General features: G+C 71.6%; 52 protein-coding genes (2 of these 52 cut by a window edge). 23 read left to right on the top strand and 29 right to left on the bottom strand.

The genetic code is table 11. The features are described from left to right. Window positions 1–1,665 carry the 5' portion of a LuxR family transcriptional regulator gene (locus tag EDF33_RS12700; RefSeq protein ID WP_132100225.1) on the bottom strand. Its footprint begins 1,032 nt before the window's first position, so 1,665 of the gene's 2,697 nt are visible here — the first part of the coding sequence; its start codon is at window positions 1,663–1,665; its stop codon lies beyond the left edge, outside the window. 487 nt (window positions 1,666–2,152) lie between these two features. Between EDF33_RS12700 and EDF33_RS12705 the strand changes: the two genes are divergently transcribed. Then, window positions 2,153–3,643 (top strand): MFS transporter, encoded by a 1,491-nt coding sequence (locus EDF33_RS12705; RefSeq protein WP_132100226.1) that lies wholly within the window; start codon window positions 2,153–2,155, stop codon window positions 3,641–3,643. 59 nt (window positions 3,644–3,702) lie between these two features. Here the strand turns inward: EDF33_RS12705 and EDF33_RS12710 are convergent, their stop codons facing one another. The 4 genes from EDF33_RS12710 to aroA form a co-directional block, all read right to left on the bottom strand. Then, window positions 3,703–4,485, bottom strand: coding sequence for an inositol monophosphatase family protein (locus tag EDF33_RS12710; RefSeq protein WP_132100227.1), 783 nt, complete (start codon window positions 4,483–4,485; stop codon window positions 3,703–3,705). 18 nt (window positions 4,486–4,503) lie between these two features. Continuing rightward, window positions 4,504–5,676 (bottom strand): hypothetical protein, encoded by a 1,173-nt coding sequence (locus EDF33_RS12715; RefSeq protein WP_132100228.1) that lies wholly within the window; start codon window positions 5,674–5,676, stop codon window positions 4,504–4,506. Window positions 5,677–6,078: 402 nt separating this feature from the next. Continuing rightward, window positions 6,079–7,152 carry a ribosome small subunit-dependent GTPase A gene (gene rsgA, locus EDF33_RS12720; RefSeq protein WP_132100229.1) on the bottom strand — a complete coding sequence of 358 codons (1,074 nt, stop codon included), beginning with the start codon at window positions 7,150–7,152 and terminating at the stop codon, window positions 6,079–6,081. Between the two features lie 3 nt (window positions 7,153–7,155). Further along, on the bottom strand, window positions 7,156–8,535 hold the full coding sequence (aroA, locus tag EDF33_RS12725) for a 3-phosphoshikimate 1-carboxyvinyltransferase (RefSeq protein WP_132100230.1): 1,380 nt from the start codon (window positions 8,533–8,535) through the stop codon (window positions 7,156–7,158). Window positions 8,536–8,646: 111 nt separating this feature from the next. Here aroA and EDF33_RS12730 point away from each other — a divergent pair, with 111 nt between their 5' ends. From EDF33_RS12730 to EDF33_RS12740, 3 genes are read left to right on the top strand one after another with little or no spacing between them, the layout of a single operon-like run. Continuing rightward, window positions 8,647–9,414: a sigma-70 family RNA polymerase sigma factor gene (locus EDF33_RS12730; protein ID WP_123294769.1), complete on the top strand. Its 768-nt coding sequence runs from the start codon at window positions 8,647–8,649 to the stop codon at window positions 9,412–9,414. Then, window positions 9,411–9,653, top strand: a complete 243-nt coding sequence (locus EDF33_RS12735; RefSeq protein WP_111086426.1) for a zf-HC2 domain-containing protein — start codon at window positions 9,411–9,413, stop codon at window positions 9,651–9,653. The genes EDF33_RS12730 and EDF33_RS12735 overlap by 4 nt, the downstream gene beginning before the upstream one ends. A gap of 51 nt (window positions 9,654–9,704) precedes the next feature. Then, window positions 9,705–10,145: a GNAT family N-acetyltransferase gene (locus EDF33_RS12740; RefSeq protein WP_123294768.1), complete on the top strand. Its 441-nt coding sequence runs from the start codon at window positions 9,705–9,707 to the stop codon at window positions 10,143–10,145. A gap of 77 nt (window positions 10,146–10,222) precedes the next feature. Here EDF33_RS12740 and EDF33_RS12745 read toward each other — a convergent pair whose 3' ends face one another. After that, window positions 10,223–13,984, bottom strand: a complete 3,762-nt coding sequence (locus tag EDF33_RS12745) for a multifunctional oxoglutarate decarboxylase/oxoglutarate dehydrogenase thiamine pyrophosphate-binding subunit/dihydrolipoyllysine-residue succinyltransferase subunit (RefSeq protein WP_207906693.1) — start codon at window positions 13,982–13,984, stop codon at window positions 10,223–10,225. 166 nt (window positions 13,985–14,150) lie between these two features. Between EDF33_RS12745 and EDF33_RS12750 the strand changes: the two genes are divergently transcribed. Next, the gene (locus EDF33_RS12750) at window positions 14,151–15,590 is read left to right on the top strand and encodes a GuaB1 family IMP dehydrogenase-related protein (RefSeq protein WP_132100231.1); all 1,440 of its coding nucleotides are present in this window, start codon (window positions 14,151–14,153) and stop codon (window positions 15,588–15,590) included. 360 nt (window positions 15,591–15,950) lie between these two features. On the opposite strand, the gene EDF33_RS12755 is transcribed toward EDF33_RS12750, so the two are convergent. The 4 genes from EDF33_RS12755 to EDF33_RS12770 form a co-directional block, all read right to left on the bottom strand. Next, on the bottom strand, window positions 15,951–16,988 hold the full coding sequence (locus tag EDF33_RS12755; protein ID WP_132100232.1) for a hemolysin family protein: 1,038 nt from the start codon (window positions 16,986–16,988) through the stop codon (window positions 15,951–15,953). Next, window positions 16,985–18,379 (bottom strand): hemolysin family protein, encoded by a 1,395-nt coding sequence (locus tag EDF33_RS12760; protein WP_123294217.1) that lies wholly within the window; start codon window positions 18,377–18,379, stop codon window positions 16,985–16,987. The genes EDF33_RS12755 and EDF33_RS12760 overlap by 4 nt, the downstream gene beginning before the upstream one ends. Before the next feature lie 157 nt (window positions 18,380–18,536). Further along, window positions 18,537–19,619 (bottom strand): NADH:flavin oxidoreductase/NADH oxidase, encoded by a 1,083-nt coding sequence (locus tag EDF33_RS12765; protein ID WP_132100233.1) that lies wholly within the window; start codon window positions 19,617–19,619, stop codon window positions 18,537–18,539. A gap of 10 nt (window positions 19,620–19,629) precedes the next feature. Next, the gene (locus EDF33_RS12770; protein WP_132100234.1) at window positions 19,630–20,262 is read right to left on the bottom strand and encodes an HAD family phosphatase; all 633 of its coding nucleotides are present in this window, start codon (window positions 20,260–20,262) and stop codon (window positions 19,630–19,632) included. A 24-nt stretch (window positions 20,263–20,286) separates the two neighbouring features. Here EDF33_RS12770 and EDF33_RS12775 point away from each other — a divergent pair, with 24 nt between their 5' ends. Beyond that, window positions 20,287–21,147: an ADP/ATP-dependent (S)-NAD(P)H-hydrate dehydratase gene (locus tag EDF33_RS12775; RefSeq protein WP_132100235.1), complete on the top strand. Its 861-nt coding sequence runs from the start codon at window positions 20,287–20,289 to the stop codon at window positions 21,145–21,147. A 265-nt stretch (window positions 21,148–21,412) separates the two neighbouring features. Here EDF33_RS12775 and EDF33_RS12780 read toward each other — a convergent pair whose 3' ends face one another. After that, window positions 21,413–22,123, bottom strand: coding sequence for a YceI family protein (locus EDF33_RS12780; RefSeq protein ID WP_207906694.1), 711 nt, complete (start codon window positions 22,121–22,123; stop codon window positions 21,413–21,415). Between the two features lie 84 nt (window positions 22,124–22,207). Here EDF33_RS12780 and EDF33_RS12785 point away from each other — a divergent pair, with 84 nt between their 5' ends. Both EDF33_RS12785 and EDF33_RS12790 read left to right on the top strand, forming a co-directional pair. Next, window positions 22,208–23,473: a glycosyltransferase 87 family protein gene (locus tag EDF33_RS12785; RefSeq protein ID WP_132100236.1), complete on the top strand. Its 1,266-nt coding sequence runs from the start codon at window positions 22,208–22,210 to the stop codon at window positions 23,471–23,473. Beyond that, window positions 23,470–23,778 (top strand): thiamine-binding protein, encoded by a 309-nt coding sequence (locus tag EDF33_RS12790; RefSeq protein WP_123294222.1) that lies wholly within the window; start codon window positions 23,470–23,472, stop codon window positions 23,776–23,778. The genes EDF33_RS12785 and EDF33_RS12790 overlap by 4 nt, the downstream gene beginning before the upstream one ends. Window positions 23,779–23,892: 114 nt before the next feature. Here EDF33_RS12790 and EDF33_RS12795 read toward each other — a convergent pair whose 3' ends face one another. Further along, complete coding sequence (locus tag EDF33_RS12795; protein WP_132100237.1) at window positions 23,893–24,087, bottom strand: hypothetical protein; 195 nt, start codon at window positions 24,085–24,087, stop codon at window positions 23,893–23,895. 124 nt (window positions 24,088–24,211) lie between these two features. Between EDF33_RS12795 and EDF33_RS12800 the strand changes: the two genes are divergently transcribed. Both EDF33_RS12800 and EDF33_RS12805 read left to right on the top strand, forming a co-directional pair. Further along, window positions 24,212–24,397, top strand: coding sequence for a hypothetical protein (locus tag EDF33_RS12800; protein ID WP_131919968.1), 186 nt, complete (start codon window positions 24,212–24,214; stop codon window positions 24,395–24,397). A gap of 306 nt (window positions 24,398–24,703) precedes the next feature. Further along, window positions 24,704–25,969 carry an MFS transporter gene (locus EDF33_RS12805; protein ID WP_123339800.1) on the top strand — a complete coding sequence of 422 codons (1,266 nt, stop codon included), beginning with the start codon at window positions 24,704–24,706 and terminating at the stop codon, window positions 25,967–25,969. 330 nt (window positions 25,970–26,299) lie between these two features. On the opposite strand, the gene EDF33_RS12810 is transcribed toward EDF33_RS12805, so the two are convergent. The 6 genes from EDF33_RS12810 to EDF33_RS12840 all read right to left on the bottom strand — a co-directional run bounded on the left by EDF33_RS12810 (window position 26,300) and on the right by EDF33_RS12840 (window position 33,954). Next, window positions 26,300–26,971 (bottom strand): response regulator transcription factor, encoded by a 672-nt coding sequence (locus EDF33_RS12810; RefSeq protein ID WP_111086410.1) that lies wholly within the window; start codon window positions 26,969–26,971, stop codon window positions 26,300–26,302. A gap of 87 nt (window positions 26,972–27,058) precedes the next feature. Next, window positions 27,059–28,384, bottom strand: coding sequence for a hypothetical protein (locus EDF33_RS12815; protein WP_131973743.1), 1,326 nt, complete (start codon window positions 28,382–28,384; stop codon window positions 27,059–27,061). Beyond that, entirely contained in the window at window positions 28,381–29,538 is a 1,158-nt protein-coding gene (locus EDF33_RS12820; protein WP_123294227.1) for an ATP-binding protein, read from the bottom strand. Before EDF33_RS12820 ends, EDF33_RS12815 begins: the two co-directional genes overlap by 4 nt. Before the next feature lie 240 nt (window positions 29,539–29,778). Then, window positions 29,779–30,981: a homoserine O-acetyltransferase gene (locus EDF33_RS12825; RefSeq protein WP_132100238.1), complete on the bottom strand. Its 1,203-nt coding sequence runs from the start codon at window positions 30,979–30,981 to the stop codon at window positions 29,779–29,781. Window positions 30,982–31,254: 273 nt separating this feature from the next. After that, entirely contained in the window at window positions 31,255–32,586 is a 1,332-nt protein-coding gene (locus tag EDF33_RS12830) for a bifunctional o-acetylhomoserine/o-acetylserine sulfhydrylase (protein WP_111086406.1), read from the bottom strand. A gap of 279 nt (window positions 32,587–32,865) precedes the next feature. Further along, a complete protein-coding gene (locus EDF33_RS12840; RefSeq protein ID WP_123294229.1) occupies window positions 32,866–33,954 on the bottom strand; it encodes an acyltransferase family protein in 1,089 nt (362 codons plus the stop codon). A gap of 119 nt (window positions 33,955–34,073) precedes the next feature. Between EDF33_RS12840 and EDF33_RS12845 the strand changes: the two genes are divergently transcribed. From EDF33_RS12845 to EDF33_RS12865, 5 genes are all read left to right on the top strand, one after another. Next, window positions 34,074–34,847: an SDR family oxidoreductase gene (locus EDF33_RS12845; protein WP_132100239.1), complete on the top strand. Its 774-nt coding sequence runs from the start codon at window positions 34,074–34,076 to the stop codon at window positions 34,845–34,847. Between the two features lie 69 nt (window positions 34,848–34,916). Further along, window positions 34,917–35,450 (top strand): phosphoribosyltransferase, encoded by a 534-nt coding sequence (locus EDF33_RS12850; RefSeq protein WP_173168683.1) that lies wholly within the window; start codon window positions 34,917–34,919, stop codon window positions 35,448–35,450. Further along, window positions 35,447–36,166, top strand: a complete 720-nt coding sequence (locus tag EDF33_RS12855; RefSeq protein ID WP_111086446.1) for a Type 1 glutamine amidotransferase-like domain-containing protein — start codon at window positions 35,447–35,449, stop codon at window positions 36,164–36,166. Before EDF33_RS12850 ends, EDF33_RS12855 begins: the two co-directional genes overlap by 4 nt. A 5-nt stretch (window positions 36,167–36,171) precedes the next feature. Further along, window positions 36,172–36,855: a uracil-DNA glycosylase gene (locus tag EDF33_RS12860; protein WP_123339794.1), complete on the top strand. Its 684-nt coding sequence runs from the start codon at window positions 36,172–36,174 to the stop codon at window positions 36,853–36,855. A 9-nt stretch (window positions 36,856–36,864) separates the two neighbouring features. Further along, entirely contained in the window at window positions 36,865–37,467 is a 603-nt protein-coding gene (locus EDF33_RS12865; protein WP_123294233.1) for a GNAT family N-acetyltransferase, read from the top strand. Window positions 37,468–37,817: 350 nt separating this feature from the next. On the opposite strand, the gene EDF33_RS12870 is transcribed toward EDF33_RS12865, so the two are convergent. Beyond that, a complete protein-coding gene (locus tag EDF33_RS12870) occupies window positions 37,818–38,516 on the bottom strand; it encodes an FCD domain-containing protein (protein ID WP_132100240.1) in 699 nt (232 codons plus the stop codon). A 206-nt stretch (window positions 38,517–38,722) separates the two neighbouring features. On the opposite strand from EDF33_RS12870, the gene EDF33_RS12875 reads away from it, so the two are divergent. Together EDF33_RS12875 and EDF33_RS12880 are read left to right on the top strand one after the other, a co-directional pair. Then, on the top strand, window positions 38,723–40,273 hold the full coding sequence (locus tag EDF33_RS12875) for an SLC13 family permease (protein ID WP_207906695.1): 1,551 nt from the start codon (window positions 38,723–38,725) through the stop codon (window positions 40,271–40,273). Beyond that, on the top strand, window positions 40,270–40,797 hold the full coding sequence (locus EDF33_RS12880) for a gluconokinase (protein ID WP_132100241.1): 528 nt from the start codon (window positions 40,270–40,272) through the stop codon (window positions 40,795–40,797). Before EDF33_RS12875 ends, EDF33_RS12880 begins: the two co-directional genes overlap by 4 nt. On the opposite strand, the gene EDF33_RS12885 is transcribed toward EDF33_RS12880, so the two are convergent. The 3 genes from EDF33_RS12885 to EDF33_RS12895 all read right to left on the bottom strand — a co-directional run bounded on the left by EDF33_RS12885 (window position 40,794) and on the right by EDF33_RS12895 (window position 44,231). Beyond that, window positions 40,794–41,576 carry a 3-keto-5-aminohexanoate cleavage protein gene (locus EDF33_RS12885; protein ID WP_132100242.1) on the bottom strand — a complete coding sequence of 261 codons (783 nt, stop codon included), beginning with the start codon at window positions 41,574–41,576 and terminating at the stop codon, window positions 40,794–40,796. The genes EDF33_RS12880 and EDF33_RS12885 overlap by 4 nt on opposite strands. An 11-nt stretch (window positions 41,577–41,587) precedes the next feature. Beyond that, complete coding sequence (locus EDF33_RS12890) at window positions 41,588–42,502, bottom strand: L,D-transpeptidase (protein ID WP_132100243.1); 915 nt, start codon at window positions 42,500–42,502, stop codon at window positions 41,588–41,590. A gap of 64 nt (window positions 42,503–42,566) precedes the next feature. After that, entirely contained in the window at window positions 42,567–44,231 is a 1,665-nt protein-coding gene (locus EDF33_RS12895) for an ABC-F family ATP-binding cassette domain-containing protein (RefSeq protein WP_132100244.1), read from the bottom strand. 81 nt (window positions 44,232–44,312) lie between these two features. Here EDF33_RS12895 and EDF33_RS12900 point away from each other — a divergent pair, with 81 nt between their 5' ends. Continuing rightward, the gene (locus EDF33_RS12900) at window positions 44,313–44,729 is read left to right on the top strand and encodes an HIT domain-containing protein (RefSeq protein WP_132100245.1); all 417 of its coding nucleotides are present in this window, start codon (window positions 44,313–44,315) and stop codon (window positions 44,727–44,729) included. A gap of 84 nt (window positions 44,730–44,813) precedes the next feature. Continuing rightward, a complete protein-coding gene (locus EDF33_RS12905) occupies window positions 44,814–45,119 on the top strand; it encodes an EthD family reductase (protein WP_132100246.1) in 306 nt (101 codons plus the stop codon). An 88-nt stretch (window positions 45,120–45,207) separates the two neighbouring features. On the opposite strand, the gene EDF33_RS12910 is transcribed toward EDF33_RS12905, so the two are convergent. After that, on the bottom strand, window positions 45,208–45,537 hold the full coding sequence (locus tag EDF33_RS12910) for a hypothetical protein (protein WP_132100247.1): 330 nt from the start codon (window positions 45,535–45,537) through the stop codon (window positions 45,208–45,210). 65 nt (window positions 45,538–45,602) lie between these two features. On the opposite strand from EDF33_RS12910, the gene EDF33_RS12915 reads away from it, so the two are divergent. Beyond that, a complete protein-coding gene (locus tag EDF33_RS12915; protein WP_132100248.1) occupies window positions 45,603–46,502 on the top strand; it encodes an NmrA family NAD(P)-binding protein in 900 nt (299 codons plus the stop codon). Between the two features lie 107 nt (window positions 46,503–46,609). Here EDF33_RS12915 and EDF33_RS12920 read toward each other — a convergent pair whose 3' ends face one another. Genes EDF33_RS12920 through EDF33_RS12930 form a run of 3 tightly spaced genes read right to left on the bottom strand, consistent with a single transcriptional unit; the run spans window position 46,610 to window position 48,960 of the window. Next, entirely contained in the window at window positions 46,610–47,497 is an 888-nt protein-coding gene (locus EDF33_RS12920; protein WP_132100249.1) for an alpha/beta hydrolase fold domain-containing protein, read from the bottom strand. Next, window positions 47,494–48,186 carry a TetR/AcrR family transcriptional regulator gene (locus EDF33_RS12925; RefSeq protein ID WP_132100250.1) on the bottom strand — a complete coding sequence of 231 codons (693 nt, stop codon included), beginning with the start codon at window positions 48,184–48,186 and terminating at the stop codon, window positions 47,494–47,496. Before EDF33_RS12925 ends, EDF33_RS12920 begins: the two co-directional genes overlap by 4 nt. A 9-nt stretch (window positions 48,187–48,195) precedes the next feature. Further along, a complete protein-coding gene (locus EDF33_RS12930; RefSeq protein ID WP_132100251.1) occupies window positions 48,196–48,960 on the bottom strand; it encodes an acetoacetate decarboxylase in 765 nt (254 codons plus the stop codon). 80 nt (window positions 48,961–49,040) lie between these two features. Between EDF33_RS12930 and EDF33_RS12935 the strand changes: the two genes are divergently transcribed. Beyond that, complete coding sequence (locus EDF33_RS12935; protein WP_132100252.1) at window positions 49,041–49,907, top strand: 3-hydroxyacyl-CoA dehydrogenase family protein; 867 nt, start codon at window positions 49,041–49,043, stop codon at window positions 49,905–49,907. Between the two features lie 106 nt (window positions 49,908–50,013). Further along, window positions 50,014–51,459 (top strand): amidase, encoded by a 1,446-nt coding sequence (locus EDF33_RS12940; protein WP_132100253.1) that lies wholly within the window; start codon window positions 50,014–50,016, stop codon window positions 51,457–51,459. Between the two features lie 176 nt (window positions 51,460–51,635). Here the strand turns inward: EDF33_RS12940 and EDF33_RS12945 are convergent, their stop codons facing one another. Genes EDF33_RS12945 through EDF33_RS12955 form a run of 3 tightly spaced genes read right to left on the bottom strand, consistent with a single transcriptional unit; the run spans window position 51,636 to window position 55,212 of the window. Beyond that, window positions 51,636–53,291 (bottom strand): extracellular solute-binding protein, encoded by a 1,656-nt coding sequence (locus EDF33_RS12945; protein ID WP_132100254.1) that lies wholly within the window; start codon window positions 53,289–53,291, stop codon window positions 51,636–51,638. A gap of 47 nt (window positions 53,292–53,338) precedes the next feature. After that, on the bottom strand, window positions 53,339–54,232 hold the full coding sequence (locus EDF33_RS12950) for a carbohydrate ABC transporter permease (RefSeq protein WP_123294247.1): 894 nt from the start codon (window positions 54,230–54,232) through the stop codon (window positions 53,339–53,341). Continuing rightward, on the bottom strand, window positions 54,229–55,212 hold the full coding sequence (locus tag EDF33_RS12955) for an ABC transporter permease subunit (protein ID WP_123294248.1): 984 nt from the start codon (window positions 55,210–55,212) through the stop codon (window positions 54,229–54,231). Before EDF33_RS12955 ends, EDF33_RS12950 begins: the two co-directional genes overlap by 4 nt. 109 nt (window positions 55,213–55,321) lie before the next feature. On the opposite strand from EDF33_RS12955, the gene EDF33_RS12960 reads away from it, so the two are divergent. After that, on the top strand, window positions 55,322–56,161 hold the 5' portion of the coding sequence (locus EDF33_RS12960; protein WP_132100255.1) for a substrate-binding domain-containing protein. It continues 264 nt past the right edge of the window; 840 of the gene's 1,104 nt are visible here — the first part of the coding sequence; it begins with the start codon at window positions 55,322–55,324; its stop codon lies off the right edge, out of view.

Consider the following 56,161-nt stretch of genomic DNA (forward strand, 5'->3'; position numbering starts at 1 on the left):
GAGTGCGAACACCCGACGCGCGCTCCGGTACCGCTCAGCGATGCTCAGCGCGTGGGCGAGGAGCAGCAGGGCCGGGTCGGACATCGCCAGCAGCACCGACGTTGCGAGTCCGTCGTGCAGGTCGGTGTCCGACGGCAGGGTGCCGTCGATCGCGGCGATGAGCTCCCGCGCGGTCGTCGTGATCTCCAACGTGTGCGGAGACGCCGACGCCTCGAGGGGCTCGACGCGGTGCAGCAGGTCCTTCGCCTGGTCGAGCTCCCACGCCTCGGCACGGAAGCACGCCACCATGGCCATCAGCCCGGCGACCGCGTCCACGTCGGCCGGCTCGGTCGCGTCCACCGACACGAGGAGTTCGTCCGCGTGCACGGCGTCGCCACTGAGGTACTGCGCCGAGTACTGCAGGCGCAGCCGGCGGACCTCGTGCGCCGTCGTCCGGAACGGACGGAGCGCGGCGAGGTACCGCGCGGCGAAGCCGAGCAGCCGGTTGCCGAGCAGGGCCTCAGCGACCCCGAGCAGCGCGACGAGCTCGTCCTCGGTGCCACCACCGACGTGCAGGGCACGCTCGGTGAGGGCGATCGCGGCGTGCACGTTGCCGTCCACCACGTAGGACCGTGCGGCGCTGAGCAACGCGACCACGTCGGGGACGTCGTCGACGAAGCTCCGGTGCCACGCGGCTGCCCGCGGGTCGGACTCGGCGCTCGCCGTGGCCAGCGCGGCGTGCGCCGCGCGGCGGTCACGGGCGGGCATACGCCAGTACAGCGAGGACCGGACCAGGGGGTCGCGGACCGTCACGCTCTGGCCCCGCACGGTGGCGAGGCCTGCTCCGACCAGGTCGTCCAACTCGTCGCGGTCCCAGGCCGTGGTCTTCGCGACCGGCACCAGGGCGAGTTTCGCGAGGACGTCCAGATCTCGTCCCGCGGCGGACCCGAGTGCGAGGGCTGCGAGGGCCTCGGTCGTCGGAGTGGGTCGGAGCGGGAGCACGATCGGCTCCGCGCCGGTGAGCTGCTCGCGGCTGAGCACCGCGAGTTGTTCGCGGAGCGCGCCGGGGTTGCCACCGGTCTCCGCGGCGAGGACGGCGAGGACGCCGTCGTTCGCTTCTTCCGGTGCCATGGTCCGGGCGAGGATGAGTGCCTCGTCGGACGGCAGCGGCTCGATGCGGAGCGCCGGCAGGGCCGCGAGCGGACCGTCCGACGGCACCGAACGGACCGTCGCCACGACGCGCAGGGCGGTGCCTGCGAGTCGGCCGGCGAGGAACGCGATGAGCTCCTGGCTCTCGACGTCCATGCGGTCGAGGTCGTCGATCAGCACGAGCGTCGGCGGCAGGGTGAGGGCGTGCACGGCGTCGAGGAAGTCGTGCGCCGCCGCCAGTCCGGCGGTCACGGGGACCGCCGTCTCACCCGTCTGCAGGAGATGGGCGATGTGGGCCGTCGCACGAGGGTCGTCGAGCGCGGTGAACAAGGAGGTCACGCCGGCCAGCGGCCAACGGGATTCACTCCCGTTGACACCGACCCGCACGACGGGGAGGGAAACGCGGTTCGAGACCGCGTCGAGGACGCTGCTGCGTCCGGAACCAGGGTCGCCGACCACGACCATCGCGGACTCCCGAGGGAGTACAGCGAGGGTCGCGATCCGGTCGACCTCGAGACGTCGACCGGTGAGTGCCATGACTCACCGGCCTCCGGGCCCGGAAGCGGATCCTGCGGAGAGGTCGTCGGCGAACGCTGCGAGCGCTGCGACGGGGCGCCGTGAGGCGGACCGGACTGCTGCACGGTGGGTGGCCGTGTCGGAGTGCGGACGGATGGCGGCGACTGCGCGCGCGCCGGAGCTGTCGTGGATTGAATGCGGTCGACGAGTGAGGGTGCACTCGGTTCCGCTCGGGAACGATGATGTCATCGTCTGTATCACCCCTCGGGTTAGGGTCTTCGGACGAACACGGGAGGCCGTGCACGTGCACTCGGATCTAGGGAATCCAGGTGCTTGCGTGACCTTCCGTACGAGCACGATAACTCAGGTCCTGACCATCTGAGCCGCCCCGCGCACCGCGTATCCGGCAACGGTGCCCCCAGTCCGGGGGGCCACGACGAGGGGGTGTCACCCACCCGGGGGGTGGGTCTCGCCCGCCCGGAGGCCGGTCGGTGTACGAACGATGGTGATGTCCAGCGCTGACCCGACCGACGCCCGCCTCGACGACCGCACGCGTTGGAGGGCCTTCGCCGTGTGCGTCGCGGTGGCCGCCCTGACGATCCTCGACCTGTCGAAGGTCAACGTCGGGCTGCCGTCGATCGAGAAGTCCCTCGACGCCACCAGTTCATCCCTGCAGCTCATCGTGGCGGGGTACGCGCTGGCGTTCGGCCTCGCCCTCGTGCCCGCCGGTCGGCTCGGCGACCTGAAGAGCCGCCGTGCCCTGTTCATCATCGGACTCGTGGCGTTCACCGTGTCGAGCCTGCTCTGCGCCGTGGCGCCGACCATCGAGGTGCTCATGGTCACGCGGATCCTGCAGGGCTTCGCCGCCGGCACCCAGATGCCGCAGGTGATCGGACTCGTGCAGCAGTTGTTCCGGGGCCCGGAGCGAGGACGGGCCTTCGGGCTGTTCGGCGCCATGATCGGCATCTCGACGGCGCTCGGCCCGACGATCGGCGGTGGCCTCATCGCGATCGGCGGCGAGGAGAACGGGTGGCGGCTGCTGTTCTGGATGAACGTGCCGCTCGGACTCGTCGCGCTGTTCTTCGCGATGCGGCTGCTGCCCAAGGGGGCGCAGGGACAGGCGAAGGACCGCGAGCTGGACATCGTCGGCATCCTGCTGCTCGGCGCCGCCATCATCACGCTGATGCTGCCGTTCGTGCTCACCACGGGTGCCGGCGACTCCGGTGCCCGGTGGCTCTGGCTGATCGCCTTCGTCGTGTTCCTCGGCCTGTTCGTGCTCTGGGAGGTCCGGTACAAGCAGCAGGGCAAGTCACCGGTGGTGCACTTCGAGCTGTTCCGGCTGTCGTCGTACCGCAACGGGCTGTCGATCGTGGCCGTCTACTTCGCGGCGATCCCGGCGTCCTTCCTGATGGTGACGCTGTTCCTGCAGGAGGGGCTCGGGCTGTCACCGCTGTTCGCCGGCATGGTGAGCATCCCGTTCGCGGCCACGAGCGCCGTGGGGTCCTACATCGGCGGACGGATCGTCGACCGGGTCGGACGGGCCCTGGTGGTCTTCGGGCTCTTCATGGTCGTCGTCGGCTTCGTGCTCCTCATGCTCGCCGCGGTGCTGACCCCGCCGGAGGTGACGCCGTGGGCGATGGCCGGGGCCTTCCTGGTCGGCGGCCTCGGCGGCGGGTTCGTGGTGTCGCCGAACCAGACGCTCACCCTGGCCGAGATCCCCGTGGAGCAGTCCGGGGTCGCCGGGTCGATGCAGCAGCTCGGGCAGCGCGTCGGGACCGCGATCGGGACCGCGGTGGCGACGAGCATCTTCTACGGGATCGTGCGGGGTGCTGCTGCCGGGGGCTCCGGCGGGAGTCGGCTCGATGCGTACCACGACGCGTTCCGGAGCGGCACGACGTTCACGGTCTCGCTGATGGCCCTCGCGCTCGTGCTGGCGGTCGGGGACCTGGTGGTGCGGCGGCGTGCGGCTCGGCGTGAGGCGGCGACTGCGGCCGCCTGATCGACTCGGACCGACACCCGCGACGTCATCCGACGTCGAGCGTGTCGTTCGGGGTCGTGCTAGCGGCGGATGACCTCGACGACGGCGTCGTGCACCAGGCCGTTCGTCGCGAGTGCACTGCCGTGCCAGGCCCCGGGGTCGCCGTCGAGTGAACTGAAGCGCCCGCCGGCTTCCTCCACGATGGGCACGAGGGCCGCGATGTCCCACGGCTTCAGGTCGGGTTCGCCCGCGATGTCGATGACCCCCTCGGCGACCAGCATGTACGACCACATGTCGCCGTAGGCGCGCGTCCGCCAGACCTTGCGGGACAGGCCGACGAGGGACTCGAGCCGGTCGTCGTCGTCCCACTGCTGGATGCTGTTGTAGCTCAGGCTCGCGTCGGACAGGTCCGCGACACCGGAGACGCGGAGGTCGCCGTCGAACGAGTGCGCGCCGAGGCCCTCGGCCGCCCACCAGCGCTTGCCGAGCGCGGGGGCGCTCACGACGCCGAGCACGGGGCGGCCGTCGACCGCCAGGGCGATGAGCGTCGCCCACACCGGCACACCGCGCAGGTAGTTCGCGGTGCCGTCGATCGGGTCGATGACCCACTGACGGTGCCCCTCGCTGGTCGCCTCGGCGCCGGTGTCCGCCGTGGTCTCCTCGCCGAGGAACGCGTCGTCGGGTCGTTCCGTCGCGATCCGCTCGCGCAGGGCGTGTTCGACGGCCTGGTCGGCGTCGGTCACGTGCGTGCTGTCGGCCTTCTTCGACACGTGCAGGTCGGCGGCGCGGAACCGCTCGAGGCTGATCGTGTCGGCGATGTCGGCGAGCGAGCGGGCGAAGTCCAAGTCGGCGCTGAGGTCCACGGGTCGAGCGTAGCGGGGCTACGCGGCGACGACCTCTTCCTCTTCGAGCCGGGTGACCTCACGCTCGCGGGCGATGCGGGTGCGGCGGGCGACGAGGCCGTGCACGACCACGCACAGCAGGACGGCTGCGGCGAGCCAGAGCGCGAGCACCAGGGACGACCGGCCGAGCGAGGCGTCCGGGAAGTACTGCAGGTCCTGTGCCGCCTGCAGCCACGCGGCGCCACTCCAGAAGGAGTGGAGTGCGGAGAAGAACCCGGGCACGAACGACGCCTGGAAGATGCCGCCGGACGACGTGAAGTTGAGCATCACGAACAGCATGGTGAGCACGGGTGTCGTCCACCGCCCGAGGACCGGGTGCAGGCCGACGCCGATCGCGACGATGATCGCGTCGTACAGCCAGGCGAACAGGAACACCTGCCAGTGGTGCGTGGTGATGACGCCGTAGATCGGCCCGGCGACGATGATCCCGATGCCGGCGACGACCCCGGCGGCGGCGAGGCCGACCACCGCGGTCCACACCGCGCGGAGCTTCGTCGCGACGGACGCCACGGCGATGGCCGATGCGTAGCCGCCGACGCTCAGGGCGACGAGCAGGAAGAACAGCCCCTGGCCGGTGCTGTCCTGTTCGCCCGTGGGGACGACGTCGACGACCCGGAACGGCACGTGCTGCTCGTACGCGATCGGCAGGAAGACCTTCTGTGCGGCGCTCGCGGTCGTCTCCGATGCCGCGGTCGACACGTAGAGCGTCGCGCCCGTGGTGGTCGGGGCGTACACGGCGGCCAGGTCGCGGTCGCGGATCTGCCGCTCGGCGTCCTTGGTCGAGGGGACGACGTGGGCGACGAGGGCACCGTCGGACTCGTCGGTGACGGTCTGGGCGAACACCTGGGTCGCGGCGGACTGCCCGACGATGCCGACGGGCAGTTCCTTCGGCGCGGGGGCGTGGAAGGCACCGAGGTAGGCCAGGCCCATGCCGGCGGCGAGGAACAGCGGCACGAGGATGTGCGTGGCGAAGGTCAGGAGCACCCGTCCGAGGCCGGCCGGGCGCAGGACGCTGTCGGTGCGCTGCGGTCGCGGTGCTCGTGAGGACTTGTGGGTGGGGGAGTGGTGCGCGTGCGACGTCGTTGTCGTGCTCGAGGACGGGGCGTCGACGGCGGGGGTCGGCGCAAAGTTGTACTTTGCAACTTCAGACACGAGGGTTCACTGTACAACACCGCTGCGCACTTGTCGACGCGTGCTGGGTGGGGGTGCGGTCGGGCCGGGCGCGGTGGGACGAGGTGCCACGCCCGAGCGCCCTCCGCCGAGGTTCCACGACATGCCGCACGCGGTTCGCCGAGGTTTCACGAACGGCCCGAACCACCGCCGAGATGTGCAGATTTCGGAACCTGGACGGGCCGCGACTGGAGGGCCGCGACTGGACGGGACGGGCGGGACTGGCCACGCCTGGACAGGACGGGCGAGCGGGACGGGGCGCCGGAGTGGTCACGACATGCCATGCGTCGGAGCTCGAGCGGCCACGAACCGTTGAATGCTGCTCTGTCAGGCGACAGTTCGTGACCCATCGGCGCACGCCGGCGGGCGCGGGCGCGCCGCGGGCTACTCGAGGCCGGGGTCGGAGGCGCCCATGCCCGTCAGGAGTGCGCGGAACGAGTCGAGCCGTTCGACACCGGTGGCGCCGAGCTCGCCGTCCTGCACCCGGTCGACGATCTCCCAGTCGTGCGCCTGCGCCAACGGGATGTCGTCCCGCGCGGGCCGCACCGGGATCGCGTGCGAGGCGAACGCGCGGAAGACGTTCGCCGGGTCGACGTGCCCGAGGCCGAACGACCGGACGCCCGGGGTGTCGATGATCCACCCGCCGTCACGGACCCGCAGCGCGATCGACGACGACGAGGTGTGCCGCCCGCGCCCGGTCACCGAGTTCACGACGCCGATCGCCCGCGTCGACCCGGTCAGGGCGTTCACGAGGGTCGACTTGCCGACACCGGAGTGCCCCACGGTCACGGTGACCTTGTCGTCGAGCAGGTCGTGCAGGGCCTCGAACGGGACGTCGTCGGACCGGCTCGTCACGATCCGCAAGGAGAGGCAGGCGAAGTGCGCCAGGAACGGTGCCGGATCGGCGAGGTCCGTCTTCGTGATGCAGAGGATCGGGTCGAGCCCGGCGTCGAACGCGGCGACCAGGTAGCGGTCGATGAGCCGGGTGCGGGGCTCGGGGTCGGCGGCCGCCACGACGATGAGCATCTGGTCGGCGTTCGCCACGATGACGCGCTCGACCTCGTCGGAGTCGTCGGCACTGCGGCGGAGCAGCGTGGTGCGCTCGGCGACCTTCACGATGCGCGCCAGCGATCCGGGGTCGCCCGAGACGTCGCCGACGAGCGACACGTGGTCGCCGGTGACGACGGACTTCTTGCCGAGCTCGCGGGCCTTCGTCGCCGTGATGACGTGCTCGGATCCGGGATCGGAGCCGGAGCCCGTCCCCACCAGCACGCCGAACCGCCCACGGTCGACGTTGGTGACCCACCCCACGGGGGCGTCGTCGTACGTCGGCCGGGTCTTCGTGCGGGGCCGGTTGCCCTTCGGGTTCGGACGCACCCGCACGCTCGACTCGTCGTACTGTCCGTACGGTTCGTCCGCGTCGGAGTCGTCACCGTCGACGTCGTCCCACCAGCTCATGCGTCAGGCCCCCGCGTCCCCGGTCGAGACGAGCGCCGCCCACAGCTCGGGGAACTGCGGCAGCGTCTTGGCCGTGCACCCGATGTCGTCGACGGCGACGCCGTCGACGACGAGGCCCACGACGGCGCCGGCCGTCGCCATCCGGTGGTCGTCGTACGCGGCCCAGCCGCCGCCGTGGAGCGCGGCAGGCTCGATGCGCAGGCCGTCGTCGAGTTCGTGCACCGCGCCTCCCGACCGGTTCACGTCCGCCGCGAGCGCGGCGAGACGATCCGTCTCGTGCCCACGCAGGTGGCCGATCCCGGTGATCTCGGTCGGCCCGCCGGCCAGCGCGGCCAGCGCGACGAGCGCCGGTGCGAGTTCGCCGCCGCGGCTGAGGTCCAGGTCGAGACCCGGCAAGGAGGCCCCGCCCCGGATCCCGACGCCGCCGTCGACGACCAGGTCGTCGCCGTCACGGGCCACGGTCGCGCCCCACAGGGGCAGGAGCGTCTCGAGGTCGGCGCCGACCTGCGTGGTCTCGCGCGGCCAGGTGCGGATGCGGACGGTGCCGCCGGCGACGAGCGCGGCGACCGCGAACGGCGCGGCGTTCGACAGGTCGGGCTCGATGGTGACGTCGCGCGCGGCGATCGGACCGGGGTGGACGACCCACTCGCCGACCGCGGGTTCGTCGACGGTCACGCCGCGGGCACGGAGCGCGGCGACGGTCATCTCGATGTGCGGCAGGCTCGGCAGGCGCTCCCCGACGTGGGTGAGGTGCAGGCCCTCGTCGAAGCGGGGCGCGGAGAGCAGCAGGCCCGACACGAACTGCGACGACGCCGATGCATCGATCGACAGGGCGCCTCCGCGGACCGACCCGGTGCCGGTGAACGCGAACGGCATCGAGCCGGCGCCGTCGTCGGTGACGTCGACGCCCAGGTCGACGAGCGCCCCGATGATCGCGTGCATCGGACGCTTGCGGGCGTAGGGGTCGCCGTCGACGACGACCGGGCCGACCGCCAGGGCGGCCAGCGGCGGCAGGAACCGCATCACGGTGCCGGCGAGGCCGCAGTCGACGCGGACGTCGCCGTGCATCGGTGCCGGGGTGATCCGGAGGTCGGGCCCGTAGGGGTTCGGCTGCGTTCCCGGTGCCGGCTCGACCTCGTCGATCCCGACGCCGAGCTGCCGGAGCGCCGCGATCATGAGCGCCGAGTCGCGCGAGTGCAGCGGCAGGCGGATGACGGAGGGGCCGTCGGCGAGGGCGGCGAGCACGAGCTCGCGGTTCGTCAGCGACTTCGAGCCGGGCAGCGCGACGTCGCCACGCAGGGGACCGCGCGCGAGCGGGGCGATCCAGGGGGCCGGGTCCGCGGCGGCCTGTGCACCGCTCTGGGAATGCGTCGTGTCTGCCATCGGTTCACAAGACTACTGAAACGATCGGGAGGACCCTTGGCGACAGCACTCGCACCCTCGCGGACGCGCCTGCCCGGCGTGTCCACGTCGCTCGCTCTAGACTGGCCCGCGATGACGACCGACGAGCCGCAGGCAGCACCGCACGACCTGGTCGAGGAGACCGAGGAGCAGCTCGACGCGGTCGAGGCGGAAGAAGCGGACGACGAGTCCTTCGTCGACGCCAAGACCGTGTCGGCCGACGAACTCCGGGCCCTCTTCGAGACCCAGGCACTGCCCTTCATGGACCAGCTGTACGGCGCGGCGATGCGGATGACCCGCAACCCGGCCGACGCCTCGGACCTGGTGCAGGAGACCTTCGTCAAGGCGTTCGCCGCGTTCCGCCAGTTCAAGCAGGGCACGAACCTGAAGGCCTGGCTGTACCGGATCCTGACGAACACGTTCATCAACACGTACCGCAAGAACCAGCGGAACCCGTACCAGGGCACCATCGACGAGCTCGAGGACTGGCAGCTCGGCGGCGCCGAGAGCGTCACCCAGTCGATCTCCGCACGGTCCGCCGAGGCCGACGCGATCGACCACCTGCCGTCGTCCGCCGTCAAGGACGCCCTGCAGGCCATCCCCGAGGACTTCCGGATGGCCGTGTACTTCGCCGATGTCGAGGGCTTCTCGTACCAGGAGATCGCCGACATCATGAAGACCCCCGTGGGGACGGTCATGAGCCGTCTGCACCGTGGTCGCCGGCTCCTCCGGGGGCTCCTGGCGGACCACGCCCGTGAGACCGGCATCGTCCCGGACGCAGCGTCGACGGCGACGATGCGCGGACGAGGCCGGAAGACTGCCGCGACCGAGGGTCGCGTCGATGGGAAGGAAGCACGATGAGCGGCTGCGACTGCTCCAAGGCGAAGGCCGAGCTCGAGGAGTTCCTGCACGGGGAGCTCTGCCGCGAGGACGCGGCGGACATCCGTGAGCACATGGACGACTGCGAGGACTGCACGACCGAACACCGCGTCGGCGTCGTCCTGATCGAGACCGTGCGCCGCGCGTGCAAGGAGACCGCTCCGGAAGAACTGCGTGGCGAGATCCTCGCGCGCATCCGGCTGGAGCAGTCGACCCACTGAGGTCCTCGGCTCCGTCGTCACACGGCGGGTCGGGTCGGTAGTGTCACGGACATGACCCTCCTCGTCGAGTCGATCACCACCTGGTCCGACACGGACGTCTCCGACGTCGCTGCCCTCGTCCGCCTGCTCGGCCACGAGGTCGACGACGCGGCGATGCGCGCACGCCTCGAGCGGCTCACGCCCGAGGCCGGACACCGCACCTGGGTGGTGCGTGGCGACGACGGTCGCGCGGTCGCCGTCGCCGGCGCGCAGGTCACCTGGGCGTACGCGAGCGACGAGCCGACGGCGCAGCTCCTGCTGCTGGTGGTCGACGACACGGCCAGGAGGCTCGGCACCGGTTCCGCGCTCATCGGCACCTTCGAAGCGTGGGCGGTCGAGCAGGGCGCGCGTCGCCTGAGCGCCGTCAGTGCGGCTGCCACGGACAGCGCGCACCGGTTCTACCAGAAGCGCGGGTACCACGACGCGGGTGTGCGCTACACGAAGATCGCGTAGCCGTCACGTTCCTCGCGAACGTCGAAGCGCCCCGTGCAGGAGTCCCTCGGACTCCCGCGCGGGGCGCTTCCTGACGCTCAGGCCGACGCGTTCAACGCCTTCTCGATGACCTCGGTGGCTTCCTGTGCGGAGCGCTTCGACGAGCCGGTGGCCGGCGCGGCACTCGCGGCACGGGCGGCGACCGACAGCGGCCGACCGTCGAGGTGCGGCGACAGGTTCATGCAGACGAACGGCCAGGCGCCCTGGTTCTCCGGCTCCTCCTGCGCCCACACGACGTCGGCGTCCGGGTAGCCGGCCAACACCTCGAGGATGCGCTCGAGGGGGAGCGGCGCGAGCTGCTCGAGCCGGACGAGGGCGACGTCGGTGACCCCGCGCTTGTCCGCCTCGGCGCGCAGGTCGTGGTGCACCTTGCCGGAGTGCAGGACCACCCGACGCACCGCCGCCTTGTCGGGGTGGTCGGATGAGCGCAGACGGTCGTCGTCGATCACTTCCTGGAAGGTGCCGTTCGTGAAGGCCTCGACCGCGCTCGTCGCCTGGCGCAGGCGGAGCATGGCCTTCGGGGAGAACACGATCAGCGGCTTCTGCGGACGCTCCCACGCCTGGCGGCGCAGCAGGTGGAAGTACGACGCCGGAGTGGACGGGCGGGCGACGACCATGTTGTCCTCGGCGCACAGCTGCAGGTAGCGCTCGATGCGGGCGGACGAGTGGTCCGGTCCCTGGCCCTCGTAGCCGTGCGGCAGCAGCAGGACGAGGCCGGAGCGCTGCCCCCACTTCTGCTCGGCGGACGAGATGAACTCGTCGATGACGGTCTGGGCGCCGTTCGCGAAGTCGCCGAACTGCGCCTCCCACAGCACGAGTGCCTCGGGCCGCTCGACCGAGTAGCCGTACTCGAACGCCATCGCCGCGTACTCGCTGAGCAGCGAGTCGTAGATGGTGAACCGGGCCTGGTCCTCGGTGAGGTTCGACAGCGGCAGCCACTCCTGGCCGTTCGACCGGTCGTGGAACACCGCCTGGCGCTGGACGAAGGTGCCGCGGCGGGCGTCCTGGCCGGCGAACCGGACGGGCTTGCCTTCCACCAGCAGCGAACCGATCGCCATGAGCTCGGCCATCGCCCAGTCCACGCCGCCGTTGCGCGTCATGTCGGTGCGCTTCGACAGCAGCTGCTGCAGCTTCGGGTGGATCGAGAAGCCAGCGGGCGGGTTGCTGTGCGCGTCACCGATGGAGCGGACGAGCTCTTCCGACACCGCGGTCTCGCGGACCTCGACCTCGGAGTCGTCCTGCTGCGCCGCCGGGCGTTCGAGCCCCTGCACGGCACCGTCGTCGTCGACCTGGATCACCGGGATGGTGCCGGTCTGCGCCTCGTGCGTCTCGGCGAAGGCACGCTCGAGGCGGTCCTGGAAGTCGCGGTGCGCCTCGTCGTACTCTTCCTGCGTGATGTCCCCGCGGCCGACGAGGGCCTCGGTGTACAGCGTGCGGACGGACCGCTTCGCCTCGATCAGGTTGTACATGAGCGGCTGGGTCATCGAGGGGTCGTCGCCCTCGTTGTGCCCGCGGCGGCGGTAGCAGATGAGGTCGATGACGACGTCACGGTGGAACGCCTCGCGGTACGCGAACGCCAGGTCGGCGACGCGTGCGACGGCTTCGGGGTCGTCGCCGTTCACGTGGAAGATCGGCGCCTGGATCGTCTTGGCGACGTCGGTGGAGTACACCGAGCTGCGCGCCGACTCGGGCGGGGTGGTGAACCCGACCTGGTTGTTGATGACCAGGTGCACGGTGCCGCCCGTGCGGTAGCCGCGGAGCTGCGACATCTGCAGCGTCTCGACGACCACGCCCTGACCGGCCATCGCCGCGTCGCCGTGCACGAGCACCGGTAGGACGTTCGTCGAACCGGGGCCCTGCTTGTCCTGCTTGGCCCGGACGATGCCCTCGAGCACGCCGTCGACGGCCTCGAGGTGGGACGGGTTCGCCGCGATCGTCACGGGGATGCTCGAGCCGTCCGAGGTGCGGAACAGCCCCTCGGTGCCGACGTGGTACTTCACGTCGCCGGAACCCTGACCGGACACCGAGCCCGGCAGGGACGAGCCCTCGAACTCACGGAAGATCTGGCCGTAGGTCTTGCCGGCGATGTTCGTCAGGACGTTCAGGCGACCGCGGTGGGCCATGCCGATCGCGACCTCGGCCAGGCCGACACCGGCAGCGTGCTGGATGAGCGTGTCGAGGAACGCGATGGTGGACTCGCCGCCCTCGAGCGAGAAGCGCTTCTGCCCGACGTACTTGGTCTGCAGGAAGGTCTCGAACGCCTCGGCCTCGTTGAGCTTGCCGAGGACGCGGAGCTGCTCGTCCTTCGACGGCTTCGAGTACGGGACCTCGATGCGTTCCTGCACCCAGCGGCGCTGCTCCGGGTCCTGGATGTGCATGTACTCGATGCCGACGGTGCGGCAGTAGGCGTCGCGCAGGATCCCGAGGACGTCGCGCAGCGGAGCACTGGTCGTGCCGGCCAGCCCGCCGGTGACGAACTCGCGGTCGAGGTCCCAGAACGTCAGCCCGTGGCTCTCGATCTCGAGGTCGGGGTGCGTGCGCTGGCGGTACTCGAGCGGGTCGATGTCGGCCATCAGGTGCCCGCGGACGCGGTAGCTGTTGATGAGCTCCTGCACGCGAGCCGTCTTGTTGACCCGGTGCGCCAGGTCGACGTTGATGTCGTTCGCCCACTGGATCGGCTTGTAGGGGATCCGGAGCGCCGCGAAGATGCCGTCGTAGAAGCCGTGCTCGCCGATGAGGCGTTCGTGCACGTGCTTGAGGTATTCGCCCGAGCCGGCGCCCTGGATCACCCGGTGGTCGTAGGTGCTCGTCAGGGTGATGGTCTTGCCGATGCCGAGCTCGACGAGGGTCTTCGACGCCGAGCCCTGGAACTGCGCCGGGTACTCGAGGGCGCCGGCGCCGATGATCGAGCCCTGCCCCTTGGTCAGGCGGGGGACCGAGTGCACGGTGCCGATGCCGCCCGGGTTCGTGAGCGAGATCGTGGTGCCCTGGAAGTCGGCCGGCGTCAGCTTGTTGTCGCGGGCCCGCTTGACCAGGTCTTCGTAGGCCGACAGGAACTGGCCGAAGGTCAGGGTCTCCGCACGCTTGATGCTCGGCACGAGGAGCGATCGGGTGCCGTCCTTCTTCGGGACGTCGATCGCGATGCCGAGGCCCACGTGCGCCGGGGCGACGACGAACGGCTTGCCGTCGCGCTCCTCGTAGAACACGTTCTGGCTCGGGAAGTCTTTCAGTGCCTGCACCATCGCCCACCCGATGAGGTGGGTGAAGGAGATCTTGCCGCCGCGGGCGCGGCGCAGGTGGTTGTTGATGACGATCCGGTTGTCGATCATCAGCTTCGCCGGGATCGTCCGGACGCTCGTGGCCGTCGGGACGGTCAGCGAGGCGTCCATGTTCGACGCCAGGGTCTTCGCCATGCCCCGGAGCGGGGTCGCCACGTCCTCGTGGGTCTCCTCGTGGTCGTCGGCGGCGTCGTTGGCCTCGGCCGGGATCGGCGGCGGGGTCGGCTGGCGCGACGTGGTCTTCGCCTGGATCGGACCACCCTGCGCTGCCTGCTGCTGCGGGGCCGGCGCGTCGCCGGTCGCGGGCTGCTGCGTGGTCGACTGCGCGGGCGTCGAGGACTGCTGGTCAGCTGCCGGAGCGCCGCCGACCTGCGTGCGGTGGTAGCTCTCGAGGACCGGCCACCAGGACTTGTCGACCGACTCCTTGTCCGCGACGAACTGCTCGTAGAGCTCGTCGACGAGCCACTCGTTCGCCCCGAATTCGCCCGCGGTCTCGTCCGTTCCGGTCAGATGGCTCGACACAGCCGATCGCCCACTCTCCGTCGATAGATGCTCGTGTGTGTCGTGCGGTGCAACCCTGCCCCGCACAGGTGCCAAGCCTAGCCGCTCGCACATGTCCGTTCGGTGTCAGCCGCGGCGCGAGTCGGGGCCCGGTCCGGCCTCCGGGCGGAGCCGTACAGTGGGGCCCATGAGGTTCTACGAGACGCGGCCGACACACGACCTGACCTACTCCGACGTCTTCCTCGTCCCGAGCCGATCCGGCGTGACGAGCCGCTTCGACGTCGACCTCGCGTCGAACGACGGCAGCGGTGCGACGATCCCGATCGTGAGCGCCAACATGAACTCGGTCACGGGGCCGCGCCTCGCCGCGACCCTGGCCCGGCGCGGGGGCCTCGGCGTCCTGCCGCAGGACATGCACCTGCAGGACCTCGACGCCGCGATCCGCTGGGTGAAGGACCAGCCGGTCGACTACGACACCGCCTACGACATGGGCTCGTCCACCACCGTCGCCGAGGCGCTCGAGCAGCTGCTGCCCGTCGCCGGTCGGGGCGTGGTGGTCCGCGACGCCGCCGGGGAGTACCTCGGGTGCGTCCCCGCCAGCCGGCTCGGCGACGCCGGTCCCGACGCGACGCTCGGCGACCTGCTGCACGGCGCCTCGACCGCGATCGACGCCGAGGACGCCGGCACGCCCCGCCACGTCTACGACGTCCTGAGCGGCGCCGAGGTCGACTTCGCACCCGTCGTGCGGCACGGCAAGGTCGTCGGCACCACGAGCCGGACCAGCGCCATCCGCTCGGACATCTACACACCGGCCGTCGACGCGTCGGGTCGTTTGCGCGTCGCCGCCGCGATCGGCATCAACGGCGACGTCGCCGCCAAGGCGCAGGCCCTCGCCGCCGCCGGGGTCGACGTGCTCGTGCTCGACACGGCGCACGGCCACCAGGAGAGCATGCTCCGCGCGCTCCGCACCGTCGCGGGGCTCCGGCTCGGCATCCCGCTCGTCGCCGGCAACGTCGTCACCGCCGACGCCGTGGCCCACCTCGTCGACGCGGGTGCGGACATCATCAAGGTCGGTGTCGGACCCGGCGCCATGTGCACCACGCGCATGATGACCGCCGTCGGTCGGCCGCAGTTCTCCGCCGTCCTCGAGACCGCCGCCGCCGCACGGTCCCTCGGCGCGCACGTCTGGGCCGACGGCGGGGTCCGGTACCCCCGCGACGTCGCCCTCGCCCTGGCGGCTGGCGCCTCGGCCGTGATGATCGGCTCGTGGTTCGCCGGAACCCTCGAAGCGCCGGGCGTGCTCCGTCGCGACGCCGCCGGCAAGGCCTACAAGGAGAGCTGGGGGATGGCGTCGGCGAAGGCCGTCCGCGAGCGCTTCGAGCGGCTCGACCCGTACGAGCGGGCCCGCAAGGAGCTCTTCGCCGAGGGGATCTCGTCGTCGACGATCTACCTCGACCCGGAGCGTCCGAGCGTCGAGGACCTGCTCGACATGATCACCACGGGCGTCCGGAGCTCCGCCACGTACGCCGGCGCGTCGTCGCTCGCCGAGTTCTCCGAGCGCGCTCTGGTCGGCATCCAGTCCGCCGCCGGCTACGAAGAGGGCAAGCCGCTCCCCGTCAGCTGGTAGCGCGCGAAGGCGGGTGCGGCCCTGGTCGCGACCAGGGACGGACGGGAGGCCCGTGGCGAGACCGCCACGGGCCTCCCGTCCGCCATCGCGAAAGCGACAGTTCCCTGCGGAACGTTCGCGGGAATCTGTCGCTTTGGCGGGACTGGCGGCACCGAGTCTCGGGCTGGCCGACCGAATCTGTAGCGCCAACCGTGAGATCGGTCGCTCACGCCGAGTCTCACGGCCGGCCGCGGGGCGGACGGGAGGCCCGTGGCTGCGTTGCCACGGGCCTCCCGTCCGCCATCGCGAAAGCGACAGATCCCTGCGGAACGTGCGCGGGGATCTGTCGCTTTGGCGGAACTGGCGGGACTGGCGGTGTGGCTACCGGCGTCGGGTCGCGTCCTCGACCTCGCCGACGAGCTCCTCGAGGATGTCCTCGAGGAAGAGCACGCCGAGGGTCCGGCCGTCGGCGTCGAACGCCCGCGCGACGTGGCGGCCCGCAGCCCGCATGGTGGCCAGGGCGTCCTCCAGATCCATCTCCGTGTAGAGCGAGATGAGCTGGCGGATGCGCTTCGGCGGCACCGGGTCGTCGAACTCGTCCGGCCGCAGGTCGATGACGTCCTTCACGTGCACGTAGCCCGTGGGGGAGCCGTCCTCGCCGACGAGCACGTACCGCGAGAACCCGCGCTGCGCCACCGCACGCTCGACGTCCGCCGGGGTGGCGTCCTCGGGCAGGGTGACGAGCTCGGCCATCGGCACGGCGACGTCGCGGACCTTCTTCTCCGTGAACTCGAACGCCAGGGCGAGCTTGCCGTCGTCGGTCAGGGTGCCGTCGCGGCGGGACTGCTCCACGATGGTCTGCACCTCTTCCACCGTGAAGGCGCTGACGGCTTCGTCCTTGGGCTCGACGCGGAACAGGCGCAGCACGGCGTTCGCGACCTCGTTCAGGCCGACGATGACCCAGTGCAGGCCGTGGCCGATGTACCAGAGCGTCGGCACGAGCAGCAGTGCTGCCCGGTCCGGCATCGAGAACGAGATGTTCTTCGGGACCATCTCGCCGAACACCACGTGCAGGAACGAGACGAGCAGCAGCGTGACCACGAACGCCACGGTGCCGATGACCTCGACGCTCCAGCCCGTCAGGTGCAGCGGCACCTCGAGCAGGTGGTGGATCGCCGGCTCGGAGACGTTCAGGATGAGCAGCGAGCAGACCGTGATGCCGAGCTGCGTGGTCGCGAGCATGCGAGTGGCGTGCTCCATGGCCCACAGGGTCATCTGCGCGGCCTTCGAGCCTTCTTCTGCGCGCGGTTCGATCTGGGAGCGGCGGGCGGAGATGACGGCGAACTCGGCGGCGACGAAGTACGCGTTGCCGAGCAGCAGCACGAAGAGCCAGAAGATCCCCCACCAGTCGGAGCTCATCGGGTGCTCTCCTTCGTCTCGGACCGCTTCGCGGTCTTGGTGCCGGTCTTCGTGGCGGGGATGATGATGGCGGTCGCCGCGGTGTCCGTCGGCGGGGGCGTCGGGGTCCAGCGGATGCGGTCGATCCGGCGGCCGTCCAGACGTTCGACCCGGAAGACACCGCTGTCGAGCGGGACCTCGTCACCGACGACGGGCAGACGGCCGAGCGTCGACATGAGGAAGCCGCCGACGGTCTCGTAGGGGCCGTCCTCCGGCACCTTCACGCCGGCGCGGTCCTCGAGCTCGTCGGGACGCAGGAGACCGGGGAAGGTCAGCCAGTCGCGGGAGCGGACCACGTCGATGCGCGCGCGGTCGTGCTCGTCGGAGACCTCGCCGACGATCTCCTCGATGAGGTCCTCGAGCGTGACGACCCCGGCGGTGCCGCCGTACTCGTCGACCACGATGACCATCTGGTAGCCGCGGCCGCGGACCTCGGCGAGCAGGGTGTCGCCCGGCATCGTCTCGGGCACGCGTTCGGCATCGGTCATGAGTGCCCCGACGGGGACCTCCGGGCGCTTCTCGCGGGGGACGGCGACGGCCTGCTTCACGTGCACGATGCCGACGACGTCGTCCGCGTCCTCCTCGATGACGGGGAAGCGGCTGAAGCCGGTCTTGCGTGCGAGGGCGATGACGTCCTGCGCGGACTCGGACACCCGGATGGTGGAGAGCCGCGGGCGTGGTGTCATGACGTCGCTGGCGCTGAGCTCCGAGAACGAGATCGTCCGCTGGAGGAGCGTCGCGGTGTCCTGTTCGAGCGACCCCTCGGACGCCGAACGGCGGAGCAGCGAGGTGAGCTCTTCGGCGCTGCGAGCACCGGACAGTTCCTCCTGCGGCTCGATGCCGATCGACCGCAGCACGGCGTTCGCGGTGCCGTTGAGCACCGCGACCGCCGGCTTGAACACCGTCGTGAAGGCGATCTGCAACGGCACGACGAGCTTCGCGGTCTGCAGCGGCAGCGCGAGCGCGAAGTTCTTCGGCACGAGCTCGCCGAGGATCATCGACAGCAGGGTCGCGATGACGAGCGCGATGATCGATCCGACGGTCTCGACGATGCCCTCGGGCAGGTTCATCGCCAGGAACGGCGCTTCGAGCAGCTTCGCGATGGACGGCTCGAGCAGGTAGCCGGTGAGCAGCGTGGTCAGCGTGATGCCGAGCTGCGCACTGGACAGGTGCGTCGAGGTGACCTTCAACGCCCCGATGACGGGTGCCAGGCCCGGCTCACCGCGGTCGCGACGCGCTTCGACGTCGGCGCGGTCGAGGTTGACCAGCGCGAACTCGGACGCGACGAAGACGCCGGTGCCGAGTGTCAGCAGGATGCCGCCGACGAGCATGACGATGTCGATCGGACTCATGATTCACCCCCGTCCGCGCACGGGGATGACGTGCAGCTCACCGAGTGAGCGGCGGATGAGTGAGGCGAAGAACTATTCGGGGGATCGTCCACAGTGCTGCCAATCGTACTGCCTGCCCGAGGGGCCGACCGAGAATCCGTTCAGGAAGGCCGCGCGTCTACGCCGTGACCCGCGCGCGGTGGTACTGCTGCGGCTCGTAGTCGACGGTCACGCCGAGCTCGACGGCCACACGCAGCGGGAAGCCCGGGTCGCGCAGGAACTCGCGGCCCACCATCACCACGTCGGCCTGTCCGGTCGCGACGATCTGCTCGGCCTGGAAGCCCTCGGAGATCATGCCGACCGCGATGGTGCCGATGCCGGCGTCGCGCTTGATCGCCGCGGCGTGCGGCACCTGGTAGCCGGGGCCGACCGGGATCGGAGCGCTCGCGACGTTGCCGCCGGTCGAGACGTCAGCCAGGTCCGCGCCGTGCTCCGCAGCCCACCGAGCGACCTCCGTGGTCTCGTCGAGCGTGAGCCCGCCGTCCACCCAGTCGGTCGCCGAGAACCGCACGACGATCGGGAAACCCTCGCCGACCTCGGCACGGACGGCGTCGAGGACCTCGAGCAGTGCCCGGGCGCGGTTCTCGAGCGACCCGCCGTACTGGTCCGTGCGGTGGTTGCTCAGCGGCGAGAGGAACTGGTGCAGCAGGTACCCGTGGGCGGCGTGGATCTCGACCAGGTCGAACCCGGCCTCGACGGCGCGGCGAGCGGACTGCGCGAACGCCAGTGCGACGACCCGGATGTCCTCGGTCTCCAGCTCGCGCGGGACCGCGTACCCGTCGAAGGCCACGGCGGACGGGGCGACGGTGGACCAGCCGCCCTGGTCGGCGGGGACCGAACCGTGCGTGGACTCCCACGGGCGGAACGTCGACGCCTTGCGGCCGGCGTGCGCGAGCTGGACACCGGCGGCAGCGCCCTGCGCGTGCAGGAAGTCGACGATCGGCTTGAACGCGTCGCGCTGCTGGTCGTTCCAGAGCCCGAGGTCCTGCGGGCTGATCCGGCCTTCCGGCACCACGCCGGTGGCCTCGACGACCACCGCACCGGCACCGCCCTTGGCGAAGCCGCCCAGGTGGACGAGGTGCCACGCGGTCGGCACGCCGTCCTGCTCCTCGGCCGAGTACTGGCACATCGGGGAGACCCAGATGCGGTTGCGGACCGTCAGGTCGCGGATGGTGATCGGCTCGAACAGGGCGTGCGTCACGCGGGACTCCTCAGGGGACGGGCGCCGGCTCGGCCGCGAGTTCCGTCAGGAACGACCGCAGTGACGCCGACGACGTGTAGTGGTGGCCGACCGCCCCGATCGCTTCCGCGCCGGTGGCGTTCTCGGCCCTGTTGTCCACGAACACCATCTGCTGCGGCTCGATTCCCAGACGCGCGCACGTGTCGCGGTAGATGGATGCGTCGGGCTTCAGGACGTGCTCCTCGGCGCTCACCACCACCGTCTCGAACAGCGAGCCCATCGGGGAGCGTCGGTACGGATCACCGAAGTCGAAGCCGGCGTTCGACAGCAGCGCCACCCGGGTCCCCGCGTCGTGCAGCTCCTCGACGATCGCCAGGGTCTCCGGCTCGACCTCGAACCACCCGGTGAAGTCGACGGCCCAGAACCGGTGGATGTCCGTGATGCTCCAGGTCCGCCCGACGCGCTCGCCGATCGCCCGCCAGTACGCCACGACGGACAGGTCGCCGCGGTCGAGGTCGTGGCGGAGCTCCTGGTAGAAGGGGAACAGTTCGTCGGCGGGCACCCCGGTCAGCTCGACGAGGGCATCGCGCGACGCGTGCGGCGTCCGGCTGATCACCTCGCCGTAGTCGAAGACCACCACGCGACCAGGCAGGAACAGGCTCATGCGCTCCACCGTAACGTGGGGCCGGTGAACGACTTCGTGCCCGTCCAGCCGTCCGATGCCGCCGCGTGGGTCACCGCGCCGACGGGGGAGTCCACCAAGTACCGCCGTGGGGTGCTCGGCATCGCGACCGGCTCCGACCAGTACCCGGGTGCCGCGGTGCTCGGGGTCGACGCCGCGGTCCACACCGGTGTCGGCATGGTCCGGTACGTCGGGCCGTCGCGGGCGTCGGACCACGTCCTGGCGCGTCGCCCCGAGTCCGTCGCCGGCGTCGGTCGGGTGCAGGCCTGGCTCGTCGGCTCGGGCATCTCGGCGTCGTCGCTCGGCGACCTGGACGACACGACCGCCTCGGGCTTCACGCACGCCTCGGACGACGGTGTCCCGGTCGTGGTCGACGCGGGCGCGATCCCGCTCGTCGACCTCGGCCCGCTCGCCGTCCTGACCCCGCACGCGGGCGAACTCGCGTCGTTGCTCGGCGTCTCCCGCGAGTCGATCGAGCAGGATCCCGCCGCCGCAGCGCTCCGTGCCGCCGAGCAGACCGGCAGCGTCGTGCTGCTCAAGGGCGAGCGCACGCACGTGGTCACGCCCGACGGGTCGGTCCGGTTGGTGGCGTCGTCGGCGACGCCGTGGCTCGCCGCCGCCGGTGCCGGGGACGTGCTCGGCGGGGTGCTCGGCGCGCTCGTGGCCGCGCGGCAGGGGTCCGTCGAGGCTGCGGGGTCGTCCCTGACGCCGTCGGACCTCGCGCACCTGGCCGCGTCGGCCGCGGTGGTGCACGGGCTCGCGGCGCGGCGGGCGTCCGGCGGCGGGCCGTTCCCGATGACCGGGCTCATCGCCGAGCTGCCCGGGGTCGTGCGGGACCTGGTCGTCGACGGCGACGCGCGCGGGTAGCGGTCGGTGCGCGTGCACCTTCCGACGATCCACGAGGTGATCGACGCGTGTTCTGTCGCAGGATGCGCACGCAATGGGTTCGTGCGCATGTTCCGACGGGACACCACCGGTTCGACGGGTGGAAGGTCGCAACATGCGCACGCATGCGTGCGCGGGCGCGGCCTGGGACGCGAGCAGGGGACGGACGGGAGGCCCGTGGCGGGGCCGCCACGGGCCTCCCGTCCGCCTGTCGCGCACGTCACGGGCGTGACGCGCGTCGCGGACGTCAGCTCGCGGGGGTCGCGTGCACCAGGAACTCGACCGTGCCGGAGTCGTCGACCTTCACGAAGCCGAGGCTCGGCGCCTGCACGCCGTAGTCCGAGAACGTGACCGGGATCGAGCCGGAGATGTCGACGCCGTCGCCGTTCAGGCCGACCTGCAGGTCGGCGGTGACGTCCTTCGTGACGCCGTGCAGCGTGAGCTTGCCGGCAGCGGTGACCTTCGTCGTGTCCGAGCCGCTCGGGACCGCGTCGGCGATCGGCTCGGAGAGTTCGAACGTGGCCTCGGGGAAGGCGGCGGTGTCCATCGCGGAGTCGCGGAAGTAGGAGTCGCGCTGGTCGGAGTCGGTGGCGATGTCGGCGACCTGCACCGTGATCGTTGCCTTCGTGATGCTCGTGCCGTCGACGGTGGCGCTGCCGGAGACGCTGTCGGTGCGGCCGGTGACGGTGACGTCGGAGCCGTTGAGGACCTCGTGCAGGCGGTAGCCGGCCTCGGAGTCGCCGCCGACCGTCCACGCGCCGGACAGGTCGGAGTCGTCGAGGGTGGAGGCCTCGCGGCTGGCGGCCACGGACGGTGCCGCCGACGCCTTCGCGTTCTCGTTGCTCGTGTAGAGGTTCGTCGCGACGATCGCCCCGATGACGCCGAGCACGACGACGGCGGCGATGACGGAGATCCAGATGACGGCCTTGCGGCGCCCGCGCGGGGTTTCGGTGGTCACGACCAAGACGGTGACACGTCATGGTTGGGGGAGCCTGGGATTCGCTGCCGGTTCCGGTGTGCTCGCTGCCGGTACGCTCGTCCGGTGCGCAGGACCGGGAACCCGTGGATCGAACGCGTCGGGTTCGTCCTGGCGTTCGCCGCCGTGCACGCGGCGCTGTGGTGGCTGACCGCGATCTCGGCGAACCTGCCCCTCGGCGACGTCACCATCACCTACAGCCGGTGGATCGAGACCGGGCGGAGCGCGGACTTCTGGGTCGGCATCGACGGCGAGTGGGTCTACCCGATCCTGGCGATCGTGCCGATGGCCGCCGCAGCACTCGGTGGGATCGCGTCGATCGGCTCCGGGTGGCTGCTGCTGATGGTGCTGCTCGACGCCGTCGCGTGTGCCTTCCTGTGGCGGTTCCGGGCGCGCGGCGCGTTCGGCTCGCGTGCGGACGGCTCGTCGTCGCGTGGCGTGCGGGTCGTGTGGTGGTGGCTCGCCTTCCTGCTCGCACTCGGGCCGATCGCGCTCGGTCGCATCGACACGGTGGCGACGGTGTTCGCGCTGGTCGGGGTGGCCTTCGTCGCCTCGCGGCCGGCGGTCGCCTCGGCGTTGTTCACCGCCGGTGCGTGGACGAAGGTCTGGCCGGCCGCCCTCGTCGCCGTGCTGCTGCTCCTGCGCAAGGGGCACCGCCGCGGGGTGCTGGCCGGTGCCCTCGTGCTCAGCGCGCTCATCGTGCTCGTCGACGTGCTCTGGGGCGGAGCGCCGTACCTGCTGTCGTTCATCGGGGAGCAGACCGGCCGAGCGCTGCAGATCGAGTCACCGCTCGCGACGCCGTTCATGTGGGCGGCAGCGTTCGGGGCTCCTGGTGCGGCCGTGTTCTACAACCAGCAGATCCTGACGTTCGAGGTCTCCGGCGCCGGCACGCACGCCGCGGCCGCGGTCTCGACGCCGCTGATGGCCATCGTCGTCGTCGCCGGTGTCGTCCTCGCGCTGTGGGCCGCACGCCGTGGCGCCCGTCGGGCCGAGCTCGCGCCCGTGCTCGCGCTGCTGTTCGTCGCTACGCTCATCGCCACCAACAAGGTCGGGTCGCCGCAGTACATCGGGTGGCTCGCCGTGCCGATCGTGTGGGGACTGGCCGCCGGGACGCCGAGTGTGCGCCGGTTCGTGCCGATCGCGATCGCCGCGCTCCCCACCGCCGTGTTGACGCAGCTGATCTACCCGGCGTACTACGACCAGGTGCTCACGCTGCAGCCGTGGATGCTCGTGGTGCTGACGCTGCGGAACGTGCTCGAGGTGGCGATCCTGGCGTGGACCGTGGTCGAGCTGGTGCGGATGGGCCGGGGCGCGGGCAGGATGGACGCATGATCGTCGCCTTCTCCGTTGCTCCGTCCGGTGGTCCCTCCGAACAGGCGGACGGCTCCGTGCACGACGCCGTCGCCGCAGCCGTGCGGGTGGTCCGCGAGAGCGGCCTGCCGAACCGCACGTCGTCGATGTTCACCGAGCTCGAGGGGGAGTGGGACGAGGTCATGGACGTCGTCAAGCGTGCCACCGAGGCCGTCGGCGTCTACGGCACGCGGGTGTCGCTCGTGCTCAAGGCCGACATCCGACCGGGGCACACCGGCGAGATCGACGGCAAGCTCGAGCGGCTCGAGGCTGCGCTCGGCGAGTAGCGCTCAGCGGCCGGCGCTGTCGCTCGGCGCTCGCGTTCGGCGCTGTCGCTCGGCGCTCGCGTTCGGCGCTGTCGCTCGGCGCTCGCGCTCGGCGCTCGCGCTCGGCGCTCGCGCTCAGCGCTTGTCGCGCCGCCGTGCCCGGGTCCGACGGCGGGGGTCCGGCCCGAGCACCACGAACACCGTCAGCAGCGCGATGCCGGCGAGCACCGCGATGAGCACGATGACCATGCCCATCGGGTCGGTGGCGTCCTCGCAGTTCGCGGGCGCACCGGCGCGGCACGAGGCGAGCACGGTGGCGGCGAGGGTCACGTGCTCATTGAACAACGAGGGCCCGCACGACACGCCGACGCCCTCCCGCGGATGTCGGTGGTCGGGTGTCTCATGGCCCCTGTCGAGCCACATCCGGTGGCCCCGAGACGACGAGGAGCGCGTGATGACCCACGACGGCTGGTGCCCCGACTGCGACCTGCGAACGGTCGTCATCGACACGGACGAACAGGGCGAGAACGCCTGGGCCACGTGCGCCGAGTGCGGCGCCGGCTGGACGCACCGCGACGAGCTGCCCGATCTCGCACCTGCGTCGACGCGTCCCGCCCACACGGAGCGTCAGGCGGCCTGACCCGGTTCTCCTCGGGTACGGCCGAGCCAGCCCGGTGCGACCCGTGCCGGCCGTGCACGGCGACTTCCGTTCGGCCTTTGGAGCGGTCTACACTGCTCGGACCGGATGGTCGTCGCCACCCGGACCGTCCCGTTCGCTGCTGAACCCGGACCGGCACCCCGCTCGGGCGTGGCCGCGCTGCCGATCGGCACGTGCGCCGCGACGATCGCGGGACGCCTCCGTCACCACCGTCGCCCAGGCGACACCGTCCAGCCGACACCCCGATCCGACGCCGCCCGTGCAGGACGTCGTCCGAGAACAGGCCCCATGTCACAGCTCACGCCTGCGCGTCGCACCGCCGCGCTCATCTCGCTCGCCCTCGGCGGCTTCGCCATCGGGTCGACCGAGTTCGTCGCGATGGGCCTGCTGCCGAACATCGCGCAGGCGCTGCTGCCGCAGCAGTACGGCCTCGACCCGGACGCCGGCATCGCGCACGCGGGCTGGCTCGTCAGCGCCTACGCCCTCGGGGTCGTCGTCGGTGCTCCCACCATCGCGGCGATGTCGGCGAAGTTCCCGCGCAAGGGCCTGATCCTCGTGCTGCTCGTCGGGTTCGTCCTCGCGACGATTGCGAGTGCGCTGCTGCCGTCGTTCGGACTGGTGCTCGTCGCCCGGTTCGTGGCGGGTCTGCCGCACGGCGCCTACTTCGGCATCGCCTCGATCGTCGCGGGCGACATGATGGGCCCGGGCAAGCGCGGCAAGGGCATCGCGATGGTGCTGCTCGGTCTGTCGGTCGCGAACGTCGTCGGCGTCCCCGCGATCACCTGGGTCGGCCAGCTCGCCGGCTGGCGGATCGCCTACGGCGTCGTCGCCGCACTGTTCGCGCTCACGTTCCTCGCCGTCGCGGCCTTCGTGCCGAAGAGCGCCCGTGACGAGCACGCGACGATCGGCCGGGAGCTCCGCGCCTTCCGCGTGCCGCAGGTCTGGATCGTGATGGGCCTCGGCGCCGTCGGGTTCGGTGGGTTCTTCGCCGTGTACTCGTACATCTCGCCGCTCGTGCAGAACGTCACGGGCATGCCGGAGTCGTTCGTGCCGATCGTCCTGGTGGTCGTGGGCATCGGCATGGTCGTCGGCGGTGTGCTCGGCGGACACCTCGCCGACCACAGCGTGAAGCGCACGATCTACTTCGGCATGTTCTCGCTCATCGGCGCGCTGCTGCTGACGGTGCTGACCGCGCAGTGGCTCTGGGGGATGCTGCTCGGCGCGTTCCTGCTCGGTGCGACCTCGTCGGCGATCCCGCCGGCGGTGCAGTCCCGCCTGATGGACGTCGCCGGCGACGCCCGGACGATCGCCGCGGCGCTCAACCACTCGGCGTTCAACATCGGCAACTCGCTCGGCGCAGCACTCGGCGGTGCGGTCATCGCTGCCGGCTTCGGGTTCGTCGCACCGGGCTGGCTCGGCATCGTCCTCGCGCTGCTCGGCGTCCTCGTCACGATGTTCAGCTACTCGGTCGAGCGTCGCACCACGCGGCGTGCCGCGCTGCGCTCCCCGTCGCCGAGCACCGGCCCGATCACCGCGCCCGTCCCCATCCACTGACCGCGCGCGGGCGCCGCCAGCGCGGTTCGCGAAAGCGACAGTCTGCCGCGAACTGTTCGCGGCAGAGTGTCGCTTTCGTGGAACGGACCGCCGGCATCGGCGGCACCGTGTCGCTGTGGCGGGACAGACCGCAGGCCGGTCCCGATCCACTGATCGCGCGCAGTGGGCGTGCCCACGCACCGGACGGGAGGTCCGTGGCGACGCCGCCACGGACCTCCCGTCCGACGTGGTGTGCGGCAGACCGCCCATGGTGAGCAGAAATGGTCGGGTCCCGTGACAGGACCCGACCATTTGTGCTCACGAAGCGGGCAAGCGCCCGCGCGCGCCGCGCTACAGGCCCAGCGGGCCGCCGTCTTGCACGATGATGCCGTCGGTGATCGCCCGCTTCCGGAGCGCCACCTTCGTGCCCACGTCGAAGCCCGCGACGCGGTACTTCTCGCGGATGCGCTTGAGGTAACTCTTCGCGGTCTCCTCGGAGATGCCGAGCTGGTACGCGACGCTCTTCACGGGCTCGCCACCGCCGTACAGGGCCATGACGCGACGCTCCTGGGCGCTGAGCTTCGGGACACCACCGACGTCGCCGCTGTTGATGGCCAGGTCGAGCTCGGCGGAGACGTACTGCTCGCCGCGCTGGGCGGAGCGGATCGCCTCGACGATCATGTCGGCGTCCTCGCTCTTCACCAGGTAACCGAGGGCACCGGCCGCCAGGGCCTCGCGCACGACGTTCGGCTCCGAGTAGGTGCTCATCACGACGGTCTTCACACCGGCGGTCTTGAGCGTCGAGATCTTCAGCGACACCGGGATGGAGTCCTTGAGGTCCAGGTCGAGCAGCACCACGTCCACCGGGAACGCCGGGCTCGTCAGGAGCTCGGGCCAGGTCGTGACCGCGGCCACCAGCGTGATGTCGTCAGCGGCGCTCCGGATCCACTCCGTGAGCGCGCCGAGGAGCATCCTGTGGTCGTCGACGAGTGCGAGTCGGATGGGTTCCTCTGGAGTCGCCATGCGGGCGTCCTTTCTCGGGGGCAGTTCGTGCCCGATCCTAGGAGGGAGGGGCACGTGGCACGGGCAGGCTGTCCGGGTGTCCGGCAGCTACATCGACGGATGTCGGTCCACGACGCAGTGGGCGACGATGTGGAGCGCGCCGTCGCGGACGGTCTCGGTGTACGGACCGATGCGTTGCAGGGCGCTCCAGGCGGTGGGGCCGAGTCGTCGGCGCTGGACGCCGCGGGACTCGATCACGACCGGCACGTCCATCCGCTCGTCGGTGACGGGGTGGCCGTCGGACCCGACCGGGCCGAGCGTGACCGAGACGACCGGCAGGCCGGGGGTGGCGGTGCGGCCGTCGCCGACCATCTGCCACAGGGCCTGCAACAGTCCGTCGCGTTGCGCGGGGGTGAGGTGTCCGGCCAGGGCGCCCGGGTCGGCGACGCTCACCGAACGCCCGAGGTGGTCGGACTCCGTGATCGCGTGGTACAGCCAGGTCTCGCGCCGTCCCTCGATGAGGTGCAGGCGGAGCTCGGTCGCGAGCGAGGCGGCGACGGAGCTCGAGGCGTCCGACAGCGGCAGGGGATCGGTGCCGTTCGCGACGGCGTCGAGCAGCTTCTCGGCGGCCAGGTCGAGTCGGGCGAGCTCGTCCGAGGCGAGCATGCCGACGGCGAACTGCGGCGCCTGCACGTTGCTCTGCACGAGCACCCGGTCGAGTTCCCGCTGCACGAGCTGCCGGAACCGCTGCACGACGTACAGGGCGATCGACGGCGGCACGACGACCAGGGCCAGCAAGGACACGATGCCCGGCAGCGTGTCGTTGGTGATCGGGGTCGAGGCGACGCTCATGCCGACGAACGCCAGGCCGAGGACCGCGATGGCGGCGGCGACCTCGCGGGCGGGCCGGAGCGTGGCGATCGGCAGGAGCGCGAAGCCCGCGGCGATCGACGCCGATGCCGTGTGGGCGATGTCGTGCTCGGGCCAGATGCCGATGAAGTCGAGGGTCACGACGCACGCGAGCACGACGCAGATCAGCACGAAGGCCAGCCCGGTCAGCCGCTCGCCGTAGGTCAGCACGCTCAGGCCGACACCGACCGCGGCGACGATGTAGAGCATCCAGGCGGCGGCGGGCAGCCACGGGTCGGAGAAGTCGGACCAGCGGACCAGGAAGTACACGATGCCGGAGACGGCCTCGATGGCGGTGAGCACCGCTGCGCCGAGGCCGAGGTACCCGGCTCCGAGCGAGGCGCCGGGCTTGGCCGCCTGGCGGAGCGACCGTGCACCGGTCGAGGTCGAGGGGAGCCCGCGGGCCTGCCGACGCTCGCTGGTGCGGTAGCGCTCGCGCGCCTCGCGACGGGTTCGGGGCGGCTGCTGGCCGGTCGACTCGCCGGGCAGGCCGCGGCTGATGGTGTCCTCGGGGACCCGGGTCATCGCGGTGCCTCCAGGACGACGGTGGTGCCGGAGCCCGGCGCGGAGAACAGCTTCGCGTCGCCGCCGACCTCGCGCAGGCGGCTCACGACGCTCTCCTTGAAGCCGAGTCGTTCGGCGCTGACGGTGGTCAGGTCGAACCCGACGCCGGAGTCCGTGACCATGGCCCGCACCATGTCGTTGTCGTGGACGATCGTGACGTGTGCCTCGCCCACGCCGGCGTGCCTGCGGACGTTCTCGAGGCACTCGCCGAGCGCGAGCAGGAAGGCGTCGAGCACGTGCGACGGCAGCAGCACCTGACCGGTGCCGTGCCAGCTGACCTCGAGGCCCATCCGCCCGAAGCGCTGCTTCACCGACTCGAGGGTCTGGCCGAGCGGCGACTCCTCTTCGCGGGTGAGCGAGTAGTCGCCGGACTGCGACGGCTGCGGGGTCGCGCCGAGTCGCAGATGGCGCAGGAGTCTGGCGTCCTCGGCGGCCTGCTCGCGCATGGCCTGCTCGGAGACCCCGACGCCGGAGTGCGCGAGGAGCGTGAGCGTCGCGAGGACCGTGTCGTGCAGCAGCCGCGCACCCTGCCGCCGCTGCGCCTCGGTCTCGCTGGCCTGGCGTTCAGCGCGGTGCGCGGTGCCGATGCTGTAGATCCGTCGGGCGACGCGGGGGATGCTGCGCGAGATCCACACGGCCACGACCGCGATGAGCACCCAGCCGAGCAGGGCGCCGCTGACGGGCGTCGACAGGAGCCCGCCGGTGGCCCACACCATCACGACGACGACGATCGCGCCGGTGCCGATCGTGAGTCCGAGGCCGAACGGCTGGCCGCGCTGCGCCATCAGCGGGGCGGACAGCGAGCCGCCCGCGAGCGGCATGACGGCGCTGGCGACGAGCGGGCGGACCGACTCGTCCACGCCGGAGAACAGCAGCGCGAGCGAGGCGAGGCCCGTGACGAGGATCGCGGCGGTCCACCACACGGTGCCACTGCGCCCGAAGAACACGAACGCGGCGACCATCGCGGCGATGCACAGCAGGGCGCCCACGAGTGGCAGGGCGGAGACCGCGGCGGCGGAGACCACGCCGACGACGCTGATGAGCGCGCAGACGATGCCCACGACACGGGTCGTCGCCCGCAGCAAGCGGTCGCGTTCCTGTGCGATGAATTCCATCGATGTCCTGGTTGGTGACGAGCTGGTGTGACGGGTCGTGCGGGGAAACCGAGCCTCGTTCAGTCCGGGCTCGCAGCCATCCAACCACGGGCGACACCCGTTGGGGGGTGTTCGGCGCGCCGTGCCGCGCGTGCCGCTGCCCCGGTGCGTGCCGCCGCGGGTGGCGTGCGTGCCGCCGCCGCCCCGGTGCGTGCCGCGGCCCCTGTGCGTGCCGCCGCCCCGCCGCGTGCCGTGTCGCGCTCAGCCGTCGAGCAACCGCCGCAGGTGCGCTCCGACCTGCTCGTGCTCGATGAGGAACCCGTCGTGCCCGAACTCGCTCTCGATCACCGCGGCCGTGTCCCCGTCGAGCGTGTCCGGCACCCCCGCGGCGATCCGGTGCTGGTCCTCGATCGGGAACAGCCGGTCGCTCGAGATCCCCACGACGAGCGTGCGGGCCGTCACGAGTTCGAGCGCGGCAGCGACACCGCCCCGCCCGGCCCCGACGTCGTGGGAGTCCATCGCGTGCGTGAGCGTGATGTACGACGACGCGTCGAAGCGCCGGGTGAACTTGTTGCCGTGGAAGTCGAGGTAGCTCTCGACCGAGAACCGCCCGTCGTCGCCGAGCGGGGACACGTCGCTCTGCCACGACCGGGCGAACCGGCCGTTCAGCTCGTCGGACGCCCGGTAGGTCATCAACGCCATCCGCCGCGCGAGCGCCAGCCCGCGGTGCGGGCCCTCGCCGGCGTCGGCCTCGTAGTAGTCGCCGCCCGCGAACGCCGGGTCCATCTGGATCGCCGAGCGCTGCAGGGAGTTCGCCGCGATCTGGTCCGCCGTCGTCTGCGCCGTCGATGCCAGCACCGCCAGCCGCTGGACGCGTGCGGGGTGCGACACCGCGAACTCGAGCGCGTGCATGCCTCCCATCGACCCGCCGACGACGGCCGCGAACACGTCGATGCCGAGCCGGTCGGCGAGCTGGCGCTGCACCTCGACCTGGTCGCGCACGGTGACGAACGGGAAGCGCGAGCCCCACTCGACCCCGGTGGGTGCCACCGACGACGGCCCGGTCGTGCCCTGGCAGCCGCCGAGCATGTTGGGCGCGATCACGAACCAGCGGTCGGTGTCGATCGCCAGGCCGGGTCCGACGACGTCGCCCCACCAGCCGGCGGTGCGGTGCCCCGGACCGGGTGCGCCCGAGACGTGCGAGTCACCGGTCAGTGCGTGGAAGAGCAGGACGGCGTTGTCGCGCGCCGCGTTGAGCGTGCCCCACGACTCGTACGCCACCCGCACGGCCGGCAGCCGCCCGCCACGCACCCACTGCTCGCCGAGGGACGCGAAGTGGCGCGCACCCGGATGGTCGCCGGGGCGCCAGGCGCCGGTGACCGGCGGCTTGCCGATGGTGCCGAGTTCGGCACCGGGCACCAGGGTGGACGGCACGGAGTCCTCGGGGGTCGTCTGCCAGTCCATGGTGCGTCCAGTCTGCCGGGAGGCGCGGGTCGCCGCCGCCGTGTTACGTCACGCCCGCCCCGTGGCCGGGTCGCGGGCCGCGCTCGCCGTTTGCGTGCGTGCGCATGTTCCGACATCGTGCGCGTTGTTCGACTCGTGGATCGTCGCACCATGCACACGCACCGGATGCGTGCGCAACGAGCGACGTCCCACGAGTCGATCGACTCGTGGGACGTCGCAACATGCACACGCATCGAGCGCGCGGTGCGTCGGTGCCCAGGGGCGGGAGGAACGCTAGGCGCGCTGCCCCTCCTGCGAGACCGCACGGGCCGCGGCGAGCCCGGCCTCGAGGTCGGCCTTCAGGTCCTCGATGTTCTCGATGCCGACGGACAGGCGCACCAGGCCCGGCGTGACCCCGGTGGTGAGCTGCTGCTCGGGCGTGAGCTGCGAGTGCGTGGTCGACGCCGGGTGGATCACGAGCGAGCGCACGTCGCCGATGTTCGCCAGGTGCGAGAACAGCTGCAGGTTGTCGACGAACGCCTTGCCCGCGGGCACCCCGCCCTTGAGTTCGAACGACAGCACGGCGCCGACGCCCTTCGGCGCGTACCGGTTCGCCGCGGCGTACCAGGGCGACGTCGGCAGGCCGGCGTAGGCGACGGTCGCGACGTCCGGGTGCTGGTCGAGCCACTCGGCGATCTCCTGCGCGTTCGACACGTGGCGCTCGATGCGGAGCGACAGCGTCTCGATGCCCTGCAGGAGTGCGAACGCGGTGTCCGCCGAGTTCGACGCCCCGAGGTCGCGGAGCAGCTGCACGCGGGCCTTCACGATGTAGGCGAGCTCGTTGCCGACGGCCTCGGCGAAGACCGCGCCGTGGTACGACGGGTCGGGCGTGTTGAACTCCGGGAACTTGTCCGGGTGCTGCGACCAGGCGAACTTCCCGCCGTCGACGATGATGCCGCCGATGACGGTGCCGTGGCCGCCGAGGAACTTCGTCGCCGAGTGCACGACGATGTCGGCCCCGTGCTCGAACGGACGGATCAGGTACGGCGTCGCGATCGTGTTGTCGACGATCAGCGGGACGCCGGACTCGTGCGCGACGTCGCTGACGCCGGTGATGTCGAGGACGTTGATCCGCGGGTTGCCGATGGTCTCGGCGAAGAAGAGCTTCGTGTTCGGGCGGACGGCGCGGCGCCACTCCTCGAGGTCGTCCTGGTCCTCGACGAACGTGGTCTCGATGCCGAGCTTCGCCAGCGTGTACTTGAACAGGTTGTACGTGCCGCCGTAGATCGACGACGACGACACGATGTGGTCGCCAGCACCCGCGATGTTCAGCACGGCGTAGGTCTCCGCCGCCTGGCCGGACGCCACGAGGAGTGCGCCGCTGCCGCCCTCGAGTGCCGCGATGCGCTGCTCCACGACGTCGTTCGTCGGGTTCATGATGCGGGAGTAGATGTTGCCGGGCTTGGCGAGGGCGAACAGGTCGCGGGCCTCGTCCGAGTTCGCGAAGACGTACGAGGTCGTCTTGTAGATCGGGGTGGCGCGGGCGCCCGTGGTCGGGTCCGGCTGTGCGCCGGCGTGGACCTGCGTGGTCTCGAACCGCCACTGCGCGGCGTCGTGCTCGGTCATCTTGGTGCTCCTGTCCGGTGCGGCTGGTCGTCGGGTCGCCTTGCGCTCGGCCTGGAGGCGCGGCGCGACTGTGCGTCGGGTGTCACGGTACGCAGGTGGTCGCGCTGGTACCAGCGCACCCGCCTCGGGACGTAACGCGCACGCCCGACGCACCACGGGCCTCCCGGCCAGGATGGTGCCCGGGGCTGACGGCGGCGACCACGGGGATCGGTCGCGGCCTGCCGCGACGTCGCGCGCTGCCGACTGAGCGCAGCGAAGACGACTGCTTGCGCGGAAATGTCAATTGTCGCGACGGAACAGCCAGCCGACGTTCGGTTCGAGCAGCCAGCGCATCCCGCGCCGCACGAAGGGCTGCGCCAGGAAGAGGCTGACCGCGCAGGCGATCGCGACCATCAGGAGCACGAACGGCCACGCGGAGTGCGGACCGGCGAGCACGCCGGACTCGCGGATCGGGTAGAGCACGAAGGTGTGCAGCAGGTACACGTACATCGTCGCCGCACCGAACTGCGTGAGCCAGATGTTCCGGCGGGGGATGAGCACCAGGAACGACGCGGTCAGCAGTGTCGCGAGCAGCATCAGGCCGAAGCGCACGGCACCCGCCCACCAGGCGTCCTCGCCGAGACCCGAGTACGAGTCGTCGTAGAAGAACCAGTGGTGCAGGTCGAACTCCTTGAACTGCGGGATCCACACCGCGCACGACACGGCCCACGCGGCGAACACCACGCCGGCGGCGACGCGCACCCGGACCACGGTACGGCGCGAGGCCTCGTACCAGCGGTCGAAGAGCCCCCACTGCTTGACCTGCCACCCGAGCAGGAAGAACGGCAGCAGGCTGATCGCGCGGGACAACGACAGCGTGGAGTCGACGTTGTCGAAGTAGCCGACGCCGATGCTGAACACGACGGCCCAGAACAACGGCCACCGCAGCTGCGCCAGGTACGGCAGGATCAGCTTGAAGATGCCGAGGGCCAGCAGGAACCACAGGGTCCAGGTCGGCTGCGTCGGGTTGAAGTCCTTGCCGCCCTCGACGATGCCCTGCACCACCGTCCAGATCGTCTGCATGATGATGTACGGCACGACGATGTCGGTGATCGTCCGGCGCATGCGCTTCGCCGTCGGGGTGTCGGCCGACGAGAAGTAGCCGCTGATCACGCCGAACGCGGGCATGTGGAACGCGTAGATGAACGTGTAGAGCGCCAGGGCGTGCTCGCTCGCCGTCGTCTGGCGCTGGATCGCGTGGCCGATCACCACGAGGGTCACCGCGACGAACCGCGCGGTGTCCCACATCGGGATACGGCGCGGTGCCCGGCCGGGTTCGAGCTGCGTCGCCGGGGCCGAGGGTGCGGGAGGGGCGGCATCCGTCGTCATCGTCGGTCACGTTACCGGATCGTGACCTGGGAGGGTCGGTACGGTGGGGATCGGGGCGAGCAGTCGTCCCGACACCGGGGCGAGCAGCCGTCCCGACACCGACGCAGGAGGCAGATCACATGGCAGCACGGCGCGCAGTCGTCACCGGAGCGAGCTCGGGCATCGGAGCGGCCACCGTCCGACTGTTCCGCTCGCGGGGCTGGGACGTGCTCGCCGTCGCCCGCCGGGCGTCGAAGCTCGAGGCGCTCGCCGCGGAGACCGGGGCCGAGGTCCTGGTGGCGGACATCACGAGCGCCGCCGACGTCGAGGCGCTCGCCGCCCGCGTCGCCGAGCTCGGCGGCGCCGACGTCCTCGTGAACAACGCCGGTGGCGCGTTCGGCTCGGCCAGCGTCGAGGAGTCCGACGTCGACGACTGGCGGGCCATGTTCGAGGTGAACGTGATCGGCACGAAGCGCGTCGTCGCCGCGCTGCTGCCGCACCTGCGGGACCGTGCACGCGACACCGGGGGAGCGGACATCGTCACGGTGACGAGCACGGCCGGGTTCGTGGCGTACGAGAACGGCGGCGGCTACAACGCCGCGAAGTTCGCCGAGCACGCCCTGGTCGGCGCGCTCCGGCTCGAGCTGAACGGCGAACCGATCCGCGTCGTCGAGATCGCCCCCGGCCTGGTGAAGACCGACGAGTTCGCGCTCACCCGCTTCCGCGGCGACGAGCAGAAGGCCGCTGCGGTCTACGACGACGTGCCGGACCCGCTCGTGGCCGACGACGTCGCCGAGGCGATCGTGCACGCGGTGGAGCTGCCGCCGCACGTGAACCTCGACCTCGTCACGATCCGGCCGGTCGCCCAGTCGGCGCAGCACAAGCTCGCGCGCGGGAGACTCACGCCGCGCTGACCGCCTGCGCAGCGCCCGGGCGGTGGCCACGGGTCGCGGGCGCGGGGTCCCTGCCGGTACCGTGGACGGATGCCGATCAGCAGCGAACCCGAGCCCACGGCCCCGGCTCAGTCGACCGTGACCGTGACGAGCGGGCCCGAGGTGCTCGGATGGCTGGAGTTCGGTGACGCCGCACGCCTGCTCGCGAAGGACGTGCTGTCCTCCGGCTTCGAGCCCGAGGTCGTCGTCGCCGTCGCCCGCGGCGGGCTGATCATCGCCGGTGCCGTGGCCTACGCGCTCGGCACCAAGGAGTGCGGCTCGATCAACGTCGAGTTCTACACCGACGTCGAGCAGCGCCTGGACGAGCCCGTCGTGCTCGCACCCGCGCTCGACGCCCCGAGCCTGGCGGGCAAGCGCGTGCTCGTCGTCGACGACGTGTCGGACTCCGGTCGGACCCTGCGCCTGGTGGTCGACATCATCCGGAACGCCGGTGCCGACGTCCGCAGCGCCTGCCTGTACTCGAAGCCAGGCACCGTCCTCGAGCCCGACCACGTGTGGCGCCGGGTCGACGGCTGGATCACGTTCCCGTGGAGCGCCCTCGCACCGGTGACGGCCGAGTCGTGAGCATCCACCTCGTCGGCGGCGGACTCTTCGCCGCCTCGGACGCCGCAGCGCCCTTCCTCGCCGAGGCCACCGCACGCTCGGCCGCCGTCGGCCGGACGGTCCCGCGCATCGCCCTGCTCTCCGTCGCCGGCCCGGACGGCGGCAGTCCGTCGTCGACCGCCGACATCGCCGAGGTGCTCGGTGGTGCCCGCGCGGCCGAGGTCGTCGTCACCGAGGTCGCGGCCGGCCAGGTGTTCGACACGACCGTCCTGAGCGACGTCGACGCGCTCGTCGTCGGTGGCGGTGTCACCCCGGACTACTTGGGCGCGATCGCCCCGCTCGTCGACCAGCTCCGGTTGCTCGTCGCCGACGGCCTGCCCTACCTGGGCTACTCGGCCGGTGCGATGATCGCCGCCGACCGCGCGCTCGTGGGCGGCTGGCGCATCGGCGGCGTCGAGATCTGCCCCGAGGCAGCCTCTGAAGGCCTCGACGAGGTCGAACTCCGCGAAGGGCTCGGCCTGGTCGACCTGACCATCGACGTCCACGCGGTGCAGGCCGGCACCCTCGCCCGCCTGATCGCGAGCGCCGAGGCGGAGTTCGTCACCGCCGGCCTGGCGATCGACGAGGACACCGCCCTCGTCGTCGGCGAGGGCGCGCTCGAGGTCCGGGGCACCGGCAGCGTCTGGCGGGTCATGGCCGGCGAGGAGTCGGTGGCCGTCGCCACGATGGGCGCGTAGCCGTCGTGGAACCACGACCGCTCGCCGACCTGGTCGACCCGGGCTGGGCGTCGGCGCTCGCTCCGGTGGAAGCCGACGTGCACCGCATGGGTGCCTGGCTGCGAGACGAGACAGCGGCTGGCCGTACCTACTTGCCGGCCGGCGCCGACGTGCTCCGGGCCTTCACCACGCCGTTCGACGCCGTGAAGGTGCTCGTGGTGGGGCAGGACCCCTACCCGACGCCGGGCAACCCGATCGGGCTGTCGTTCGCCGTCGACCCGGCAGTTCGTCCGGTGCCGCGCAGCCTGGCGAACATCTACAAGGAGCTCAGCGCCGACGTCGGCGTGACCCCACCGGCGCACGGTGACCTGCGCGCGTGGTCGGACCAGGGAGTGCTGCTGCTCAACCGCGTGCTCACGGTCCGTGCGGGCGACGCCGGCAGTCACCGCGGCAAGGGCTGGGAAGCCGTCACCGACCAAGCGGTCCGCGCACTCGTCGCCCGGGGGACCCCGCTCGTCGCCGTGCTGTGGGGCGCGCAGGCCGCGTCCGTCCGGCCGCTGCTCGGCGACACCCCGGTGGTGGCGTCGGCGCACCCGAGCCCGTTGAGTGCGTCGCGGGGCTTCTTCGGCAGCCGGCCGTTCTCGCAGGTCAACGCGCTGCTGCAGGAACAGGGCGCGGCACCGGTCGACTGGTCGCTGCCCGCTCAGTAGGCTCGGCACGTGCTCGAGGAGGAATACCAGCGACGGCGGGTCCTGCCGCGACACCTGCGTGCCCGGCCGGCGAGCGAGACCGCGTTCGAGTACCGGATCCGTGCCGCCGAGGCGAGCGACCTGCCCGACGTCCGTGAGATCCACACGCACTACGTCCGCAACTCGTCGGTGACGTTCGACCCGTCGGCGTTCACCTTCGCCCGGTGGAAGCAGCGCTACGACGACATCCGGAAGCGCAAGCTGCCCTTCCTGGTGGCCGAGAACCCCGCCGGGCAGATCCTCGGCTACGCGCTCGTGGACGCCTGGAACCCGCGCGACCGGTCGAACCGGGTGGTCGAGGACTCGATCTACCTCGGAGCGGCCTCCGGGGGCAAGGGGCTCGGCCGTGCGCTCATGGAGGCCCTGCTCGACGAGTGCCGGTCCGCCGGGGTCCGCGAGGTCGTCGCGGTCATCGCCGACCGGCAGGCCGAGGCCTCCATCCGACTGCACGAGCGGCTCGGCTTCGAGGAGGTCGGCCGGATGGGCAAGGTCGGCTACAAGTACGACCGGTGGCTCGGCACGGTGACGATGCGCCTGCGGCTGCGCGGTCCCCGCCTCTTCGCGCGCAAGTAGTCGGTCCGTCGTCCGTCGTCCGTCGTCGTTCGGTGCGGTGGGCCGCGCCGAGGTTCCGAGATCTGCGCATCTCGGCGTGCGATCGCGCGCGTTGTGGAACCTCGACGACCAGCGCACGGCGCGTTGTGGAACCCGGGCGGCTGTCGGACGGGAGGCCCGTGGGCGCGTCGCCACGGGCCTCCCGTCCGTCGTTCGGTCGCGTCTCGGGCCGCGCCGAGGTTCCGAGATCTGCGCATCTCGACGTGCGATTGCGCGCGTTGTGGAACCTCGACGACCAGCGCACGGCGCGTTGTGGAACCTCGGCGGTCAGCGCACGGCGTGCCGGCCCTCGCCCGCCCCCGCACACCCCGTCAACCGCGCGGGGCCTCCGCGATGAACTCGTCGCGCGTGACGCCGACGAGCGCCGTCGTCGCGGCCGCCGCAGCGGCCCCGTCACCCGCGACCAGCGCGTGCCCGACGGCCTCGTGGCGGAGGGCGGCCTCGCGCGTCCAGCGCGTGATGGTGTCGCGCGACTCCGACGTGCGGGTGCGCAGCAGCGCCTCGACGGTGCCGGCGAAGTGCGCGAAGACGGCGTTGCCGGAGCCGGTGAGCAGGGCGCGGTGGAAGCGGACGTCGGCCTCGAGGTACGCGCGGCTGTCCTCGCGCGCGCAGGCGGCGAGCATGTCCTGCGCGGCGTCGAGGACTGCGGACGCCCCGGAGCCGCCGGCGGTGAGCGACGCCGCAACGGGTTCGACGCCGAGCCGCAGTTCGAGGAGTTCCCGCTGCTGCACGAAGTAGGCGGGCGAGGCGCCACGCCACCGGATGACCGTCGGGGCGAGCAGTTCCCACGACCCGATGCCGAGCACCTGGGTGCCGACGCGCTGCCGGGGCTCGACGAGTCCGAGCGACTGCAGGACGCGGAGCGCCTCGCGCACGACCGACCGGGACACGCCGAACTCGTCCGCCACGAGCTCGGGGCGGACCACCGTGCCGGGGTCGAGCGCACCGTCGACGATGCGCTGCCCGAGGGTGTCGAGCACGTGGGCGTGGAGTCCGCGGGCTGGGGGCATCGTTCCTCCGTGCAGTACGGGTCGCGCGATCGGCGTGACGTCGGTCCCATCGAAACGGCAGACTGCGTCCGAGGGCGGATGGCGCGCGGCGGATCGTCGTATAGTCTGATTAATCAGATTATTGGGGGTCGGCGCGCGCAGCGCCAGCCGCCCCTCGACACGAAGGCGACGGAGCCGCGCGGCAGCGGCTCCAGGAAGGGGCACCGATGCCTCACGCTCCAGTCCACCTGCTCGCCCACCCCGTGGGCACCGTCCTCGCGGCCGAAGGCGGCGGCACCGAGACCGTCGACCCGTCCGGGCCGATCCCGCAGCTGATCATCGCGGCCCTCGTCGGCATCGTCGTGATCATCGCGCTCATCACCTGGCTCAAGGTGCACCCGTTCATCGCGCTCGTGATCGGTGCCCTGGGCGTCGGCATCGGTGCGGGGCTCGCGCCGGACAAGGCCGTCGTGAGCTTCGGCAACGGCTTCGGTGCGACGATGACGAGCGTCGGCATCCTGGTCGGGCTCGGGTCGATGTTCGGCAAGATGCTCGTCGACTCCGGCGCCGCCGACCGCGTGGTCGACACCCTGGTGCGCAGGTCGTCGAAGGCCGCGCTGCCGTGGACGATGGCCCTGATCGGTGCGCTGATCGGCCTGCCGATGTTCTTCGAGGTCGGCCTCGTGCTCCTCATCCCGATCATCGTGCTCGTCGCGAAGCGGAGCTCCGTGCCGATCATGAAGATCGCCGTGCCCGCCCTGGTCGGCCTGTCGACGATGCACGCGTTCGTCCCGCCGCACCCCGGACCGCTCGTCGCGATCTCGACCGTCGGCGCGAACCTCGGCACCACGCTCGCCTTCGGCATCGTGCTGGCGATCCCGGTCATCATCCTGGCCGGGCCGGTGTTCGCCCAGTTCGCGGCCCGCTGGGTCGACATCCCCGCGCCCGACATGTTCGGGTCGCGTGGGTCGGACTCCGGGTCGGCGTCCGGTCCTCAGGACCCCGCCTCGGGCGGACGGGAGGCCCGGCGCGGCCCCGCCACGCAGGACACCGCGTCCCTTCCCAACGGCAAGAGCGACTTCACGCGCGTCATCAGCGAGCCCCGCAGCCCGTCGTTCACCGTCGCGCTCATCGGCATCCTGCTGCCCGTCGTCCTCATGCTCGCCCAGGCCGTCCGCGAGGCCACGATGCCCGACGCCGCTGGCTCGTGGGTGAGCCTGCTCGACTTCCTCGGGTCGCCGATGATCGCGATCGGCATCGCGGCGATCTACGCGATGGTCTTCTTCGCGATCGGCGGCGGCATGGACCGGTCCGCCGTGGCGAAGTCGCTCGAGAGCGCGCTGCCCCCGGTCGCCGGGGTGCTGCTCATCGTCGGTGCCGGCGGTGGGTTCAAGCAGGTGCTCATCGACACGGGCATCGGCGGCGTGATCGCCGACGCCGTGAAGGACTCCGGCGTCTCGGTGCTCCTCGTCGCCTGGGTCGTGTCGGCCCTGGTGCGTGTCGCCACCGGGTCGGCCACGGTCGCCACCGTCACCGCGGCGGGCATCATGGCCCCGATCGCCGCCGACCTGTCCACGCCGATGACCTCGCTGCTCGTGCTGGCGATCGGTGCGGGCTCGGTGTTCCTGTCGCACGTCAACGACGCCGGGTTCTGGCTCGTCAAGGGCTACCTCAACACCACCGTGGGACAGACCTTCAAGACGTGGACGGTGCTCGAGTGCCTCATCTCGGTGCTCGGTCTGCTCGGGGTGCTGCTGGCCGGGGTGTTCTTCCGATGAGCGGCGACTCCGCTCTGGATGCGCGTGTCCTGGTCGTCATGGGGGTCTCCGGTTCCGGCAAGTCGACCGTCGCCGCGATGGTCGCCGAGCAGCTCGGGTGGGACTTCGCCGAGGGCGACGCCATGCACCCGCAGGCCAACGTCGACAAGATGCACGCCGGCACACCGCTCACCGACGAGGACCGCTGGCCGTGGCTCGACGTCGTCGCCGGCTGGATCCGCGGGCACCTCGACGCCGGCACCCACGGTGTCGTGACCTGCTCGGCGCTGAAGCGGTCGTACCGCGACGTGCTGCGGGCGCCCGGCGTGGTGTTCGTGCACGTGGCCGGTGACGGCGCGTTGATCGAACAGCGCATGTCGCAGCGGTCTGGCCACTTCATGCCGACGTCGCTGCTGCAGTCCCAGCTCGCGACGCTCGAGCCGCCGCAGGACGACGAGGTGCACGTGACGATCGCGGCCGACCGGACTCCGGAGGAGGAGAGCGCCGAGGTCGTCGAGCGGCTCGGGCTCGGCGGCGGCCGCTAGCTGCGGTCGGAGCCGGAATCGGCGTCCGTGCTGGCGCGGGTTCGGGGGCCGGGGCCGGCGCGGCTCGCCTCGGACACCAGGTGCGCTGCAGCGGCGGCGAGCTGCGCGTTCGACGTCACCGCCGTGCCGTCCTCGAGCACGCCCGTGTCCTCGAGCCCGGTGCGGATCGCGTGGCCACGCGCGAGGGCTCGGCGGCTCACCTGCCACGAGGCTGCGCCGATGCCGTGGTGCAACTGGGGGAGCCGGACCCCCACGGCGGCGACGATCGACTCCATCGCCGCGTCGAGCGCGAGCGCGTCGTCGACGTCGTCCACGAGCGGCTCGACGACGAGGCGGACGAACCGATCGTGGCCGCCCTTCCGGACGAACCGCTCGGCGTCGTCGGTGCTCAGCACGCACGCCTCGACCCCGACGCCGCGTCGCGCGAGGAGATCGGTCACGTCGTCGATCCCGTCCTCGCCCTGGTTCGCGGCGATCAGGTCGGGCAGCTCCGTCCACGAGGACACGAGGTCGAGACGCTCGCGGGGGTCGGGCACGATCGCGGCGAAGGTCGTGACGTTGAGCGGGATCCCCGGGCACGCCGCCCGCACGGCGCGGAGCATCCGGCCGACCGGTCCGGCGGCGAGCGACTCGGCGCCGTCGTCGTCGAAGGCGTGCAGGTGGAGGAGCGTCGCGCCAGCCGCCACGCACGCTGCCGCGTCACGAGCGATCTCGTCCGGTGTGCGCGGCATCGCCGGGTGGGTGGTGTCGCCGTTCAGGGCGAGTTGCAGGTCGGGCACGTGGTCGCTCCTCAGCTGAACCGGATCGGGGTGCCGACGGGCAGGGCGGCGAGGGTGCGGGTCATCTCCGCCGAGATCCGCACGCAGCCGTGCGAACTGCCGGTCGGGTCGGGGTAGTAGTGCAGCGCCGTCAGTGCCGCGTTGCCGCCGTACGACGGGATCCGCGACGAGTGCGCGCCGGTCAGGATGATCGGGTTGCCCTGCGTGTAGGTCACGCGGGTGTCCACGTACGCCGCTTCGACGTAGGTGGCGGTGTCCGACGGCGTGGGGTCCTCGGCGGTGCCGAGCCGGGCCGCCTCGGTCGCGGTGACCTGGCCGCTCCGGGTGACGACGGAGACCGTGCTCCGGGCGACGTCGACGCGGATCATCCGGTCGGTGTCGGCGACCGTGAAGTCGGCGGCCCGTGCCCAGGCGAACGTGGCGCTCGGCGCCTCCGGGTCGCCGCCGACGCCCGGGGTGCGGTTCCGGGCCGGGGTCGAGACGAGGAGCATGCCGCCGTCGACGCCGGGCGACCGGCCCCAGACAGCGGTGGCGGCGGGCAGGTCGATCGTCGACACCAGGTGCGACAGCGTGGCCACCGGGCGGGCGCGGCTGGACGGGCTGGCGTACAGGGCCACGAGGTCGTGCCGCGGGGTGGCGATCTGCCAGGTGTCCGCGGGGCGGACGTCCCCGCCGTCGAGCAGTTCGGGGACGACGCCGTCGTGGAACGCCGACGGCAGGGCGGCGAGGGTGGCGGCCGACGGCGCTCGGGGGACGGCCGCGAGCGTCGGGGTGGGGGTCGGCGTCGGCGTCGCGGTCGGGGTGGCCCGTGCGACGTGGGTCGGGTCGGTGTCCGGACGGTCGGCTGTCACCCCGACGACGACGGCGGCCGCGACGGCGAGCGCCGCTGCACCCCCGACCACGGCGATCCAGCCCCTGCGTCGCATCGGCATCCCCCTGTGCTCCTGGTCCAGCGTGCGCTCGTCGTCTGGGTGTGTGCTCCTGGTGTCGTCAGCGTTCGGTGACCCGGCCGGCGTCGACGTGCCACTGCCGGTCGAGGCGGACGGTCTCCAGCATGCGCCGGTCGTGCGTGACGAGCAGCAGGGTGCCGTCGTACGACTCCAGCGCCTGTTCGAGCTGCTCGATGGCCACCAGGTCGAGGTGGTTCGTCGGTTCGTCGAGCACGAGCACGTTCACCCCGCGGGCCTGCAGCAGCGCCAGTCCGGCGCGGGTCCGTTCGCCGGGGGAGAGCGCCGACGCGGGCCGTCCGACGTGGTCGGCCTTCAGCCCGAACTTCGCGAGCAGCGTCCGGACGTCGGCAGTGGTGTACTCGGGCACGATCGCCTCGAACGCCGCGGCGAGTGACTGGTCGCCGGTGAAGGCCGCACGGGCCTGGTCGACCTCGCCGACTGCGACGCTCGACCCGAGCGAGGCGGTGCCGGTCGTCGGCGCCTGCTTGCCGAGCAATGCCCGAAGCAGCGTGGACTTGCCGGCGCCGTTCGGTCCGGTGATGCCGATGCGGTCGCCGCCGTCGACCTGCAACGACACCGGGCCGAGCGTGAAGTCGCCCTGCGTGAAGGTGGCGTCGGACAGGGTGGCCACGACGGCCGAGGACCGGGGCGCGCTGCCGATCGTGAACTCGAGCTGCCACTCCTTGCGGGGCTCCTCGACCTCGTCGAGCCGCGCGATGCGGGACTCCATCTGGCGGACCTTCTGCGCCTGCTTCTCGCTCGACTCCGAGGCGGCCTTGCGCCGGATCTTGTCGTTGTCCGGGGCCTTCTTCATGGCGTTGCGCACGCCCTGGCTCGACCACTCGCGCTGTGTTCGGGCGCGGGAGACCAGGTCGGCCTTGGTGGAGGCGTAGTCCTCGTACGCGTCGCGCTTGTGCTGCCGGGCGATCTCGCGCTCCTCGAGGAACGAGTCGTAGCCGCCGCCGAACAGCCGGTTGGACGACTGCGCCAGGTCGAGCTCGAGCACGCTCGTCACCGACCGTGCCAGGAACTCCCGGTCGTGGCTGACGAGCACGACCCCGCCGCGCAGGCCCCGGACGAACCCCTCGAGCCGGTCCAGCCCGTCGAGGTCGAGGTCGTTCGTGGGCTCGTCGAGCAGGACGATGTCGAACCGCGACAGCAGCAGCGCCGCCAGCCCGACGCGAGCGGCCTGCCCACCGGACAGCGCGGTCATGAGCGAGTCCGGCCCGACGCCGTCGTCATCGGTTCCGGTCTCGAGGCCGAGGTCGGCCAGGACAGCGGGGATCCTGTCCTCCAGATCAGCGGCGCCCGCGGCGAGCCAGCGGTCGAGCGCCGTCGAGTAGCTGTCCGCGGCAGCGTCGCCGGCGTCCGGGTCGCCGAGCGCGGCAGCCGCGGCGTCCATGGCCTCGGTCGCCTCGGCCGAGCCGGTCCGTCGGGCGATGTACGCGGCGACGGTCTCGCCCGCGATCCGCTCGTGTTCCTGGGGGAGCCAGCCGACGAACGCGTCGGACGGTGCGAGCGACACCGTGCCCGCCAGGGGCTCGTCGACACCCGCCAGCAGTCGGAGCAGGGTGGACTTGCCGGCACCGTTCACGCCGACGACGCCGATCACGTCGCCCGGTGCCACCGTGAGGTCGAGGGAGTCGAACAGCGTGCGAGCGGCGTACCCGCCGGACAGGCCCTTGGCGACGAGCGTGGCGGTCATGCGCCAATCGTCCCACGCGGCGGCGCGCGCACGGCACCGCCCTCGGAGCGCCCGGTGCTCCGGGTGCAGCACACTGGACGGATGGCATCCTGCGTCTTCTGCGCGATCATCGCCGGCGACGAACCGGCCGTGTGGGTCGAGCGCGAGGAACACGCCGTCGCGTTCGCGCCGCTGCCCGGGTCGGCGCTCGCGCCCGGGCACACCCTCGTCGCACCGGTCGAGCACGCCGACGACCTGCTCGGTGCCGCCCCGGTGGCACTGGCCGCCACCGTCGCGCTCGCGCAACGTGTCGCACGGGCGATGCGGGGCGCACTCGGCGCCACCGGCACAGTCGTGGTGCAGGCCTCCGGCGCCGATGCCGGGCAGAGCGTGCGGCACCTGCACTTCCACGTCGTGCCGTGCTGGCCGGACGACGGCACGACGCACTGGCCGGAGCCCCCATCGGCACACGTCGTCGACGGTGACCCGCACGCACTCCTCGCCGAGATGTTCGAGTAGCCGATCCCGGGCAGCGGTGCGCGGAACGGAGTGGAGTGGGCGCTGCACCGTCACCCGTCACACCGACACCCGCAGGAGCACACCATGACCACGAAGATCACCCTGATCATCGACAACCCGGCCGACCCGTCGGCGTTCGAGCAGTCCTACGTGGAGCTCGAGGCACTCGCCGCGAAGCTGCCCGGCCTGCAGCGGCTCGAGGCGGCGAAGGTCTGGCCGAAGGAGGACGGCACGCCGACACCGGCGCACCGCACCCTCGACCTGTACTTCGCCTCGTACGGGGATGCCTCCGACGCAGTGGCGACCGCCGAGGCCGCCGTGTTCTTCGAGCGGCTCGGTGGCACCGGCGCCACGTTCACCGGCCTGTTCTCCGACATCGAGCACGAGTAGCACCGGGCCGGGCCGGGCCGCGCCGGGCCCGTGCCCGGGTCTCGGGCACAGCGACACTCCTCGGGCCCCGCGCCGCGTGGAGTGTCGCTCAGCGCGAATCCCGGCCCGGCAGGCCCGGCACCGGCACGGGCGCCAACCGCCCCGCACCGACGGGCAGCACACCCGCGCGGTACTCGAGCACCTCTGCATCGCCGACGGTCGCCGTCGCCGCACCGAAGCGCCATGCCCGGTTGAACAGGTACACCCCGATCACGGTCCGGCCGTCGTCGGCGACCGCCCACGTGCCCGTGCCCCACTGCGCCGGGTGCCCGACTCCGTCGATCGTGACGGTCGGGCGGGCGAACCAGGTGAGCAGGGGGCGAGCGAGCCGGAGCTCGATCCGGCGCTTCGTCGTGCCGGAGGGGAGAGTCGTGTCCACCTCCGCAGGATACGTGGACTCCGCACCTGTGCCCGCCGCACCCGCGTACCCGTAGCGTGGCGGCCATGACCACCACCGTCCTCGTCGCCGGCGCCACCGGAGACCTCGGCGGACGCATCGTCCGCGAGCTCCTGCAGCACGACACCCGCGTCCGCGTCCTCACCCGCCCGTCCAGCACCGGCGCCCAGCGGCAGTTCGCCGACGACGACCGCGTCGACGTCGTCACCGCGGCCTACACGGACGCACCGGCGCTGGTCACGGCGCTCGCCGGGGTCGACGTCGTCGTCTCCACGGTCAGCGGTACCCGCGCCGTGATCGTGGACGCCCAGCGCGCCCTGCTCGACGCCGCGGTCCAGGCCGGCGTCCCGCGGTTCATCCCGTCGGACTACGCCGCCGACTACCGCTCGATCACGCCCGGCTCGAACCGCAACTTCGAGCTCCGCCGCGAGTTCGCCGCCACCCTCGACGCTGCACCGATCCGTGCGACCTCGGTGCTGAACGGGGCGTTCACGGACATGCTCACCGGTCAGGCGCCGCTGATCCTGTTCGACCGCCAGCGAGTGCTCTACTGGTCGTCGGCCGACCAGGTCCTCGACTTCACCACGAAGGACGACGTCGCGCGCGTGACGGCGCTCGTCGCACTCGACGCGGACGCACCCCGTGTGGTCGAGGTCGCCGGTGACCGCGTCACGGCACGGTCGATCGCCGACACGATGTCCCGGCTGACCGGCACCCCGTTCCGGTTGCAGTGGGCGGGGACGACCGGCACGCTGTCGGCGATGGCACGGATCGGCCGTCGGGTGTCGAAGGACGACGCCGAACCGTTCCCGGCCTGGCAGGGCATGCAGTACTTCGTGAGCATGTTCAGCGGCGAGGCGGAGCTCCACCACGTCGACGACGACCGCTACGGTCCGCACGGGTGGACGAGCGTCCGGGACGTGCTCGCCGCCCACCTGGGCGTCTGACGGTCTGACGGTCTGACCGGGAGGCCCGCCCCGCGTCGCGCAGGACGGCCGGCGGTCCGCCGCCGTCGCCGTCACGGGCACGCGCCGGCCGGGTCCTGCGCTGACGGTCAGGCGCCGCGGACGGCCGCGACGATCTCCTGCCGTGCTGCTCGTCCGCTGCGCGTCGGCAGCAGGGGGAACACGTGCAGGGCGCCGGGGCGCTCGCGCAGCGTGACGTCCACGCCCGCGGACCGGGCGGCCGCGACGAGCAGGTGCGCGTCGGGGTTCAGCACGTCGTGGGTCCCGGTGTGGACGAGCATCGGGCCGAGGCCGTGGAACGAACCGGCCAGGGGACTGACGACCGGGTCGTCGATCGACAGGCCGTCGGCCCACAGGTGACCGAGGACACGGCCCCCGTCGCGACCGAGCCACGGGTCGCTCGGCTGCACCTCGGGGATGCGCGGGTTCGAGAAGCCGAGGTCGAGCGCCGGTGACACCAGGACGGTCCGGAGCGACCGGACGCCCTGGTCGCGCAGGGTCTGGGCGACCGACAGCGCGATCTGCCCGCCGGCGGAGTCACCGGCCAGCTGCACCCGTCCGCGCCGGTCGATGACGCGGCGTGCGACGTCGAGGACCAGGTCGTGCGCCTGCCGAGCGTTGCCGTCCGGCAGGAGTCGGTAGATCGGCACGGTCACGGTGGCGCGTGCCTCGGCGGCGAGCTGGGCGATGAGCGCCCAGTGCTGCGGGGCGATCTCGTGGACCCACCCGCCGCCGTGCACGTACACGACGTCGCGGAGCGGTGGCTGGCGGCTCGGCGTCACGGTGTACACGGGGGAGCCGCCCTGCCGGTGGACGTCGACGCGCACGTCGGGCCGGAGGTGCTTCGGTGGTCCGAACGGCTCGGGGCGGAGGGCCTGTCGGCGGACGGCTCGGTGCGCTCCCGCTTCGGTGACGAACGGCGCGTTCGCGTGCGTGGCCCGCAGGAACAGCGGGACCGCGGCTTCGGGGACGATCACGCTGTACCTCCGGTGTCGTCGGTGTCATCGGTGTCGTCGGCCCCGTCGGGCTCGCGCACCGGCTCGCTGAGTCCGAGGAGTGCACCCCGCACCGCGGCGACGCGGATGGTCGCGGCGTCGTCGTAGAGCACCGTCTGGCTGACCGCGCCGACGTGTGCGGCGACGACCGCCCGGGTGAAGACGTCCGGGGCGACGGTGAGGCGCCGGCCCTGTGCCGTGACCGACTCGACGAGCAGCGGTTCGAGTGCCGCGTGGAAGGCGTCGGTGTGCGCTCGGAGCAGTGCCCGGAGCTCGGGTTCGTGTCGCGCCCGGGACAGCAGGACCGAGCGGATCGCGTACCACTTGCCCTCGGGGGGCAGGCCGCCGAGGACCCCGGACACGATCGCGTCGACGGACTGCGGATCGGTCGTGCCGAGCGCGGCCCGGAAGCCGTCCTCGAGCCGTTCGACGACCACGGCCTCCTGCGCTTCGTACACCGCGAAGAAGAGCTCGTCGGTCGTCGCGAAGTTCGAGTAGAAGGCCCCGCGCGTGAACCCCGCACGTGCGACGATCGCCTCGACGCTGGCCGAGGCCGAGCCGGTCTCGTCGAACAGCGCCTCGGCCGCGCGGACGAGCTCCGCGCGGGTGCTGCTGCGCCGCCGGGTGGGGCGGGTGGGTGCGGCGGTGTCGTCGCTCACTCGTGGGGACATCGGCTCATCCTAGGAGGCCTCGTCCGACCGGCGCGGGTCGGCCAGGTAGTCGTGCACGGACCGCACCGGCGCGAGCGTCAGGTCGGTCAGGACGTGCGAGGCGCTGATGACCTCGAGCACCGGCAGGTCGGCCATCGGCGCGAGGGCGTGCTCGAACAGCTGCAGACGGGCGGGCCCGGTCCAGGCCCCCTTCACGACGATGTCGGTGATCTCGGTCCGCACGAGGTCGGCGGCCCGCAACCCCAGGGTCGTCACGTCGGGGACGAGCTTCACCATCCAGGTCGGCACCGTGATCTGCGCCGCGGCCTCGACCGGGTCCATCGGTTCCCACTGGTACGCCATGGTCGCCGTCGCCACGCGTTCGGCACCGCGGTCGAGCGTGCCGACGAGGGCGCCCTGGTCGATGCGCAACCCCGGGGTCCCGAGCACCTTCGGGTAGGCGCTCAGTTCGCGACCGGCGAGCGTCGCCGCGGAGTTGTCGAGGTACATGGCGTGCAGGTACTCGCCGACCTCGCCGTCGTGGGTGACCTGGATCGCCTGACCGGACTCGACGTAGGGGCCGTAGCCGTCGACGTCGCCCATCTTCATGACCTCGAACCGGACCAGCGGCGCGTCGACCTGCAGCGGCTCCGGCACGACGGCGCGGAGGGCGTCGGGGTCGGTCCGGTACACGACGTTGAAGTACTCGCGATCGGTGAAGCGCGTCGGGCGCAGCGGGTACACCGGCGCGGTGAGGGGTGTGGTGGCGTGGCGGAGGACGTCCGAGGCCTGCATGGGAACTCCTTGTCGAGTTGCGATACGTTCCGTACTGAGTACGTTGTGTATCGAACCTACACCCGAGAACGAAGGACACCATGGGCTTCTCCCTGCCGACCGACATCCGCAACCGACCCGTCACCGTGATCGGCGGTGGGACCCTCGGTCGTCGCATCGCCCTGGTGTTCGCCAGCGCCGGCGGCGAGTCCCGCGTGTACGACCTCGCCGAGTCGGTCCACACGGCCGCCGTCGAGTACGTCGAGCGCGAGCTCCCGGCGCTCGCCGCGGCGCGGGACGGGGGCGCGGTCGGCACCGTCCGCGCGTTCGACGACCTGGACGAGGCCGTCGCCGGTTCGTGGCTCGTCGTCGAGGCGATCCCGGAGCGCCTCGACCTCAAGACGACGGTGTTCGGACAGCTCGACCGCGCCGTCGGGGCGGACACGATCCTGGCGAGCAACTCGTCGTCGTACGCGAGCCGACTCGTGATCGACGAGGTCGAGCACCCCGAGCGCGTGCTGAACATGCACTTCTACATGCCGCCTACGCAGAACGCCGTCGACCTGATGAGCGACGGGGAGACCGACCCCGCGGTCATCGACCTGCTGCTCGAGGTCCTGCCGACCTACGGCGTCCGGCCGTTCGTCGCCCGCAAGGAGTCGACCGGGTTCATCTTCAACCGCATCTGGGCGGCCATCAAGCGCGAGTCCCTGGCCGTCGTCGCCGACGGGGTCTCCACGCCGGAGGACGTCGACGCCATGTTCGCGGTGAACACCGGTTCGCCCGCGGGGCCGTTCCGGATGATGGACCAGGTGGGGCTCGACGTCGTCCTGGACATCGAGGAGCACTACGCGACGGAGGACCCGCACCTGCCCGAGGGCCCGCGGCAGCTGCTCCGGCAGTACGTCGACGCCGGCGACCTGGGCGTGAAGACCGGCCGCGGCTTCTACGCGTACGACCAGCACTGACGTACGACCAGCACTGACGTACGACCAGCACTGACGTACGAGCAGCACTGACGTACGACCAGCACTGACGCACGACCGGCACCGTCGCCGCCTAGGCTCGGGAACCGTGTTCGAACTCCACCACCTCGCCGCGCAGGAACTCTGGGACTGGATCCGCCGGGGGGAGGCGACCGCGCTCGAGGTGACGGAGCACTACCTCGCCCGCATCGAGCGCCTCGACCCGGCCCTCGGTGCGTTCGTGACGGTCACGGCGGACGCCGCGCGCACGAGAGCCGACCGTCTCGGGCACCTGGTGCCGACGTCCAGACCGTTGTGGGGCCTCCCGTCCGCCGACAAGGACCTGTACGACCGCGCCGGGGTCCCCACGCGCTCCGGCACCGCGAGTCTGCCGGAGCGCCCTGCCGGGGCCGACCACCCGCTCGTCGCGGCGCTCGACGCCGCCGGCACGGTGAGCCTCGGCAAGACGGCGTCGCCGGAGTTCGGGATGTCCTCGTCGTCGGAGACGCGGTTCGGTGTGACGCGGAACCCGTACGACACGACTCGCGCGCCCGGGGGGTCGTCGAGCGGGGCGGCGGTCGCCGTGGCGGCCGGGCTGCTGCCCGCTGCCGTCGGGTCCGACGGCGGGGGATCGGTCCGGATCCCGGCCGCCGCGACCGGACTCGTCGGCCTGAAGCCGAGCCGCGGGCGGGTGTCGTCGATGCCCGGTCGCTCCGGTGTCGGCGGGCTCTCCGTCGCCGGGCCGCTGACCCGGTCCGTCGCGGACGCGGGGATGCTGCTCGACGCGCTCGTCGCGCCGACCGGGCTGCCGGAACCGTCGCCGTACGCCCTGGTCACGCCGTCGCGCGGTGACGGCCCGTTCACCGCGGCGGCCGTCCGCGGTGAGGGGCGCTTCGTCGTCGGGCTGCTCGACGGTTCACCGTGGGACGACACCGTCGACGTGGTGGTCGACCCCGCGGCGCGTGCCGCAGCCTCGACCGCGGTGCGGGTGCTCGGCGAACTGGGGCACGGCGTCGAGGACGTGCAGATGCCGCGGGTGGCGTACGCCGACGCGTTCCGGGTGGCGTGGGAGAGCTCCGCGGCGCGGCTGCCGATGCTCCCCGGCATCGACCTGACCGCGCTCACGCCGCTGGTGGCGTGGCTCGTGCAGCGGGGACAGCGGCTCACGGGCACGCAGGTGCTCGACGCGATGACGGCGCTCGACACGTTCTCGGCTTCGCTGATCGGTGCGTTCGACCGGTTCGACGCCGTCCTGTCACCGACCCTCGCACTGACCCCGCGGCCGCTCGGCTGGTACGGCGACGACCCGGACGAGGACTTCCGCCGCCAGTGCGCGTACTCGCCGTGGACCTCGATGGCGAACGTCGCCGGGCTGCCCGCGATCACCCTGCCCGTCGGGGTCACCGCCGACGACCACCCGGACGGCGGCGGCCTGCCGATGGGCGTCCAGCTGATCGGGCGTCCAGGGGGCGAGCGGGTGCTGCTCGCGATCGGGGCGCAGCTCGAGCGGCGGCTGCGCTGGCAGCGGCGGCACCCCGCTGCCTGGACCGCCTGACCGCGTGACCGCCTGCGCGGGGGTCGACGCGTGTGCATGTTCCGACGATCCACGCGTCGATCGACTCGTGGAACGTCGCACCATGCACGTGCATCGGATGCGTGTGCATGGTGCGACGAAGCACTCGGCGATCGACTCGTGGAACGTCGCAGAACGCGTGCGAGCCGCCGCCCGGGCTAGCTCTGCTTCTCGATCGCCTCGGAGTACTCGCGGCGCATCTTGTCCCCGGCGGCCGACACCCACGTCGCCCGCGCTGCCTTCACCTTCGCCAGGTTCGTCCGCCCGAGCACGTAGTCGTTGCACACGCTGTTGAACGCGGTGCTCGCCGACGCCGTCGCCGCGGCCGAGGGGGAGTAGAAGCCGTCCACCGGGTTCTTCACGAGCATGTCCTGCGTCTTGGTCTGGTACTGGTGCGACTGCCGCAGCTGCTCGTCGATGCGGACCGCGGTGTTCAGCACCTGCGGGCCGGCGCCGAGGCGGTACAGCGCGCTGGCGTTGATGGTCTGCTCGCCGGCCTTCGTCAGCGTCGCGTCCGGGCCGCTGCCGGTGTGGTGGACGCCCTTCTCGCCGTGGGTCAGCGTGAACGCCTCCTTCGACCCGAACGGTGCGGAGAGGTAGTCGATGAGCCGGAGCTGGGCCCTGATGCGTTCGGGCGTCGTCTTCTTCAGGGCGGCGAACGAGAAGCTCGACGTGCCCTGGTAGTTTGCACCGGGGCCGCCCGTCGCACCGAAGGGCACGAGGCCGCCCGTGACGATCCCCTTCGGCATCGACACGTCGAGCAGGGCGGAGATGCCGTCGAGGTGCATGAGCACGGTGCCGTTGTTGATGTACGTCTTCGCCTTCGCGCTCTCGAGGCTGGGGGTGTCCGGGTGGAAGACGCCGAGGTTCCAGAGCTTCTTGACGTAGCTGAGGGTCTCGAGCCACGCGTCGGTCTCGTTCTTGTGGGTGAGTTCGCCGCCCTTCGACATCGCCCACTGGTTCGGCACGCCGAAGGTGGCACCGATGAAGTCGTACCCCCAGTCGACGCCGCTCGCCCCGCCCTGGCCGGCGATCGCGTACCGGCCGGCCTTGGCGTCGGTGACGGCCGTGCACAGCTCGGTGAACTCGTCCTTGTCCTTCGGGGCCGGTGCTGCGCCCGTCAGCTGCTCGATGAGGTCGGGGCGGCAGATCATCACCGACCCGAACGGCGGCCGGTGTTCGGGGACGCCGTAGATCTTCCCGTTGATGCGGGCGCTCCGCCACGACGCGGTGGGGATGTTCGCCAGGTTCGGGTAGTCCTTCACGGCGTCGCCGGAGAGGTGCTCCGACAGGTCCGCGAACTTCGCGTCGAGCAGCTGCGGGAACCGGGGCGGCATCGCGAACGTCAGGAACTCGACGATGCCCGGGATGTCGTTGCCGGCGGTCATCGTCGCGAACTTCGCGGCGAACGAGTCGCCGGGCACGAACGTCAGGTCGTACTCGGTGTCCGTCAGGCCCCCGACGTAGTCGAGGAACGAGTTCTGCGCCGGCGGCGGCGCCGCGTAGGTCACGACGAACCCGGTGGTCTTCTCGCCGTCGCCGACCTTGCCGGTGACCGAGGTGAAGAGCTCGCTGTCCTGCGGGTACGAGTAGTACACGGGCTGGACGACGCCGTTGCCGGGCAGGTCGGGCTTCGGCCCCTTGGTGATGGGGACGTAGGTCGGCAGCGCGGCCACCTGGTCCGAGATGGTCGCGGCGTTGCCGCCGGTGGAGCACCCGGTCAGGCTGCCGGCAGCGCCGAGCGCGACGAGGCCGAAGGCGGCGCCGGAGATGAGGGTCCGGCGGCTGAGGCCGCCGGTCGTGGTGTCGGTCATGGCTTCTCCCTTGAAGCGTCGGGTGGCAGTGGGGTGGTGGGGCCGTGTCAGCCCTTGACGGCGCCCGTCAGGACGCCCTTGGTGAGGTGGCGCTGCACCAGGGGGTAGGCGGCGAGGATCGGGATGATCGCGATCATCACGACGGCCATCTGGATCGACTCCGCCGGCGGCTGCATCGAGGCGTCGGACCCGGCACCGGACACCAGGCTGGAGCCCTGCAGGACGTAGGTGCGCAGCACCAGCTGCAGCGTCCACTTCGTCGAGTCCGACAGGTAGAGCAGCGCGTTGAAGAACGCGTTCCAGTAGCCGACGGCGTAGAACAGGCCGACGACGGCGATGACCGCGCGGGACAGCGGCAGGACGAGCTGCCACAGGATGCGGAACTCGCCGGCGCCGTCGATCTTCGCGCTGTCGATGAGCTCCTGCGGGATGCTCATCATGAAGCCTCGGACGACCACCATGTTGAACACGCTGAACGCGCTCGGCAGGATCAGCGCCCAGTAGTTGTCGAGGAGTCCGAGCTGCTTCACCATCAGGTACAGCGGGATCATCCCCGGCGCGAACAGGAACGTGATGAGCACGAAGGTCAGCAGCGGCCGCTGGAACAGCGATCCCTGTCGGCTGAGCGCCCACGCGGCGAGAACCGTCGACGCCAGACTGATGACGGTGCCGACGACCGTGACGAGCAACGTGACCACCACGGCGCGGGTGACGACCCCGCCGGACAGGATCTGCACGTACGCGGACAGGTCGAACGACCGCGGCCACACGACGTAGCCGCCGGCAGCGGTGACGTCCGCCTGGCTCGACACGCTCGTCGAGAAGACGATGAGGAACGGGAACAGCACGACGGCGAGGATCAGGACGATCGCGACGGCCTTGAGTGCGAGGACGACGGGTGTGGGTTTTCCGGCCCAGACCGGACGGGCGATGGTGCTCATGACCGTGAATACACTCCCTGCTCACCGAGCATGTGGGCGGCCTTGTTCGCCGCCATGATGAGGACGAACCCGACCAGGCCCTTGACCAGACCGACCGCGATGCCCGTGGACCAGTTCCCGTCGACGACGCCGTGGTAGTAGACGTAGGTGTCGAGGACCTCGGCGGCATCGGCCCCCACGGCGTTCCGTTGCAGGATGATCTGCTCGAACCCGACGGACAGGGCCTCGCCGAGCCGCAGGATCAGCAGGAGCACGATGATCGGACGGATGCCCGGCAGCGTGACGTGCCAGAACCGGCTCCACGCTCCCGACCCGTCGATCGCGGCCGCCTCGTACAGGTTGTCGTCGATCGCCGCGAGCGCCGCCAGGAAGATGATCGTGCCCCAGCCGGCGTCCTTCCAGATCACCTGTGACGTCAGCAGCAGCTTGAACGTCTCCGGGTCGCTCATGATCCCGATCGTCCCCATGTCGAGCTGCCGCAGCGTGTGGTTGACCACACCGCCGGACCCGAGCGACTGCTGGAAGAACCCCACGACGATCACCCACGACAGGAAGTGCGGCAGGTAGAGCACCGACTGCACGGTCGCCCGGAGCCACGGCCACACCAGCGAGTGGATGAGGATGGCCAACGCGATCGGCACCGGGAAGAACAGGATGAGCTGCAGGAACGTGATCTCCAGCGTGTTCACCGTCGCCCGCCAGAACTCCGGGTCGGCGAACATCAGCTGGAAGTTCGTGAACCCGACCCACGGGCTCTGGGCGATCGGGATGTACGGCTGGTAGTCCATGAACGCGATGACGTTGCCGATCATCGGCACGTACACGAACAGCAGCAGCAGGACCACCGCCGGCGCCACCATGAGCAGCAGCGGGTAGTCGCGCCGCAGCCGAGCGAGGAACGGGACCTTCCGCGGGGCCGGGGCGCCGCCGGACCGGGTGGTCCGGGGCTCGGTGGTCGGATCGACCAGCGTCGCGCTCATGTGGCTCCTTTGCTCACGTGGCTGGGGGTTTCGTCATCTTGTGGCGTCCGTATGATGACGGTCAAGCCGCGGTATTCACCCGCACACGAATCGAACACTGGGAGCGACGATGCACCCGACCAGACGCCACGAACGGATCCTCGCCGAGCTCCGTGTGCACGGGACCCTGTCCGCCTCGGACTTCGCCGAGCGCGAGGGGATCTCGGCCATGACGGTCCGCCGCGACCTGTCCGAACTCGCCGACCGCGGCGTGCTCCGGCGCGTGCACGGCGGCGCCGTCTCCGTCGAGACCCTGCCCACCGCGGGCGCACCGCACCGACCCGCACCCCGCCCCGACCGGGACACCACCGACGGCAGCGGCGCGCTCTTCACCCTCGGGCTCGTGGTCCCCGACCCCGGCTACTACTTCCCGAAGATCGTCGCCGGCGTCGCCGAACGGACCGAGGCCCTGGGCGGCCGCGTCGTGCTCGGCGTCTCCCGCTACGAACCCGCCCGCGAACGCCAGCAGGTCGAACGCCTCATCGCCGCCGGCGTCGACGGGCTGCTCGTCACCACCACCGTCGCCGACGCCTTCACGACCCTCGAGCTCCTCGACCACGCACCGATGCCCGTCGTCGTGGTCGAACGCTCCGTGGTCGAGGCCCCGGTCGGCTCCGCGCTCGAGTCCGTCCGCAGCGACCACGAGTCCGGTGCCGGCATCGCGGTCCGCCACCTCGCCGAACTCGGGCACCGTCGCATCGGCATGGCCGTGTTCGACACCCCGACCACCCCGCAGCTCCGCACCGGGTACGACCGCGCCGTCCGGCAACTCGGCCTCGACCCCGGCGCCCCGGTCCAGGTCATCCCGGACGACCAGGGCGTGGGCGCCACGACCAGGGCCTTCATCGAGCGCTGCCTCGCCACCGGGACCACCGCAGTCTTCGTGCACTCCGACCAGTACGCCGTCGAG

The sequence above is a fragment of the Curtobacterium sp. PhB146 genome, from assembly GCF_004342995.1.
GTDB lineage: Bacteria > Actinomycetota > Actinomycetes > Actinomycetales > Microbacteriaceae > Curtobacterium.

Excerpts from the sequence above, each read along its gene's own strand:
- EDF33_RS12705 (WP_132100226.1), top strand. The coding sequence starts at position 2,153 with ATGTCCAGCGCTGACCCGACCGACGCCCGCCTCGACGACCGCACGCGT.
- rsgA (WP_132100229.1), bottom strand. The coding sequence starts at position 7,152 with ATGAGCTGGTGGGACGACGTCGACGGTGACGACTCCGACGCGGACGAA.
- aroA (WP_132100230.1), bottom strand. The coding sequence starts at position 8,535 with ATGGCAGACACGACGCATTCCCAGAGCGGTGCACAGGCCGCCGCGGAC.
- EDF33_RS12730 (WP_123294769.1), top strand. The coding sequence starts at position 8,647 with ATGACGACCGACGAGCCGCAGGCAGCACCGCACGACCTGGTCGAGGAG.
- EDF33_RS12735 (WP_111086426.1), top strand. The coding sequence starts at position 9,411 with ATGAGCGGCTGCGACTGCTCCAAGGCGAAGGCCGAGCTCGAGGAGTTC.
- EDF33_RS12740 (WP_123294768.1), top strand. The coding sequence starts at position 9,705 with ATGACCCTCCTCGTCGAGTCGATCACCACCTGGTCCGACACGGACGTC.
- EDF33_RS12750 (WP_132100231.1), top strand. The coding sequence starts at position 14,151 with ATGAGGTTCTACGAGACGCGGCCGACACACGACCTGACCTACTCCGAC.
- EDF33_RS12755 (WP_132100232.1), bottom strand. The coding sequence starts at position 16,988 with ATGAGCTCCGACTGGTGGGGGATCTTCTGGCTCTTCGTGCTGCTGCTC.
- EDF33_RS12760 (WP_123294217.1), bottom strand. The coding sequence starts at position 18,379 with ATGAGTCCGATCGACATCGTCATGCTCGTCGGCGGCATCCTGCTGACA.
- EDF33_RS12770 (WP_132100234.1), bottom strand. The coding sequence starts at position 20,262 with ATGAGCCTGTTCCTGCCTGGTCGCGTGGTGGTCTTCGACTACGGCGAG.
- EDF33_RS12790 (WP_123294222.1), top strand. The coding sequence starts at position 23,470 with ATGATCGTCGCCTTCTCCGTTGCTCCGTCCGGTGGTCCCTCCGAACAG.
- EDF33_RS12800 (WP_131919968.1), top strand. The coding sequence starts at position 24,212 with ATGACCCACGACGGCTGGTGCCCCGACTGCGACCTGCGAACGGTCGTC.
- EDF33_RS12805 (WP_123339800.1), top strand. The coding sequence starts at position 24,704 with ATGTCACAGCTCACGCCTGCGCGTCGCACCGCCGCGCTCATCTCGCTC.
- EDF33_RS12810 (WP_111086410.1), bottom strand. The coding sequence starts at position 26,971 with ATGGCGACTCCAGAGGAACCCATCCGACTCGCACTCGTCGACGACCAC.
- EDF33_RS12815 (WP_131973743.1), bottom strand. The coding sequence starts at position 28,384 with ATGACCCGGGTCCCCGAGGACACCATCAGCCGCGGCCTGCCCGGCGAG.
- EDF33_RS12820 (WP_123294227.1), bottom strand. The coding sequence starts at position 29,538 with ATGGAATTCATCGCACAGGAACGCGACCGCTTGCTGCGGGCGACGACC.
- EDF33_RS12825 (WP_132100238.1), bottom strand. The coding sequence starts at position 30,981 with ATGGACTGGCAGACGACCCCCGAGGACTCCGTGCCGTCCACCCTGGTG.
- EDF33_RS12830 (WP_111086406.1), bottom strand. The coding sequence starts at position 32,586 with ATGACCGAGCACGACGCCGCGCAGTGGCGGTTCGAGACCACGCAGGTC.
- EDF33_RS12840 (WP_123294229.1), bottom strand. The coding sequence starts at position 33,954 with ATGACGACGGATGCCGCCCCTCCCGCACCCTCGGCCCCGGCGACGCAG.
- EDF33_RS12845 (WP_132100239.1), top strand. The coding sequence starts at position 34,074 with ATGGCAGCACGGCGCGCAGTCGTCACCGGAGCGAGCTCGGGCATCGGA.
- EDF33_RS12850 (WP_173168683.1), top strand. The coding sequence starts at position 34,917 with ATGCCGATCAGCAGCGAACCCGAGCCCACGGCCCCGGCTCAGTCGACC.
- EDF33_RS12870 (WP_132100240.1), bottom strand. The coding sequence starts at position 38,516 with ATGCCCCCAGCCCGCGGACTCCACGCCCACGTGCTCGACACCCTCGGG.
- EDF33_RS12875 (WP_207906695.1), top strand. The coding sequence starts at position 38,723 with ATGCCTCACGCTCCAGTCCACCTGCTCGCCCACCCCGTGGGCACCGTC.
- EDF33_RS12880 (WP_132100241.1), top strand. The coding sequence starts at position 40,270 with ATGAGCGGCGACTCCGCTCTGGATGCGCGTGTCCTGGTCGTCATGGGG.
- EDF33_RS12890 (WP_132100243.1), bottom strand. The coding sequence starts at position 42,502 with ATGCGACGCAGGGGCTGGATCGCCGTGGTCGGGGGTGCAGCGGCGCTC.
- EDF33_RS12895 (WP_132100244.1), bottom strand. The coding sequence starts at position 44,231 with ATGACCGCCACGCTCGTCGCCAAGGGCCTGTCCGGCGGGTACGCCGCT.
- EDF33_RS12900 (WP_132100245.1), top strand. The coding sequence starts at position 44,313 with ATGGCATCCTGCGTCTTCTGCGCGATCATCGCCGGCGACGAACCGGCC.
- EDF33_RS12905 (WP_132100246.1), top strand. The coding sequence starts at position 44,814 with ATGACCACGAAGATCACCCTGATCATCGACAACCCGGCCGACCCGTCG.
- EDF33_RS12915 (WP_132100248.1), top strand. The coding sequence starts at position 45,603 with ATGACCACCACCGTCCTCGTCGCCGGCGCCACCGGAGACCTCGGCGGA.
- EDF33_RS12925 (WP_132100250.1), bottom strand. The coding sequence starts at position 48,186 with ATGTCCCCACGAGTGAGCGACGACACCGCCGCACCCACCCGCCCCACC.
- EDF33_RS12930 (WP_132100251.1), bottom strand. The coding sequence starts at position 48,960 with ATGCAGGCCTCGGACGTCCTCCGCCACGCCACCACACCCCTCACCGCG.
- EDF33_RS12935 (WP_132100252.1), top strand. The coding sequence starts at position 49,041 with ATGGGCTTCTCCCTGCCGACCGACATCCGCAACCGACCCGTCACCGTG.
- EDF33_RS12945 (WP_132100254.1), bottom strand. The coding sequence starts at position 53,291 with ATGACCGACACCACGACCGGCGGCCTCAGCCGCCGGACCCTCATCTCC.
- EDF33_RS12950 (WP_123294247.1), bottom strand. The coding sequence starts at position 54,232 with ATGAGCACCATCGCCCGTCCGGTCTGGGCCGGAAAACCCACACCCGTC.
- EDF33_RS12955 (WP_123294248.1), bottom strand. The coding sequence starts at position 55,212 with ATGAGCGCGACGCTGGTCGATCCGACCACCGAGCCCCGGACCACCCGG.